Origin of the sequence: Burkholderia sp. AcTa6-5 (assembly GCF_017815075.1) — a bacterium.
Lineage (GTDB): Bacteria > Pseudomonadota > Gammaproteobacteria > Burkholderiales > Burkholderiaceae > Burkholderia > Burkholderia sola.
This window is the reverse complement of sequence record NZ_JAGIQE010000003.1, coordinates 113333-168005: the sequence shown is the minus strand read 5'-3', so window position 1 is coordinate 168005 and position 54673 is coordinate 113333. Positions and strand designations below refer to the sequence as shown.

The 54673-nt window shown below is 66.8% G+C and carries 54 protein-coding genes, 2 tRNA genes and 1 pseudogene (2 of these 57 cut by a window edge); 26 read left to right on the top strand and 31 right to left on the bottom strand.

What is annotated here, in order from left to right:
• Positions 1 to 1336 carry the 5' portion of an MFS transporter gene (locus J8I33_RS05860; RefSeq protein ID WP_050017466.1) on the bottom strand. Its footprint begins 32 nt before the window's first position, so only the first 1336 of its 1368 coding nucleotides appear in the window; it begins with the start codon at positions 1334 to 1336; its stop codon lies off the left edge, out of view.
• A 182-nt stretch (positions 1337 to 1518) separates the two neighbouring features.
• Entirely contained in the window at positions 1519 to 1899 is a 381-nt protein-coding gene (locus tag J8I33_RS05855; protein ID WP_209926416.1) for a DUF5594 family protein, read from the bottom strand.
• Positions 1900 to 2016: 117 nt separating this feature from the next.
• Between J8I33_RS05855 and J8I33_RS05850 the strand changes: the two genes are divergently transcribed.
• Positions 2017 to 2418, top strand: a complete 402-nt coding sequence (locus J8I33_RS05850) for a hypothetical protein (RefSeq protein WP_050017468.1) — start codon at positions 2017 to 2019, stop codon at positions 2416 to 2418.
• 185 nt (positions 2419 to 2603) lie between these two features.
• Here the strand turns inward: J8I33_RS05850 and J8I33_RS05845 are convergent, their stop codons facing one another.
• Positions 2604 to 2918 carry a hypothetical protein gene (locus J8I33_RS05845; protein WP_050017469.1) on the bottom strand — a complete coding sequence of 105 codons (315 nt, stop codon included), beginning with the start codon at positions 2916 to 2918 and terminating at the stop codon, positions 2604 to 2606.
• Positions 2919 to 3061: 143 nt separating this feature from the next.
• Between J8I33_RS05845 and eco the strand changes: the two genes are divergently transcribed.
• Positions 3062 to 3562, top strand: a complete 501-nt coding sequence (eco, locus tag J8I33_RS05840; protein WP_209933823.1) for a serine protease inhibitor ecotin — start codon at positions 3062 to 3064, stop codon at positions 3560 to 3562.
• A gap of 30 nt (positions 3563 to 3592) precedes the next feature.
• Here the strand turns inward: eco and J8I33_RS05835 are convergent, their stop codons facing one another.
• Positions 3593 to 4216, bottom strand: coding sequence for a TetR/AcrR family transcriptional regulator (locus tag J8I33_RS05835; RefSeq protein WP_050017471.1), 624 nt, complete (start codon positions 4214 to 4216; stop codon positions 3593 to 3595).
• 115 nt (positions 4217 to 4331) lie between these two features.
• Between J8I33_RS05835 and J8I33_RS05830 the strand changes: the two genes are divergently transcribed.
• The gene (locus J8I33_RS05830; protein ID WP_069618069.1) at positions 4332 to 5072 is read left to right on the top strand and encodes an SDR family NAD(P)-dependent oxidoreductase; all 741 of its coding nucleotides are present in this window, start codon (positions 4332 to 4334) and stop codon (positions 5070 to 5072) included.
• Between the two features lie 60 nt (positions 5073 to 5132).
• Here the strand turns inward: J8I33_RS05830 and J8I33_RS05825 are convergent, their stop codons facing one another.
• Positions 5133 to 5465 carry a hypothetical protein gene (locus J8I33_RS05825; RefSeq protein ID WP_050017473.1) on the bottom strand — a complete coding sequence of 111 codons (333 nt, stop codon included), beginning with the start codon at positions 5463 to 5465 and terminating at the stop codon, positions 5133 to 5135.
• 208 nt (positions 5466 to 5673) lie between these two features.
• Positions 5674 to 5750, bottom strand: a tRNA-Met gene (locus tag J8I33_RS05820).
• 174 nt (positions 5751 to 5924) lie between these two features.
• On the opposite strand from J8I33_RS05820, the gene J8I33_RS05815 reads away from it, so the two are divergent.
• The 5 genes from J8I33_RS05815 to J8I33_RS05795 all read left to right on the top strand — a co-directional run bounded on the left by J8I33_RS05815 (position 5925) and on the right by J8I33_RS05795 (position 8843).
• Positions 5925 to 6506 carry a sigma-70 family RNA polymerase sigma factor gene (locus J8I33_RS05815; protein WP_080334378.1) on the top strand — a complete coding sequence of 194 codons (582 nt, stop codon included), beginning with the start codon at positions 5925 to 5927 and terminating at the stop codon, positions 6504 to 6506.
• Positions 6507 to 6518: 12 nt separating this feature from the next.
• A complete protein-coding gene (locus J8I33_RS05810) occupies positions 6519 to 6827 on the top strand; it encodes a hypothetical protein (protein WP_050017475.1) in 309 nt (102 codons plus the stop codon).
• Positions 6828 to 6829: 2 nt separating this feature from the next.
• Entirely contained in the window at positions 6830 to 7126 is a 297-nt protein-coding gene (locus tag J8I33_RS05805) for a 4Fe-4S binding protein (protein ID WP_089488717.1), read from the top strand.
• 106 nt (positions 7127 to 7232) lie between these two features.
• Positions 7233 to 7961 (top strand): class I SAM-dependent methyltransferase, encoded by a 729-nt coding sequence (locus tag J8I33_RS05800; protein WP_209926419.1) that lies wholly within the window; start codon positions 7233 to 7235, stop codon positions 7959 to 7961.
• Positions 7962 to 8084: 123 nt separating this feature from the next.
• Entirely contained in the window at positions 8085 to 8843 is a 759-nt protein-coding gene (locus J8I33_RS05795; RefSeq protein ID WP_245170308.1) for a DUF72 domain-containing protein, read from the top strand.
• An 88-nt stretch (positions 8844 to 8931) separates the two neighbouring features.
• Here J8I33_RS05795 and J8I33_RS05790 read toward each other — a convergent pair whose 3' ends face one another.
• The 4 genes from J8I33_RS05790 to J8I33_RS05775 form a co-directional block, all read right to left on the bottom strand.
• Positions 8932 to 9168: a hypothetical protein gene (locus J8I33_RS05790; protein WP_089468140.1), complete on the bottom strand. Its 237-nt coding sequence runs from the start codon at positions 9166 to 9168 to the stop codon at positions 8932 to 8934.
• A 9-nt stretch (positions 9169 to 9177) separates the two neighbouring features.
• Positions 9178 to 9519, bottom strand: a complete 342-nt coding sequence (locus J8I33_RS05785; protein ID WP_179233142.1) for a hypothetical protein — start codon at positions 9517 to 9519, stop codon at positions 9178 to 9180.
• A 576-nt stretch (positions 9520 to 10095) separates the two neighbouring features.
• A tRNA-Arg gene (locus tag J8I33_RS05780) sits at positions 10096 to 10170 on the bottom strand.
• 148 nt (positions 10171 to 10318) lie between these two features.
• A complete protein-coding gene (locus J8I33_RS05775) occupies positions 10319 to 10501 on the bottom strand; it encodes a rubredoxin (protein ID WP_006478164.1) in 183 nt (60 codons plus the stop codon).
• Positions 10502 to 10700: 199 nt separating this feature from the next.
• Here J8I33_RS05775 and J8I33_RS05770 point away from each other — a divergent pair, with 199 nt between their 5' ends.
• The 5 genes from J8I33_RS05770 (at position 10701) to J8I33_RS05750 (ending at position 18641) form a co-directional block, all read left to right on the top strand.
• Positions 10701 to 11105: a DUF4399 domain-containing protein gene (locus tag J8I33_RS05770; protein WP_124554810.1), complete on the top strand. Its 405-nt coding sequence runs from the start codon at positions 10701 to 10703 to the stop codon at positions 11103 to 11105.
• A 228-nt stretch (positions 11106 to 11333) separates the two neighbouring features.
• Entirely contained in the window at positions 11334 to 13319 is a 1986-nt protein-coding gene (locus J8I33_RS05765) for an ATP-binding cassette domain-containing protein (protein WP_209926952.1), read from the top strand.
• A 220-nt stretch (positions 13320 to 13539) separates the two neighbouring features.
• Positions 13540 to 15522, top strand: a complete 1983-nt coding sequence (parE, locus tag J8I33_RS05760) for a DNA topoisomerase IV subunit B (protein WP_050017499.1) — start codon at positions 13540 to 13542, stop codon at positions 15520 to 15522.
• Between the two features lie 76 nt (positions 15523 to 15598).
• Entirely contained in the window at positions 15599 to 17920 is a 2322-nt protein-coding gene (parC, locus tag J8I33_RS05755) for a DNA topoisomerase IV subunit A (protein WP_124651411.1), read from the top strand.
• A 262-nt stretch (positions 17921 to 18182) separates the two neighbouring features.
• Positions 18183 to 18641: a CopD family protein gene (locus J8I33_RS05750; RefSeq protein WP_050017501.1), complete on the top strand. Its 459-nt coding sequence runs from the start codon at positions 18183 to 18185 to the stop codon at positions 18639 to 18641.
• Positions 18642 to 18700: 59 nt separating this feature from the next.
• On the opposite strand, the gene J8I33_RS05745 is transcribed toward J8I33_RS05750, so the two are convergent.
• Positions 18701 to 19585 (bottom strand): LysR family transcriptional regulator, encoded by an 885-nt coding sequence (locus J8I33_RS05745; protein WP_069618083.1) that lies wholly within the window; start codon positions 19583 to 19585, stop codon positions 18701 to 18703.
• A gap of 112 nt (positions 19586 to 19697) precedes the next feature.
• Here J8I33_RS05745 and J8I33_RS05740 point away from each other — a divergent pair, with 112 nt between their 5' ends.
• On the top strand, positions 19698 to 20144 hold the full coding sequence (locus tag J8I33_RS05740) for a multidrug/biocide efflux PACE transporter (protein WP_050017503.1): 447 nt from the start codon (positions 19698 to 19700) through the stop codon (positions 20142 to 20144).
• 45 nt (positions 20145 to 20189) lie between these two features.
• Here J8I33_RS05740 and J8I33_RS05735 read toward each other — a convergent pair whose 3' ends face one another.
• The 7 genes from J8I33_RS05735 to J8I33_RS05705 all read right to left on the bottom strand — a co-directional run bounded on the left by J8I33_RS05735 (position 20190) and on the right by J8I33_RS05705 (position 28551).
• Positions 20190 to 21395: a chromate transporter gene (locus J8I33_RS05735; protein ID WP_050017504.1), complete on the bottom strand. Its 1206-nt coding sequence runs from the start codon at positions 21393 to 21395 to the stop codon at positions 20190 to 20192.
• 202 nt (positions 21396 to 21597) lie between these two features.
• Positions 21598 to 23937: an EAL domain-containing protein gene (locus J8I33_RS05730; protein WP_050018122.1), complete on the bottom strand. Its 2340-nt coding sequence runs from the start codon at positions 23935 to 23937 to the stop codon at positions 21598 to 21600.
• 216 nt (positions 23938 to 24153) lie between these two features.
• The gene (locus tag J8I33_RS05725; RefSeq protein WP_124651413.1) at positions 24154 to 25038 is read right to left on the bottom strand and encodes a PhzF family phenazine biosynthesis protein; all 885 of its coding nucleotides are present in this window, start codon (positions 25036 to 25038) and stop codon (positions 24154 to 24156) included.
• A 13-nt stretch (positions 25039 to 25051) separates the two neighbouring features.
• Positions 25052 to 25510 carry a RidA family protein gene (locus J8I33_RS05720; RefSeq protein WP_006478174.1) on the bottom strand — a complete coding sequence of 153 codons (459 nt, stop codon included), beginning with the start codon at positions 25508 to 25510 and terminating at the stop codon, positions 25052 to 25054.
• Between the two features lie 45 nt (positions 25511 to 25555).
• Complete coding sequence (locus J8I33_RS05715; RefSeq protein WP_050018120.1) at positions 25556 to 26737, bottom strand: PLP-dependent aminotransferase family protein; 1182 nt, start codon at positions 26735 to 26737, stop codon at positions 25556 to 25558.
• A 165-nt stretch (positions 26738 to 26902) separates the two neighbouring features.
• Positions 26903 to 27811, bottom strand: a complete 909-nt coding sequence (locus J8I33_RS05710) for a DMT family transporter (protein WP_124554820.1) — start codon at positions 27809 to 27811, stop codon at positions 26903 to 26905.
• A gap of 47 nt (positions 27812 to 27858) precedes the next feature.
• A complete protein-coding gene (locus tag J8I33_RS05705; RefSeq protein WP_209933818.1) occupies positions 27859 to 28551 on the bottom strand; it encodes a VOC family protein in 693 nt (230 codons plus the stop codon).
• Between the two features lie 230 nt (positions 28552 to 28781).
• Between J8I33_RS05705 and J8I33_RS05700 the strand changes: the two genes are divergently transcribed.
• The 4 genes from J8I33_RS05700 (at position 28782) to J8I33_RS05685 (ending at position 33408) form a co-directional block, all read left to right on the top strand.
• The gene (locus J8I33_RS05700; protein ID WP_050018117.1) at positions 28782 to 30242 is read left to right on the top strand and encodes a PLP-dependent aminotransferase family protein; all 1461 of its coding nucleotides are present in this window, start codon (positions 28782 to 28784) and stop codon (positions 30240 to 30242) included.
• A gap of 186 nt (positions 30243 to 30428) precedes the next feature.
• Positions 30429 to 32327, top strand: a complete 1899-nt coding sequence (gene htpG / locus J8I33_RS05695; protein WP_050018116.1) for a molecular chaperone HtpG — start codon at positions 30429 to 30431, stop codon at positions 32325 to 32327.
• 8 nt (positions 32328 to 32335) lie between these two features.
• Positions 32336 to 32932 carry a chorismate lyase gene (locus tag J8I33_RS05690; RefSeq protein ID WP_175978831.1) on the top strand — a complete coding sequence of 199 codons (597 nt, stop codon included), beginning with the start codon at positions 32336 to 32338 and terminating at the stop codon, positions 32930 to 32932.
• Positions 32932 to 33408: a DNA-deoxyinosine glycosylase gene (locus tag J8I33_RS05685; protein ID WP_050018115.1), complete on the top strand. Its 477-nt coding sequence runs from the start codon at positions 32932 to 32934 to the stop codon at positions 33406 to 33408. Before J8I33_RS05690 ends, J8I33_RS05685 begins: the two co-directional genes overlap by 1 nt.
• 28 nt (positions 33409 to 33436) lie before the next feature.
• Here J8I33_RS05685 and J8I33_RS05680 read toward each other — a convergent pair whose 3' ends face one another.
• From J8I33_RS05680 to J8I33_RS05670, 3 genes are all read right to left on the bottom strand, one after another.
• Positions 33437 to 34240 (bottom strand): hypothetical protein, encoded by an 804-nt coding sequence (locus J8I33_RS05680; RefSeq protein ID WP_050018114.1) that lies wholly within the window; start codon positions 34238 to 34240, stop codon positions 33437 to 33439.
• A gap of 75 nt (positions 34241 to 34315) precedes the next feature.
• Entirely contained in the window at positions 34316 to 35011 is a 696-nt protein-coding gene (locus tag J8I33_RS05675; RefSeq protein WP_209933810.1) for a mobilization protein, read from the bottom strand.
• Positions 35012 to 35213: 202 nt separating this feature from the next.
• Positions 35214 to 36476 carry a glycosyltransferase family 87 protein gene (locus J8I33_RS05670; RefSeq protein ID WP_209933805.1) on the bottom strand — a complete coding sequence of 421 codons (1263 nt, stop codon included), beginning with the start codon at positions 36474 to 36476 and terminating at the stop codon, positions 35214 to 35216.
• 286 nt (positions 36477 to 36762) lie between these two features.
• Here J8I33_RS05670 and J8I33_RS05665 point away from each other — a divergent pair, with 286 nt between their 5' ends.
• The 3 genes from J8I33_RS05665 (at position 36763) to J8I33_RS05655 (ending at position 39669) form a co-directional block, all read left to right on the top strand.
• The gene (locus tag J8I33_RS05665) at positions 36763 to 37680 is read left to right on the top strand and encodes a spermidine synthase (protein ID WP_050018112.1); all 918 of its coding nucleotides are present in this window, start codon (positions 36763 to 36765) and stop codon (positions 37678 to 37680) included.
• Between the two features lie 199 nt (positions 37681 to 37879).
• Positions 37880 to 38122, top strand: coding sequence for a DUF3311 domain-containing protein (locus J8I33_RS05660; protein WP_129512670.1), 243 nt, complete (start codon positions 37880 to 37882; stop codon positions 38120 to 38122).
• Positions 38119 to 39669, top strand: coding sequence for a sodium:solute symporter family protein (locus tag J8I33_RS05655; protein WP_209933798.1), 1551 nt, complete (start codon positions 38119 to 38121; stop codon positions 39667 to 39669). Before J8I33_RS05660 ends, J8I33_RS05655 begins: the two co-directional genes overlap by 4 nt.
• A gap of 89 nt (positions 39670 to 39758) precedes the next feature.
• Here J8I33_RS05655 and J8I33_RS05650 read toward each other — a convergent pair whose 3' ends face one another.
• The 5 genes from J8I33_RS05650 to J8I33_RS05630 form a co-directional block, all read right to left on the bottom strand.
• Complete coding sequence (locus J8I33_RS05650; RefSeq protein ID WP_209933792.1) at positions 39759 to 40214, bottom strand: VOC family protein; 456 nt, start codon at positions 40212 to 40214, stop codon at positions 39759 to 39761.
• A gap of 243 nt (positions 40215 to 40457) precedes the next feature.
• Positions 40458 to 41411, bottom strand: a complete 954-nt coding sequence (gene tal, locus J8I33_RS05645) for a transaldolase (RefSeq protein ID WP_050018123.1) — start codon at positions 41409 to 41411, stop codon at positions 40458 to 40460.
• A 168-nt stretch (positions 41412 to 41579) separates the two neighbouring features.
• A complete protein-coding gene (locus J8I33_RS05640; RefSeq protein ID WP_050018109.1) occupies positions 41580 to 42791 on the bottom strand; it encodes a benzoate/H(+) symporter BenE family transporter in 1212 nt (403 codons plus the stop codon).
• 55 nt (positions 42792 to 42846) lie between these two features.
• A complete protein-coding gene (locus J8I33_RS05635) occupies positions 42847 to 44022 on the bottom strand; it encodes a VWA domain-containing protein (RefSeq protein WP_050018108.1) in 1176 nt (391 codons plus the stop codon).
• Between the two features lie 21 nt (positions 44023 to 44043).
• On the bottom strand, positions 44044 to 44886 hold the full coding sequence (locus J8I33_RS05630) for a MoxR family ATPase (protein WP_050018107.1): 843 nt from the start codon (positions 44884 to 44886) through the stop codon (positions 44044 to 44046).
• A gap of 277 nt (positions 44887 to 45163) precedes the next feature.
• Between J8I33_RS05630 and J8I33_RS05625 the strand changes: the two genes are divergently transcribed.
• Both J8I33_RS05625 and J8I33_RS05620 read left to right on the top strand, forming a co-directional pair.
• Positions 45164 to 45523: a cytochrome c gene (locus J8I33_RS05625; RefSeq protein ID WP_006478192.1), complete on the top strand. Its 360-nt coding sequence runs from the start codon at positions 45164 to 45166 to the stop codon at positions 45521 to 45523.
• 40 nt (positions 45524 to 45563) lie between these two features.
• The gene (locus J8I33_RS05620; protein ID WP_006478193.1) at positions 45564 to 45923 is read left to right on the top strand and encodes a cytochrome c; all 360 of its coding nucleotides are present in this window, start codon (positions 45564 to 45566) and stop codon (positions 45921 to 45923) included.
• Positions 45924 to 46029: 106 nt separating this feature from the next.
• Here J8I33_RS05620 and J8I33_RS05615 read toward each other — a convergent pair whose 3' ends face one another.
• Positions 46030 to 46464: a DUF1841 family protein gene (locus tag J8I33_RS05615; RefSeq protein WP_006490655.1), complete on the bottom strand. Its 435-nt coding sequence runs from the start codon at positions 46462 to 46464 to the stop codon at positions 46030 to 46032.
• A gap of 232 nt (positions 46465 to 46696) precedes the next feature.
• On the opposite strand from J8I33_RS05615, the gene J8I33_RS05610 reads away from it, so the two are divergent.
• Positions 46697 to 47626 carry a DMT family transporter gene (locus J8I33_RS05610; protein WP_050018106.1) on the top strand — a complete coding sequence of 310 codons (930 nt, stop codon included), beginning with the start codon at positions 46697 to 46699 and terminating at the stop codon, positions 47624 to 47626.
• A 103-nt stretch (positions 47627 to 47729) separates the two neighbouring features.
• Here J8I33_RS05610 and nth read toward each other — a convergent pair whose 3' ends face one another.
• Positions 47730 to 48374, bottom strand: coding sequence for an endonuclease III (nth, locus tag J8I33_RS05605; protein WP_050018105.1), 645 nt, complete (start codon positions 48372 to 48374; stop codon positions 47730 to 47732).
• A pseudogene (gene rsxB / locus J8I33_RS05600) lies at positions 48371 to 49389 on the bottom strand (electron transport complex subunit RsxB). The gene nth and the pseudogene rsxB overlap by 4 nt, the downstream one beginning before the upstream one ends.
• A 155-nt stretch (positions 49390 to 49544) precedes the next feature.
• Between rsxB and J8I33_RS05595 the strand changes: the two are divergent.
• Complete coding sequence (locus J8I33_RS05595; protein WP_050016340.1) at positions 49545 to 50177, top strand: TetR family transcriptional regulator; 633 nt, start codon at positions 49545 to 49547, stop codon at positions 50175 to 50177.
• 110 nt (positions 50178 to 50287) lie between these two features.
• Here the strand turns inward: J8I33_RS05595 and phaZ are convergent, their stop codons facing one another.
• Together phaZ and J8I33_RS05585 are read right to left on the bottom strand one after the other, a co-directional pair.
• Positions 50288 to 51778 carry a polyhydroxyalkanoate depolymerase gene (gene phaZ, locus J8I33_RS05590; protein WP_175977601.1) on the bottom strand — a complete coding sequence of 497 codons (1491 nt, stop codon included), beginning with the start codon at positions 51776 to 51778 and terminating at the stop codon, positions 50288 to 50290.
• Between the two features lie 212 nt (positions 51779 to 51990).
• The gene (locus tag J8I33_RS05585) at positions 51991 to 53820 is read right to left on the bottom strand and encodes a glycoside hydrolase family 15 protein (RefSeq protein WP_050016342.1); all 1830 of its coding nucleotides are present in this window, start codon (positions 53818 to 53820) and stop codon (positions 51991 to 51993) included.
• 166 nt (positions 53821 to 53986) lie between these two features.
• Between J8I33_RS05585 and J8I33_RS05580 the strand changes: the two genes are divergently transcribed.
• Positions 53987 to 54673 carry the 5' portion of a lactonase family protein gene (locus J8I33_RS05580; RefSeq protein ID WP_124631388.1) on the top strand. Its footprint extends 561 nt past the window's final position, so 687 of the gene's 1248 nt are visible here — the first part of the coding sequence; the start codon lies at positions 53987 to 53989; its stop codon lies off the right edge, out of view.

The window sequence follows — 54673 nt, the reverse complement described above, 5'->3', positions numbered from 1 at the left end:
TGCGCAGCAGGCTGACGACCGCGGCCACCGCCGCGAACACCGTGGCGACATAGAGTGCGATCGTCGGTCCGCGGTCGGGCGCGAGCCCGAAAATCAGCGCGACCAGCGCGGCGCCGAGCGTCTGACCGGTCAGGCGCGCGGTGCTCAGCATGCCGCCGGCGCCGCCGCTGCGCTCGCGCGGCGCCGACGACAGCATCGCGCGGTTGTTCGGCGACTGGAACAGCCCGAAGCCCGCGCCGCACAGCGCCATCCGCCACACGATGTCGACCGTGCCCGGGTGCGCGCCGATCGTCGCGAGCGACAGCAAGCCGGCGGCGAACAGCGCCAGCCCGATCCCGCCGAGGATGCCGGCCGAATAGCGGTCCGACAGCACGCCCGCGAGCGGCGCGGCGAACACGATCACGAGCGGCCACGGCGTCATGTAGAGGCCCGTCTCGACCTGCGAGAAACCGAGTGAATTCTGCAGCCAGAACGGCAGCGCGACGAACGCGAGCATCTGCGACGTGAACGACGCCGTCGACGTGTAGACCGACAGCGCGAACATCGGGATGCGCATCAGGTCGACCGGCAGCAGCGGCGCGGGCTGCGACAACTGGCGCTTCACGAAGAAGTAGCCGACCACGAATGCGACGGCCAGTTCGGCCGCGACGTACGCATGACTTTCGCCGTGACCGAGCCCGTCGACGGCCGTGATCAAGAGGCCGAACACGCAGGCGTTCATCAGCGCGCTCGCGAAGTCGTACGGCGCGTCGTGCAGCGGGTTGGCCGGCAGCGCGCGCACGCTGCCGAGCACGGCCGCGATGCCGATCGGCACGTTGACCGCGAACAGCCACGGCCACGACGCGAACGACAGGATCGCGGACGCGACCGTCGGCCCGATCGCCGACGACAGCGCGACCACCATCGCGTTGAGCGACAACCCGCGCCCCAGCATCGACGATGGGTAGATCATTCGCACGAGCGCCGCGTTGACGCTCATGATGCCGGCCGCGCCGAACCCCTGGATCACGCGCATCACCGCCAGCATCGGCAGCGAGCCGGCGAGCGCGCAGCCCAGCGATGCCGCGGTGAACAACGCGAGGCCGGCGATGTAGACGCGGCGATAGCCGATGCGTTCGCCGAGCGACGCGAGCGGCAGCAGCGTGATCGTGACCGCGAGCTGGTACGCGTTGACGATCCAGATCGACGCGGCGTCGGACGCGTGCAGGTCGCGCGCGATGGTCGGCAATGCGACGTTCGCGATGGCGCCGTCGAGCACGGCGAGCGTGATGCCCAGGGCGACGCAGACGATCGCCCAGTAGCGTTGCGGAAGCGGCAGGCCGGTATCGGCGTTCATGACGGGAGCGAGAGCGTGGTTGTCCGCGCGCCCGCGGGCCGGTTGCGTGCGCAACCATGTGCAGGGGCGGCGGCGATGAACGGCCCGGCCGGCGCGGCTGCGCCGGAACGGGGCCGGTCGAGTGTATCACCGGGCCGCATCGCGCGACGCCAGGTCGCGCGGGGGCCTGCTGGCGCGCGCATTCAGCCTTCGAAGTCGAGACCGCCGAGCCGCACGAGCGGGTCGCCCTGCGTGCGCGACGCGAGATCGATGTCGCGTGCGCTTTGCCATGCGCTCAGCTTTTTCGGCAACGCGGCGAGATAGTGCTCGAAGCGCTGCGGGCCGTCCGGCTCCATCAGCCGCTCGATTTCGTCGGTGTCCCAGGTCAGTTCCAGGTTCAGCGGATACACGAAGCCGCTCACGTGCTCGTGCGGCGCGCTGCGGATCTGCACGCGCGTCGGGTGCCCGTGCCCGCCATAGGGGACGACGTCGGTCTGAACGTGATCGGCGAAGAATGCGGCGATCGCCTGCGCGATGCGCGGTGCGAATTCGGTATCGAAACGGCGGGCGGTTTCGGGCTGCATGAAGGCGTCTCCTGTCTGCCGAAAATCGTAGCACGGCGACGACGCGTTTCGGCGCGAGCGATACCGGTAATCGCGCGTTACCACTTGCTGCATCTATTACGGCCGCGTCCCGCCACAATGCATCGCATCCAGTACCACTTCGCGTGGGAGTCCATCATGAAAAAGATTGCCGCAGTGTGTGTCCTTGCCGGTTCGCTCGCGGTCGCGGGCCCGGCGTCCGCGCACGGCCGCGATGGCGGCGCCGTCATCGGCGCATTGATCGGCGGCGCGGTGCTCGGCGCGATCGTGACGTCCGCGATGAATCCGCCCGTCGCGTATCAGGCGCCCGCGTACCAGGCGCCGGCCTATCAGCCGCCGACGTACTACCAGGCGCCCGCGTACCAGCAGCCTGCCTACCCGACCTATCAGCAGGCGCAGTACCAGGACGACGGCCCGAACTATTGCTACGACCGTTACCAGCGCGCGTACGTGTGCGGGGCGCCGGTGCAGGGCGGCTACGCGCGGCCTGCCGGCTGGTGAGCGCGCGCGGGTTTCGGGCCGGTTGGCCGTTACCCGTCGATGCTCGCTTCGCCGGGCCGGACGACGAAAGGCCCTCGCTCGATGCGAGGGCCTTTGTCGTTTTGTGCGGCCGGTTCGTTGGCCGGAGCGATGCGCCGCCGGCCTTCGGCGCGCCGTGCGCGGATACAAACGGTTGCAATTGCGCGTCAGTGGCGATGACCGCCGCCACCGCCGCCTTCGTTCCAGTCGCCGCGGTGTCCGCCGCCGCGGCCCCAGCCGTTGCCGCGGTTGCCGCGATCGCCGCGATCGCCGTCCCAGCGATGGTAGTCGCGGCGGCCGCGATCCCAGTCGCGTCCGCCGCCACCGCCCCAGATATTGACCGTGCCGTACACGGGGGACGGCGCGTACGCATAGCCGGGATCGGAATAGTAAGGCTGCCCGTAGCCGTATCCGGCGTCCGGGGCGACGACGCAGCCGGCCAGCAGGGTGGCGACGCCGGCGGCAGCAATGAGCTTCAGCATGATGTTCTCCGTTGGTTCCGCTATAAGTACCGCGCCCGGGGATTGCCGGCTGTTTGCAATTGTGTCGCCAAATTACGGCCTCGTAAGGTCGTGTGACGAAAGTGTTAGCATCGGGGGCTCATTTGTTTTTCAGGAGCACATCAATGAAATTCGCGATCCGGGCCGCGCTGGCCGCCTTCTGCGTGACAACCGCCGCCGCATGCGCGGCCGCGCCGGCCTCCGCGCCCGCCGTGTCGGCCGAGTCGTTCAAGATGTTTCCGCAGGCGGCGACCGGCCAGCAGCGCGTCGTGATCGCGTTGCCCGCGCTCGAGAACGAGGGTGATGCGCGCGTCGAGCTGATGATCGGCAAGACGCTGCAGACCGACTGCAACCAGCAGTGGTTCGGCGGCGAGCTGACTGCCGAGGACGTGAAGGGCTGGGGCTATACGTACTACCGGCTCACCGACGTGAAGGGGCCGGCGTCGACACTGATGGCGTGCCCGGGCCAGGCGCCGCAGCAACGGTTCGTGCAGGTGCGCAGTGACGGTCAACTGCTGCGCTACAACAGCCGCCTGCCGCTCGTCGTCTATGTACCGGACGGTTTCGACGTGCGCTATCGCGTGTGGCATGCGTCGAAAGACGTGCAGCAAGCGGCGAAGCAGTAATCTTTCCTTTCGGCGGTGTCCTGCCGCTACCTATACACCGGCCGCGCTGCTCGTGCCGACGAGCGCCGGCCATGCGGCCAGCGCGGCCTGTGCGACGGCCTCCAGATCGCGGCGGCTCGCGCCGTCGCGCGCCTGGATCGACATGCCCTGCTGGACCGTCACGTAGTAGCGCGCGATCGCGTCGAGGTTCGCGTGCGTTGATATTTCGCCTGCCGCGACGCCTTGCACGAGGCGTTCCCGCAGCGCGTCGACCGTGCCCTCGCGCATCGCGATCAACGTTTGCCGGACCATATCGGAACGTTCGGCCGGATGCAGCGCCGACAGCACGATCAGGCAGCCGGCCGGCTTCGAGCGCCGCGTGAACACGCGTGCGGTATCCATCAGGTAACTCTGCACGGCGTCGCGCGCGCTGGCCGCCCGTTCGACACCGCCCCAGATTTCTCGCCCCTCGGTTGCGCGGTAATGCTCGAGCGCTTGCCGGAACAACGCTTCCTTGCTGCCGAAGGCCGCATACAGGCTCGGCGACGCGATGCCCATCGCGGCCGTCAGGTCCGTCATCGACGCGCCTTCGTAGCCGAGACGCCAGAACACCTCCATCGCGCGATCCAGCGCCGCTTCCTTGTCGAAGCTTCTCGGTCGGCCTCGTTCAGCCATTGCGTCCGTTCCTTCGTCGATATCTGTATCGATCGATAAAATAAATCAATTGACTGTGCGGCGCAACTTCCCACATTCTGTGTCGGTTGTTACATAAATGAGGAAAGGAACCGACATGAATCGACTCCAGGGCAAGCGTGCACTCATCACGGGCGGCAGCCGCGGCATCGGCGCGGCGATCGCGAAACGGCTGGCGGCTGACGGCGCGGACGTGGCGATCACGTATGAAAAATCGGCCGAGCGGGCGCAGGCCGTCGTCGCCGGCATCGAGGCGTTGGGCCGTCGCGCCATCGCGATCCAGGCCGACAGCGCGGATCCGGTGGCCGTGCGCAACGCGGTCGATCGTGCCGCGGAGACGTTCGGCGGCCTGGACATTCTCGTCAACAACGCGGGGATTTTCCGGGCCGGCGCGCTGGACGACCTCACGCTCGACGATATCGACGCGACGCTGAACGTGAACGTGCGCGCGGTGATCGTCGCATCGCAGGCGGCGGCGCGGCATCTCGGGGAAGGCGGGCGCATCGTGTCGACCGGCAGTTGCCTCGCGACACGCGTGCCCGATGCGGGGATGAGCCTCTATGCGGCGAGCAAGGCCGCACTGATCGGCTGGACGCAGGGGCTCGCGCGCGATCTCGGCTCGCGCGGCATCACGGTCAACATCGTGCATCCGGGTTCCACCGATACCGATATGAACCCCGCCGATGGCGAGCATGCCGATGCGCAACGTTCGCGGATGGCGATTCAGCAGTACGGCAAGGCCGACGACGTGGCTGCGCTCGTGGCGTTCGTCGTCGGGCCGGAAGGGCGGTCGATCAATGGGACCGGGTTGACGATCGACGGCGGCGCGAACGCGTAAAGACCTATGCCCGGCGTGAGTAGGCCGGGTAACGGCGCGCTCGTCGTTCGTCGTGGTTCGTTATTGGCAGCCGAGGCGCACGTGCTCGGCTTCCAGGTCGGCCCGTTTGTCGTACGCGTGCAGTTCGTTGCGCGGCTTGCCGTCCGGGCCCATGCCGCGCACGACTCGGTGGCCGCGGTCGGGCGAGTGCGTGAGCGCATCGATGCCGGCGGCCAGTTCCCGGCACCGCGCGTCGGGAGAGGTGCTTTCCGGGCGAGGGGCCGCCGAGGCAGTGACGTTGGCGATGCCCGGGCTGACGTAGCGTTGCTTGGCAGGCGCCGTGCCGGTGTCGGCGGCGTTGGCCGTGGCGGTTATCGCTGAAAGCGCGGCGAGCGCCGCGATCGTTCGAATCATTCGACAAGTCCGTGTGCTGAACCGAAGAAGGTTCGGAATTCTACGCAATGTTCGCTGCATGTCCTCGGCGAATGGACGAGGTGCGATCGCGTGTCGCACGTCGCGGTGAACGGTCGACTACCCATCTTCGTGTGCTGCGCGGCATGCGCGGCAATATCCCCCAGACAGCAAAAAGCCCGCTTGCTTTCGCAAAGCGGGCTTCGGCATTTGGTTGCGGGGGTAGGATTTGAACCTACGACCTTCGGGTTATGAGCCCGACGAGCTGCCAGACTGCTCCACCCCGCGGCGCGAAGTGTACTTCGGGTTGATACGGGGAGTCAATCGATTCCTGCGACGACGGGTCGATGCCATATCGGGCCCGTTCCTTGAAACGACTGCGGCGCAGTGAAGCCGATGCGTAAAGCCGCAAATTTTTCATACTCGCCACAATATTCGCGCGCCTGAAACGTCTTCAGACGCATGGAACCGCCACCCACTTCGCAAACGATGACCGACCCAGACCGCGACATCACTGCGACAGTGATGCGTGAACGAACGAGGCTAGGGAATTTCATTCGGCGCCGGATCCGCGACCCGGACGATGCCGAGGACGTTCTGCAGGATGTGCTTCACGAATTCGTACAGGCTTATCGGCTTCCGGCGCCAATCGAACAGGCGAGCGCGTGGCTGTTCCGTACCGCGCGTAATCGCATCATCGATCGTTTTCGCAAGAGGAAGGAGCAGCCGCTGGCCGATCTGCTCGATGCCGACGACGACGCGGACAGCGAGTATCGCCTGGATCTCGCGCTACCGTCGCACGATGCTGGTCCTGAAGCGCTCTACGCTCGCACGCTGTTGCTCAAGGCGTTGCAGGATGCGCTCGACGAACTGCCGGCGAATCAACGCGAGGTTTTTATCGCGCACGAACTGGAAGGGCGGTCCTTCAAGGAGATGGCCGCGGAAAGCGGCGTCACGCTCAATACGCTGCTCGCGCGCAAACGATATGCGGTTCTGCATCTGCGTGCGCGACTGCAACCGATTTATGACGAACTGGATATCTAGAGGAGTCGACGGATGAATTTTCGAATCAGATGTGCGGGCAAGGCGCTGCTCGTGGTGGTCGCCATCGGCGTGCTCGGGTGGGTCGTCATGATGCTGTGGAACTCGGTGATGCCGGGGTTATTCGTCGGTGCCCGGACGATTGATTTCGCCCATGCGCTGGGGCTACTTGTATTGAGCCGCATCCTGTTCGGCGGATTCCGCGGACACCGCGGCTGGCACGGCCGGCGTCACTGGCGGAAGTGGGAAGCCATGACGCCCGAAGAACGCGAGCAATTCCGGGCCGCATGGCGATCGCGCGGCAAGCGGCCTACCGAGGAGTGAACATGCGCGAGAAATCAACAGTCGACTGCAAGCAGAAGGCGGGCGTGATTGCGCCGGTCGTCAATCTGAAACGTTGCGAAGGGAAGGGGGATTGCGTGACCGTTTGCCCTGAAGACGTGTTCGAGATCCGTCGCATCGATCAGGCCGATTATCTCGATCTTGGTTTGATGCATCGGTTGAAGCTGCGCGTGCATGGGATGAAAGTCGCGTATACGCCGAATGCGGACGCGTGCCGGTCCTGCGGGCGTTGCGTGACAGCGTGTCCTGAGCGCGCAATCACGCTTGCGCGACGGGCATAGCGTCGTCCGTTCGCGCCGATGGTGGAACGGCGGCTCGGGAGCCTGGCGGCGGATCGGCGATCGCTGGATACGCCGTCCCAGTGATCAACCTCATCAGGGAACCCACTTGACTTCACCTACTCATGTTCTTCTGCAACGGCTTCATGAAGAAAGCCGGAGCGAAATCATTGCCCGCGCTCGAGCGCAGTTCCAAGGGCCGAACGAGGCGTTTCCGACGCTCGTCGACGAATACGAAACACTCGCCCCTCGGCTGCGAGGGCGTTTTCTCGAAACGTTCGGCTTGTTCACCGAAGATTTCGAGTCATCGGCAGGCAGTGCTTTATCGTTGGCCGTATCGGCGGAAACGGGAAGGTTCCTGCGCAACATGGTGCTGGCGCAACGGCCGACCAGAATCCTCGAACTCGGCAGTTCCTGCGGCGTGTCGACTTTGTATTTCGCCGACGCGCTGCGTACGTTCGGCCGTGGCGTCGTCATCGCGACCGAAGGCGATGCGCTCAAGTGCGAGCGTTTGCGGGCTCACGTCGAAGCAGCCGGCCTGGACGCCTATGTCGAGTTGCGGGAGGGCGACGTATTCGACACGGTTGCCGAACTGGACGGGACTGTCGACATGGTGTTTATCGACGTCTGGGCCGACGCCTATCTGAAGCTGTTCAAGCAGATCGAGCGCCTGCTGCGACCGGGATCGGTCGTGCTGGCCGACAACATGTACACGGCCGAGGACGCCGTTCGACCGTATAAGCACTACCTCGACGAGGATCCGCGGTTTTCGACCACGACGTTGGATTTTGAGTCGGGGGTGGAGTTTACGGTTGTTGTTGCGCAAGGGGGCTGGTGAATCCGGGAGCATAGAGCTGGACCCGTCCCCGAACATGCCCTACAGCACGACGGCCTTTCCGTGTAGCCAGTATATTTCGCGATAAGCTACGGCAGTCAAGATCCGATACGGGGGGCGACGGCCATGTCGATTCTCGTGGGTACGGCTTCGTGGACCAACAAGACGCTGATCGAGTCGCGTGCCTTTTATCCTCCCGGTTGCAGTAGCGCCGAGGCGCGCCTGCGCTACTACGCCAGCGTTTTCCCGGTGGTCGAGGTCGATTCGTCTTACTACGCGATGCCGAGCGCCAGCAACAGCGCGCTGTGGGTCGAACGCACGCCGCCGGGATTCGTCTTCGACATGAAGGCGTTCCGACTCTTCACCGGCCACCAGACCGAGCCAAAGTTCTTCCCGAAGGATCTGCAGGGCGAACTTCCGAGCACGGGAAAAAAGAACCTGTACTACAAGGATGTGCCGCCGTCGATCATTGAGGAACTGTGGTCGCGCTTCTTCGAAGCACTGCGCCCGCTATACGAGGCGGGCAAGCTCGGGGCGGTGCTGTTCCAGTTCCCTCACTGGGTGACCGCGGCGCCGAAGTCCCTCGCGCACGTCGAGCACTGTGCGGAGCGCATGCAACCGCTGCTGACTGCGTTCGAGTTTCGGCATGAGAGCTGGTTCTACGACAAGCACCGTGCGTCGACGCTTGCAATGGAGCGCGCGCGCGGAATCGTGCATGTCGTCGTCGATGCGCCGGAAGGCGTGACGAAGCGTGTGCATTCGGTGTGGGAGGTGACGTCACCCGACCTCGCGATCGTGCGGCTGCATGGCCGCAATGCGTCGACCTGGAGCGGGTCGGCGTCGGTGCCTATCGACCGGACGTCACGCAAAGGGTTGTGCTCCTGATTTTTTGATATCTGACCGCCCTTCGGCGATTAGATTCGGCGCTATCCGTATGTCAGTGATAGGCGCGCGAAATAGAACTCCATAAAAATCAGTCTCGATTCGCCTCGATAATCTGGTCCAGCGCATTGGCATCGTCGGTAGGCTCCTCCGTACCCCGAAAAATGCAAACCTCCGTATGCCCGTCTCGGAACACGTCTATTTCGACTCGCATCCCAACCACGGTAACCGAGACCAAGACCGTATCGGGTCGATTGCGGCTCAGGGTGTAGTGAATTTTCGCGGAGTCGAGCCGGTCGAGCAGATGAAACAGTGTATTGGTGGTCATATCGGGTACCTATTTCTTGAATCGATTATCGTTGAGCAACTTGAGCGCCTTACGCGCCTCTTTGATACCGTCGCTCGCGTCGCCTTGAATCTCGTTGAGCGTCGAATTCAAATACTGCCCCGGAAACTCGCGGAGCACTGAGCCCTTGCATTCGGCTTTGATGATGTCGCAGGCCATCATATCGCCTCGGTCGATTCCTGCTACTTGAACCGCGTCGCCCAAGGTGTCCGCTGAATAATCGAACGGAGACGCGTCACTGAGTGAGGCGGAGTCAGTGAAATTCGCACCTCCTGCGAATTTAGCGGCACCGCCAGCGCCGCCGATTCCGACAACGCTTTGCAGATAGCTCATCAGTTCGCCAGCGGACACGTCGCTAGGCGTGGCCCAAGAAGGTAGTGGCTTATCTATCGGTAGTCCAGCCGACGCCGGCACGCTGGCGAGCCTACTAGCCTTGGGGAAAGGCGGGGTTTAGGGCGAACCTCCAGCCGCCCCGCCACGGGCCGTCGGACGATCGATTGATACGGACACTCTCCCGTCCTCTATGGCGGATCGGAGCGCGGCTACGGGATCGCCGGAGAGTGACCCGGCTAGTCCCAAGTCTCGGAGATAGCCAACGGCCCCTGTCAGTAGTCCCGAGTATTTCGGCCAATGGAGCATCAATTCTGAGACGGCTGCCCGCTGTTCCGCGGATCGACTTACTCCACCGTTGTTAGACAACGTGGCTCGCTTCCCAGACCCTATATCGATAGTCACTGACGCCATGCGACATGCTCTCCGATTCCGATCGATATACATCATACGATACCCGGAGGGGTCACCCTTTTGGCTTCGTGGAACAGGAGGTGAGTGGAAGCAATCGCTGCTACGCCAAATTTACGCCAAACTCGGTGAAGAGATTTGTCGCGTAAGGCTGGGATGGGGTATCGCTGGTCCCCCCGACAGGAATCGAACCTGTATCTAGCGCTTAGGAGGCGCTTGTTCTATCCATTGAACTACGGGGAGAGCCATATCCGGGCAATCGCGCGAAAAACCGCGAGCCGGACGGCGGTGTGGACAGCGCGCAGAGTATAGCAAACGCGCGGCGCGTCGGCGGGGCGGAATGCACCCGCGACGCGCGTATCGCGAGATCACCCGCGACCGAAACAGAAACTCAGAAATCGACGACGACGAAATCTTCCTTGCCCACGTCGCACAGCGGGCAGCGCCAGTCCGCGGGAATGTCGGCGAAACGCGTGCCGGCCGGAATGCCTTCGTCGGGCAGCCCTTCCGCTTCGTTGTAGACCCACCCGCAAATCAGGCAGACCCAGCTCTGGTATTCGGTTACTTCGCTCATGTTGCGCTCGGGATAAAGAAAATTCGGCGATGCCGTCCGCAGCCTCGCCGGCGGACGAAAGGCGCAATGTTACCGGAATTTCGTCGAACGCCAGCGCAACGTCGTTTTAAACGTACGCATCGCGAACAACGCAACTGAAACACGCCCGCTGTTCGTGCGGTGTATGCTTCCGAGGCTGTCCAATCATAAGGAGAATGCGATGCTGAACAGAAAGTGGATCGCAGGTGCGGTATGCGTCGCGGCGATGGCCGTGTCGACGATCGCGCGGGCCGAGGCGCGCGTGTATTTCGAAGCGCCGAGCGACGGTGCGACGGTGTCGAATCCGGTGCATGTGAAGTTCGGTCTCGAAGGCATGGCGCTGAAGCCCGCCGGCGACATGACGCCGGATACCGGTCACCATCACCTGCTGATCGACGGCAAGCCGGTGCCGAAGGGCGACGTGATCCCGGCGAGCGAACGCTCGCTGCATTTCGGCAAGGCCCAGACCGAGACCGACGTGAAGCTGCCGCCCGGCCAGCACACGCTGACGCTGCAGCTCGGTGACGGCGCGCACCGTTCATACGGTCCCGAACTGAGCTCGACGATCACGGTCAACGTGAAATAACCGTGCATCCCGCGCTGGCCCGCGATGCGCCGCGGGGGATCTGCCGATCGGCCGGCCCCTGGGATCCGGCCCGCATCCGCGTGCTCATGCGGGCACGCAAACCGTAGCCGGCATCCGAAAACCGGAGGTCGGCCACACCGCCCACGATACCGCGTCGGCGCCCATCGGAAACGCCCCGCGGCACTCGTCCATCCAGCCGAGCCGATGCCGGCCTCCGCGCCCGGTACAATGGGCGCTTCCGATTTCTCTCTTCGCCGTCTCCCCATGTCGCTCTATTCCATTACCGGCGCGCAGCTCGCGTTCGGTCACGTCGCGTTGCTCGATCACGCGGATTTCTCGCTGGAAGCCGGCGAGCGGGTCGGCCTGATCGGCCGCAACGGCGCGGGCAAGTCGTCGCTGCTGAAGATCGTCGCCGATCTCGCGAAGCCCGACGACGGGCTGGTCACGCGCCAGCAGGAGCTCGTGACCGTCTACGTGCCGCAGGAGCCCGAATTCGAGCCAGGCGCGACGGTGTTCGACGCGGTCGCGTCGGGGCTCGGGCATACGCGCGAATTGCTCGAAGAATACGATTCGATCGCGCACCGCCTCGCGGAGATACCGGAGGGCGCCGAGCACGATGCGCTGCTCGCGCGGATGAACGCGCTGCAGTCGTCGCTCGATGCGCACGACGCGTGGAGCTGGCGTACGCGCGTGTCGATGACGCTCGCGCAAATCGGCCTGACGGACGGCGACGCGAGCGTCGACGCGCTGTCGGGCGGGATGCAGAAGCGCGTCGCGCTGGCGCGCGCGCTGGTGCTGCAGCCCGATGTGCTGCTGCTCGACGAACCGACCAACCACCTCGACTTCGACGGCATCCGCTGGCTCGAGGAGCTGCTCGTCGCGCAGCGCGCGGGCCTGCTGTTCATCACCCACGATCGCGCGTTTCTCGATCGCGTCGCGACGCGCATCGTCGAGCTCGATCGCGGCCGGCTGCTGTCGTACCCGGGCAATTTCTCCGCGTACCAGACGCGCAAGGCGCAGCAGCTCGAAGTCGAGCGCGTGGAGAACGAGAAGTTCGACAAGCTGCTCGCGCAGGAAGAAGTGTGGATCCGCAAGGGCGTCGAAGCGCGCCGCACGCGCAGCGTCGGCCGCATCGCGCGGCTCGTGCAGATGCGCAACGAGCGCGCGGAGCGCCGCAATGCGCAGGGCAACGTGAAGCTCGACGTCGCGCAGGGCGAGAAGTCCGGCAAGATCGTCGCGGAGCTGACCGACGTGACGAAGCGCTACGGCGGCCGCACGGTGGTCGACCGCTTCTCGACGACGGTCATGCGCGGCGACAAGATCGGCTTCGTCGGCCCGAACGGCGCTGGCAAGACGACGTTGCTGAAGCTGATTCTCGGCGACCTGAAGCCCGACGAAGGCACGGTGCGCACCGGTACGAACCTGCAGGTCGCGTATTTCGACCAGATGCGCGCGCAGCTCGACCAGGAGAAGAGCCTGGCCGACACGATCAGCCCCGGCAGCGAATGGGTCGAGATCGGCGGCGTGCGCAAGCACGTGATGAGCTATCTCGGCGATTTCCTGTTCGCGCCGGAACGCGCGCGTTCGCCGGTGAAGTCGCTGTCGGGCGGCGAGCGTAACCGGCTGCTGCTCGCGCGCCTGTTCGCGCGCCCGGCCAACGTGCTGGTGCTCGACGAACCGACCAACGACCTCGACATCCCGACGCTCGAACTCCTCGAAGAACTGCTGGCCGACTACGACGGCACGGTGCTGCTGGTCAGCCACGATCGCGCGTTCCTCGACAACGTCGTGACGTCGGTGATCGCGGCCGAGGGCGACGGCAAGTGGCGCGAATACGTCGGCGGCTTCACCGACTGGCAGATCCAGAGCGAGCGCTCGGAGCAGCTCGCGCAGCAGGAAGCGGCGAAGCGCGCGGTCAAGGAGGCGGCGCCCGCGAAGGACGAACCGGCGAAGAGCGCGGCCGGCCGCAACGCGCAGCGCACGGTGAAGCTGTCGTTCAACGAGCAGCGCGAGCTCGATTCGCTGCCGGAGAAGATCGCCGCGCTCGAAGCGGAGCAGAAGACGATCAATGCGCAGCTCGAGGACGGCGCGATTTTCGCGAAGGATCCGCAGGAAGGCACGCGCCTGACCGAGCGGTTCGCGGCGATCGACGACGAACTGCTCGCCGCGCTCGAACGGTGGGAAACGCTCGAGGCGAAGCGCAAGCCGGTGTGACGCGCGCGGTGCGCGCCGATCCCGCGATTGGCGCGCCACGCGGAACCAGTAAAATACCGCGCGTCCAGGGTCGCGCCGCACACGCCGCGCGCCCGCTTTCGGAGCAGTCCAAGCACACCGTTGTTTCGATTCGCTTTTTTACGGAACTCAACGTTTTGTCCACGACGTTATCCACACGAGGTGTGGACAACGTCCCGATGAATGACGAAATTCAGCGCCTATGTCAACAAAGAAACCCAGCGCGGCCTATAGCGAAGCATCGATCAAGGTGCTCAAGGGTCTCGAGCCGGTCAAGCAGCGGCCCGGCATGTATACCCGTACCGAGAATCCGCTGCACATCATCCAGGAAGTCATCGACAACGCGTCCGACGAGGCGCTCGGCGGCTACGGCAAGCAGATCACGGTCACGCTGCACGCCGACCAGTCGGTCTCCGTCGAAGACGACGGCCGCGGCATCCCGTTCGGCATGCACCCCGAAGAGGGCGTACCGGTCGTCGAGATCGTGTTCACGCGCCTGCACGCGGGCGGCAAGTTCGACAAGGCCGCGGGCGGCGCGTATACGTTCTCGGGCGGCCTGCACGGGGTCGGCGTGTCGGTGACGAACGCGCTGGCGACGCGTCTCGACGTGACGGTATGGCGCGACGGCAAGATCGCCGAACTCGGCTTCGCCGACGGCGACGTCGTGAAGCCGCTGTCCACGCAAGGCGCGGGCCGCGGCGAGAAGAAATCCGGCACGCGCGTGCAGGTGTGGCCGAATCCGAAATACTTCGATTCGCCGAACCTGCCGCTCGGCGAGTTGCAGCGCCTGCTGCGCTCGAAGGCCGTGCTGCTGCCGGGCGTCGAGGTCGTGCTCGTCAACGAAAAGACCGGCGAGCGCCAGACGTGGAAGTATGAAGACGGCCTGCGCGGCTACCTGCTCGACGAAATGAACGGCAGCGAGCTGCTGATCCCGCTGTTCGAAGGCGAGCGTTTCGCCGATGCGCGTTCGACCGACGAAACCTTCGCCGAAGGCGAGGGCGCATCGTGGGTCGTCGCATGGAGCGAGGAAGGCTCGCTCGTGCGCGAGTCGTACGTGAACCTGATTCCCACGCCGGCCGGCGGCACGCACGAGTCGGGGCTGCGCGACGGTCTCTACCAGGCGGTGAAGAGCTTCGTCGAACTGCACAACCTGCAGCCGAAGGGCGTGAAGCTGCTCGCGGAAGACGTGTTCGCGCGCGTGTCGTTCGTGCTGTCCGCGAAGGTGCTCGATCCGCAGTTCCAGGGGCAGATCAAGGAACGGCTGAACAGCCGCGACGCGGTGAAGCTCGTGTCGTCGTTCTCGCGTCCGGCGCTCGAACTGTGGCTGAACCAGCACGTCGAGCACGGCAAGAAGCTCGCCGAACTCGTGATCAAGCAGGCGCAGGCGCGTACGCGCGCCGGCCAGAAGGTCGAGAAGCGCAAGAGCTCGGGCGTCGCGGTGCTGCCGGGCAAGCTGACCGATTGCGAGACGGAAGACATCGCGCGCAACGAACTGTTCCTCGTCGAGGGCGACTCGGCGGGCGGCTCCGCGAAGATGGGCCGCGACAAGGAATACCAGGCGATCCTGCCGCTGCGCGGCAAGGTGCTGAACACATGGGAAACCGAGCGCGATCGTCTCTTCGCGAACAACGAGGTGCACGACATCTCGGTCGCGATCGGCGTCGATCCGCACAGCCCGGACGATACCGTCGACGTGTCGAACCTGCGCTACGGCAAGATCTGCATCCTGTCGGACGCGGACGTCGACGGCTCGCACATCCAGGTGCTGCTGCTCACGCTGTTCTTCAAGCATTTCCCGCAACTGATCGAGCGCGGCCACGTGTACGTCGCGCGCCCGCCGCTGTTCCGCGTCGACGCGCCGGCGCGCGGCAAGAAGCCCGCGCAGAAGCTCTATGCGCTCGACGACGGCGAGCTCGAAGCGATCCTCGACAAGCTGCGCAAGGACGGCGTGCGCGACACGCAGTGGAGCATCAGCCGCTTCAAGGGCCTCGGCGAAATGAGCGCCGAGCAGCTGTGGGACACGACGATGAATCCCGACACGCGCCGCCTGATGCCGGTGAAGCTCGGCGAGCTCGACTACGAGGCGACCGTCGCCCGGATGACGATGCTGATGGGCAAGGGCGAGGCAGCCGCGCGGCGCGGCTGGCTCGAGGAAAAGGGCAACGACGTCGAAGCGGATATTTAAGCGTTAAGCGGAGCTTCCGCGCGGCCGGGCATGACGCCCGGCCCGGCCTCACGCCACTTACGAATACGGAATTCAGATGGACGACAATACTTCCGATCTCTTTGCCAGCCCCGACGCGCCCGAGAGCGACGCGCTGACGCTCGGCAACTACGCGGAGCAGGCGTATCTCAGCTACGCGGTCAGCGTCGTGAAGAGCCGCGCGCTGCCCGACGTGTGCGACGGCCAGAAGCCGGTGCAGCGCCGGATCCTGTTCGCGATGAACGAAATGGGCCTCGGCCCCGACGCGAAGCCGGTGAAGTCGGCGCGCGTGGTCGGCGACGTGCTCGGTAAATACCACCCGCACGGCGACCAGTCGGCGTACGACGCGCTCGTGCGTCTCGCGCAGGATTTCTCGCTGCGCTACCCGCTGATCGACGGGCAGGGCAACTTCGGTTCGCGCGACGGCGACGGCGCGGCGGCGATGCGTTACACGGAAGCGCGGCTCACGCCGATCGCGAAGCTGCTGCTCGACGAGATCGACCAGGGCACGGTCGACTTCATGCCGAACTACGACGGCTCGTTCGAGGAGCCGAAGACGCTGCCGAGCCGCATGCCGTTCGTCCTGCTGAACGGCGCGTCGGGCATCGCGGTCGGCCTCGCCACCGAAATCCCGTCGCACAACCTGCGCGAAGTCGCGGCCGCGGCGGTTGCGTTGATCCGCAATCCGAAGCTCACGCATGCGGAGCTGATGAACCTGATCCCCGGCCCGGATTTCCCCGGCGGCGGCCAGATCATCTCGAGCGACACCGAAATCGCGGCGGCGTACGAATCGGGCCGCGGCAGCCTGAAGGTGCGCGCGAAATGGAAGATCGAGGATCTCGCGCGCGGCCAGTGGCAACTCGTCGTCACGGAATTGCCGCCGAGCACGTCGGGCCAGAAGGTGCTCGAGGAAATCGAGGAACTGACCAACCCGAAGCTCAAGCTCGGCAAGAAGACGCTGACGCCCGAACAGCTGAACACGAAGAAGGCGATGCTCGACCTGCTCGACGCGGTGCGCGACGAGTCGGGGAAGGAAGCGGCGGTGCGGCTCGTGTTCGAGCCGAAGTCGCGCACGATCGACCAGACGGAATTCGTGAATACGCTGCTCGCGTACACGAGCCTCGAATCGAACGCGACGCTGAACCTCGTGATGATCGGCGCCGACGGCCGGCCGGGCCAGAAGGGCCTGCTGACGATCCTCGACGAATGGGTGAAGTTCCGCCAGCTGACGATGACGCGCCGGTGTCGCCATCGTCTCGCGAAGGTCGACGACCGCATCCACATCCTCGAAGGGCGGATGATCGTCTTCCTGAACATCGACGACGTGATCCGCATCATCCGCGAGTCGGACGAGCCGAAGGCCGCGCTGATGAGCGCGTTCGGCCTCAGCGAGCGGCAGGCCGAGGACATCCTCGAAATCCGGCTGCGCCAGCTCGCGCGGCTCGAGAAGATCAAGATCGAGAAGGAACTCGAAGCGCTGCGCGACGAGAAGGCGAAGCTCGAGGACCTGCTCGCGAACGAAAGCGCGATGAAGCGGCTGATGATCAAGGAGATCGAGGCCGACGCGAAGCAGTACGGCGACGATCGCCGCACGCTGATCCAGCAGGAAAAGCGCGCGACGTTCGAGGCGAAGGTGGTCGACGAGCCGGTGACGGTGGTCGTATCGCAGAAGGGCTGGGTGCGCGCGCTGAAGGGTCACGGGCTCGACCCGGCCGGCTTCACGTTCAAGGCGGGCGACCATCTCTACGCGGCGTTCCAGTGCCGCACGCCGGATCGCCTGATCGCGTGGGGCAGCAGCGGCCGCGTGTATTCGGTCGACGTGTCGGTGCTGCCGGGCGGGCGCGGCGACGGCGTGCCGGTCACGTCGCTGATCGAGCTCGAATCGGGCTCGCACCTGATGCACTACTACGCGGCGCCGGCCGACCAGCAACTGCTGCTCGCGTCGAGCAACGGCTTCGGCTTCCTCGCGAAGGTCGGCGACATGGTGAGCCGCCTGAAGGCCGGCAAGTCGTTCATGACGATCGATACGGGCGCGGTGCCGCTCGCGCCGATGCCGGTGCTGCCGAACGCGACGCAGGTCGCGTGTCTGTCGAGCGGCGGGCGCTTGCTCGTGTTCGGGATGGACGAGATGAAGACGCTGTCCGGCGGCGGGCGCGGCGTGATCCTGATGGCGCTCGACGACAAGGAAACGCTCGTGCAGGCGCTGGCGATCGATCCGGCCGGCGTCGTGCTGATCGGCACCGGCCGCGGCGGCAAGGTGCAGGACGACACGCTGTCGTATGCCGGGCTCGCGCCGCACATCGGCAAGCGCGCCCGCAAGGGCCGCGCGCCGGACACGAAGCTCAAGGTCGTCACCGAGTTGCGTCCGCTGCTGGGCTGACGCCGCGCGGTCGACCGGACCGTCCGGTTCACCCGGTTCGGCCGCGATCGAAGGCCGCACGTCCGCTTCGGCGGGCGTGCGGCTTTTTCTTTCCGGCGCAGGAATGCGGGTAAGCAAGCGTGGCGCTGTCACGCGGAATTTGCAAAATAGTGTGAAATCGCGTCGAGGGTCCGAACCGCCGCGCGGCTGACGGGTCGAACGTCGCTTGATGCCGCGTGCGACGCGGCCGTTCGCTGTACCCACTCATCACAGGATCGTCCCCATGTCCCACGCCGTTGCCGTCGCGCTGTTTCTTCACCTGCTGGCCGTCGCCGTGTGGGTGGGCGGGATGGTCTTCGCGCACTTCTGCCTGCGCCCCGCGCTGTCCGACCTGTCGCCGCAGTTGCGGCTGCCGCTGATCGAAGGCGTGTTCGGCCGCTTCTTCAACTGGGTGTCGGGGGCCGTGATCGTGATCCTGCTGTCCGGCGGTTTCCTGCTGATGAGCTTCGGCGGCGCGCACGCGACGTGGTCGCTGCATGCAATGGCCGGGCTCGGCGTCGTGATGATGCTGATCTTCGGGCACATCCGCTTCGCGCTGTTCCCGCGCATTCGCCGTGCGGTGCAGGCGCAGAACTGGCCGGACGGTGCCCGCGCGGTGAATGCGGTGCGGCTGCTGGTCGTCGTGAACCTCGTGCTCGGCGTCGTCACGATCGGCGCGGCCGTGCTGTCGCGCGGTTTCTGACCGGCCGGCGTCAGCCCTTCGCCCTCGGCCGTCGGCCGCACGCCCGGCGGCGCGCGCCGCTATGCGGCCAGCATCGCGTCGAGCAGCCATGAGCCGGCCGGCCCGAGCGGCCGGTTGCGCGACCAGACCGCATCCACCCGTACACGGCGCGGCCAGCCGCGCGCGCGCAGCTCGCACAGGCGGTCGCGCGCGAAGTGCTCGACCATCCAGCGCGGCAGTTCCGCCCAGCCGAACCCGAGTACGGCCATCTCCAGCAGCATCAGGTAGCTCGGCGCCAGCCAGTGCTGCGTGCCGACGACGATCCGGTCGTCGGTGCCGCGACCTTCCGTTTTCACGTAGGTATTGAGGCGCAGTTCGCGCACGTCGCGCAGCGCCGCGTGCGGCACCTCGGCGTCGCCGTATTCGGCGAGCGCGTGCGTGCGGCCGACGAACAGCCCGATCTCCGATTCCTCGGCCACCGTCGCCGCGCCGATATCGGCCGGGTAGGCCGCGCGCGCGGCCATCAGCCCGAGTTGCGCGCGACCCTGCTGGATCAGGTCGAGCACGTCGTCGTGCTCGGCGATCTGGCATTCGAGCTCGAGCGCCGGAAAGCGCCGTTCGAGCGCCATCAACGTTTCCTCGTAACGCTTCGACTGGTAGGTATCGGACACGACGAGCGTGAGCCGCGCTTCCTCGCCGTGCGCGAGCCGGGCGGCCGTGCGGTCGATCGCCGCGCTGGCCTCGAGCGCGCGCTGCACCTGCGGCAGCAGCGCACGGCCGGCATCGGTGAGCGTCGGCGTGCGCGTCGAGCGGTCGAACAACTGCACGCCGAGATCGATCTCGAGATTCGCGATCGCTTCCGACACGGTCGACTGACGCTTGCCGAGCTTGCGGGCCGCGGCCGTAAACGAGCCGAGCAGTGCCGCTTCGGCGAATGCGAGCAGCGCTTCCGGGGCGTGGTGCATGCAGGGCTCCTGGTGACTTCATATCGGTAAAACCGATGATATCAAACTGGATTCACACGGTTGTGCCGATCAGAATGGCCAGCATGAATCAAGTCATGCATCGGAGAGCATCATGAAACAGACGAATAAAACGGTGACGGAACGCCTGCTGCACGCGCTGACGTTCGAACTGGTGGCGATCGCGCTGTGCGCGCCGATCGGCGCGTGGCTGCTCGACATGCCGGTGTCGCACGTCGGCGTGCTGACGGTGATGGTGTCGTTGATCGCGATGGCGTGGAACATGACCTTCAACACGCTGTTCGACCGCTTCGAGCGGCGGGCCGGGTGGTCGCGCACGCTCGGCATGCGGATCGCGCACGCGGTGACGTTCGAGCTCGGCCTCGTCGCGATGGTGGTGCCGGTTGCCGCGTGGTGGCTGAACGTGAGCCTCGTCGAGGCGCTGCTGCTCGACCTCGGCATCGTGCTGTTCTTCCTGCCTTACACGTTCTGCTTCAACCTCGCGTACGACGCGCTGCGCGCCCGCTGGATCGCGCGCCGGGTCGCGGTGCAGGCCGGTTGACGGAGTCAGGCCGGCCAGCGCGAGCAGGGCGACGGCCGCCGCCCGTCAGTGCGCGGCCCACAGCCACACGCTGCACACGGCGGCGACCACGCCGTACACGGCATAGACGGGCACCTTGAAGCGCGTGAAGCACAGTGTCGCGAACGCGCCCGTCAGCCAGTAAACCGGGTCGGCCGGTTCTCGATGCAGGATCTTCACGACGGCGACCACGAGAAAGGCCGTCGTTGCCGCGCGCAGCAGGCGCATCCCGTGCTCGAAGCGCGAATGGCGCTTGAGCCGGAACAGATGGTTCTGCGCGAACACGACGAGGCACCCGGACGGAATGAACAGCGCGGCGGTGGCGAGCAGCGCGCCGGCCCAGCCGTCGGTCAGGTAGCCGAGAAACGGCACGACGTTCAGCAACGGCCCCGGCGCGACCGGCGACAACGCGAACGCCAGCGTGAAGTCGTGATCGGAGATGCCGGTCGCCGGCGACACGAACAGCGTCTTGAGCACCGGTAGCGCGGAGAAGCCGCCGCCGAACAGCGTCATGCCGGCGCCCGCGAGGCGCGGCCACAGCAGATCCGCCTGGTAATCGCCGGGCAGCGGCACCGCGAACAGCACGACGAGCACGCCGAGCAGCACGAGCAGGCCGCGATCGCGCCTGGACAGCGTGAAATCGACCGTGTCGCGTTGCGACGGCCCCGTCAGCCAGCCCGCTGCGAACGCGGCGAACAGAATCGCGACGAAAGCGGCCGGACTATGCGCGAAAGCAAGCAGAATCGTCGATAACGCGGCGATCGCCTGTTCGAGCCGCGTACGCGCGAGCGAGCGCAACTGCTTGACCCACGTGACGCCGATCAGCGCGGCGAGCACCATCCCGAAGTGATTGATCAGCACCGGCGCGGCCAGCGAGCGCACGAGCGGCGTCTGATAGAAGATCGCGAACAGCGTCATCAGGACCGAGAACGGCAGCACGCTGGCAATGCCGGCGATCCATGCGCCGGCACGGCCATGCAGCGTCTGGCCGACCTGCACGGCGACATTGCAGCCGACGGGGCCCGGCACGAGCCACGCGAGCGCGACGAGATCGCCGAAGACGTGCGGCTCGATGCGCTGCAGCCGCTCCACGTAGTGGCGTTCGAGCTGCGCCATCATCGAAAGCCCGCCCCACGAGACGGCCGAAATGCTGGCGACGACCTTGAACAAGGTCCATAGGGATGCCGGTGCCTCTTCGACACGCGCGGTCGCTTCGACTTCGACGGTTGTCATGATTGTGTGGTTGGCGCAGGGCCAGATCTCTCGCGTAAGGCCGTGGCAACGGCCCGCCGACACGTCGGCGCTCCCGATTGTCCGCCGCGCATCGTGACACTACCATGCGCGAAAACGCTAGTTAATGAACTAAACGAACGGATCGGAAAACGTAACAATTGCGGCGGTGCGCAAACGCGCGCCGCGGCTGCGGCGGTGCGGCTCAGCCGCCCGTGCTGCCGGTCGCGCGATGCGCGACGACGTTCGGATGATCGCCGCGCACGCCGAAGCGTGCGATCAGCGCGGGAATCGCATCGGCCGGCACCGGGCGCGAGAACAGGAAGCCCTGCGCCTCGATTTCGCCGAGCGCGGACAGCCACGTGATCTGCTCCTCGGTTTCGGTGCCCTCGACGACGACGGTCAGCCCGAGCGAGCGCGCGAGATGCACGATCGACGACACCATCACGCACACGCTGCGATCGGTCGGAATCGCCTGCACGAACGAGCGGTCGACCTTCAGCGTGTCGACCGAGAAGCGGTGCAGGTACGACAGCGACGAATAGCCGGTGCCGAAATCGTCGAGCGCGATCCGGATGCCGAGCTTTTTCAGCGCGACGATCTTCTCGGACACGAGTTCCGGATATTCCATCATCGCGGTTTCGGTGATCTCGATCTCGAGCCGGTTTGCGTCGATGCCGGTGTCCTGCAGCGCCTGCGAGATCGTCTCGATCAGATCGCCGCGCCAGAACTGCACGGGCGAGATGTTGACCGCAAGCGTCAGCGTGTCGTGGCCTTCGTCGTGCCAGCGTGCGATCTGCGCGCATGCGGTGCGGATCACGAAGTCGCCGATCGGCACGATCAGGCCGGTCGATTCGGCGATCGAGATGAATTCGTTCGCGGAGATCACGCCGTGTTCGGGATGATCCCAGCGTGCGAGCGCCTCGAAGCCGGTGATCGTGCGGTGCGTGAGGTCGATCTTCGGCTGATACGCGAGGAACAGCTGCCCCTCGGCGAGCGCGACGCGCAATTGCTGTTCCCAGCGCATCAGGTGGTCGGCGCGGTGCGACAGGTGCGGCGCATAGAACTGGTAGCAGTTCTTGCCGGCGTCCTTCGCGCTGTACATCGCGAGGTCGGCCTTTTTCAGCAGGTCGATCTCGCTTTCGTTCGCGACGGTGTGCAACGCGATGCCGATGCTCGCGTGCAGCACGAACGAACTGCCGCGTACGTCGAACGGCTCGCTGAACATCCGGATGATCGCTTCCGCGAGCCGCACCGCGCGCCGCTCGACGTCGTCGCCCTTCATCACGACGACGAACTCGTCGCCGCCGATGCGCGCGAGCGAGCCTTCGTCGCCGACCGCATCGGCCAGGCGCGACGCGGTCATCTGCAGCACGATGTCGCCGGCGTTGTGGCCGAGCGTGTCGTTGACGGTCTTGAAGTTGTCGAGATCGATGAACAGCAGGCCGAGCCGCGACAGGCTCGCGGGCATCGACACGTCGTTGCGCAGCCCGCGCAGCGTCGCATAGCGGTTCGCGAGGCCGGTGAGCAGGTCGTATTCGGCGAGCTGCGTCATTTCGCGCTCGCGCCCGAGCAGCTTGCCGATCAGGCCCGTCGCGACGCCGAAGAACGCGAGCATCGCGAGCGTGATGAAGCTCGTCATCAGCAGGTAGACGTTGCGCGTGTGGGTGTAGTCCGCGAACTCTTCCGTCTGCGACAGCCCGACCATCACCGCGAGCGGGTAGCCGTCGAGGTGGCGGTACGACACGATGCGCGTCACGCCGTCGATCGGATCGATGATCGTGCCCGTCACGCGCTCCGCGATCGGGTAGACGCCCGACGCCGAAAACGCGCCCGGCGCATTGCTGACCGAGCCCGTGCGTCGCGCGAGCACCGCGCCCGTGTCGGACACGACCGCGATCACGCCTTCCTTGCCGATCGCCGCGTTGTTGTAGAAATCGTTCGTGAAGTAGCTCGGGTCTTCCGACACCACGACGATGCCTGCGAAGCTGCCGTCCGGATTGTTCAGGCGCCGCGTCATCTGCAGCGTCCAGTGGCTCGACACGCGGCCGAGCACGGGCTTGCTGATGAAGAGGCGGTCGTCGTTGTGCGCGAGGTGGACCTTGAAGTGCTCGCGGTCGGACAGGTTGATCGGCTGCGGATGGAGTTCGGCGGTGTTCGCGAACAGGATGCCCTTCGCGTTGACGAGCGACACCTGGATCAGCGTGTCGCTCGGTACGACGCCTTTCTCGACGGCGCTCGCGAGATTGAAGCGCGCCGGCGACTTCTCGAATTCGAACTTGACGAAGCGGGTGATCTGGTCGACCTGGTGGATCGCCTTGACCGTATGCTGTTCGAGCGCGGACGACAGGATCGCCGCGGAAGCCGCTGCTTCCTTGTACGCACTGTCCTTTTCAACGGACAGCCGCGCGATGATTACGGCCCACAGCAGCGCGAGCGCCAGCATCCCGAGCAGCGGGATGGCAAACAGCGCACGCCGGCGCGATTTGCGCGGCGCGCGCAGCGGCCGGTTCGGCGGCGTGTGGTTGGACCGGGCGGAGCTCATCGAAGAGGGCGGCGTCCTGCTCGCGTGCGCCATCCGTCTGGATGGCCGACTATGGTTCGGATTGTCCCGACGTCTGTTCGTTCGCGGGACGCGCAACCATGGACAGACCTCCGAAACAACGGATTAGGCCCGATATTACTGGCTGGAACGTTTTTGCGATAGCTGGGCAAAGCGCGGGGCGCCGGACGAGCCGGCGCCATCGCACATCGCGAAATGTCAGTCGGGCGACCGGAACGTGCCGTCGACGACCGTGACGACGTCACCGCCGATCCAGGTCGTGCCGTCCGCGTCGTAGTTGACGAAGATGCGGCCGTCGCGGCCGATCGCCGTGCCCTGGCGGGCCGTATACGACGGGCCGGGGCGGCGTTCCTGCCGCGTCAGCAGCCCGGCCAGCGCGGCGTTCGCGCTGCCGGTGACGGGGTCCTCGCCGGGGATGCCGAACTTGCCGCCCGTCATCAGGCAGCGGATCTCGAACGTCGCGGGGCCGCCTTCGGCATGCGGCGCGTAGGCGGCGAGGCCGTCCACGCCGTAGCGGTGGGTCAGCGCCGCCAGTGCGGCCGGATCGGGCGACAGGCCGATGCACGCGTCGGCCGACTTCAGCCGCACGACCAGCCACGGCGCGCCGTTGTCCACCGCGCACGGCTCGGCGTCCAGGTCGAGCGCGTCGCTGCGCAGCGCGGCGGCCAGTACCGCGTAGTCCGAACGGTCGAGCGGCGTGACGCGTGCCGGCGGCGCGGCGAACGCCCAGCCGTCGGCCTGCTCGCGCAGCGCGACGCGGCCGACCCCGCACTGCTGGATCAGCCGGCCCGGCGTGCGCGGCCGCGCGCCGCTTTCGAGGAACGCATGCGCGGTGCCGAGCGTCGGGTGGCCGGCGAACGGCAGTTCGCCGCCCGTCGTGAAGATCCGTACGCGATAGTCGGCTTCCGGATCGGTCGGCGTGCAGAGAAACGTCGTTTCCGACAGGTTCGTCCAGCGGGCGATCTCGAGCATCGCGTCGTCGCCGAGCGAATCGGCGTCGAACACCACGGCGAGCGGATTGCCCTTGAACGGCACCGACGTGAACACGTCGACCTGCTTGAAACGAACGAGACGGCCGGGCATCGCGCGGCGCCCGTTACGCGACTTCGGCGATCAGCTCGATCTCGACGCACGCGCCGAGCGGGATCTGCGCGACGCCGAACGCCGAGCGCGCATGCTTGCCCGCGTCGCCGAACACTTCGGCGATCAGCTCCGATGCGCCGTTCGTCACGACGTGCTGTTCGGTGAAGTCGAGCGTCGAGTTGACGAGGCTCATCAGCTTGACGATGCGCGTGACCTTGTTCAGGTCGCCGGTGTGCGCGTGCAGGGTGGCGAGCAGGTCGATCGCGATCGAGCGCGCGGCCGCCTTGCCGTCTTCCGTTTGGAGATCGGCGCCGAGCTTGCCGGCCCAGACCTTGCCGTCCTTCTTCGCGATGTGGCCCGACAGGTAGACCGTGTTGCCGCTTTGCGCGCTCATCACGTAGGCCGCGGCCGGTGCGCCGGCGGTCGGGAGCTCGATGCCGAGCGACTTCAGTTTGTCGTAGACGTTAGCCATGCGTTCGATTCCTCGTAGAGAGTCGTGACAGGGAAAAAAGGGGGATCAGAGGCGCTCGCGCAGCAGCTTGCCGAGGCGCGCGACGCCTTCCTCGATCTTTTCGGGCGGCACCGTCACGAACGACAGGCGCAGCGTGTTCTGCTGCGCGTTCTCCGCGAAGAACGGCGCGCCCGGCACGAAGGCGACGTGGTTGTCGACGGCCGCGGCGAGCAGCTTCATGCTGTCGATCTGCGCGGGCAGGTTCACCCAGATGAACATCCCGCCTTCCGGGCGGTTCCACGTGACGCCTTCCGGCATGTGGCGCGCGAGCGCGCCGAGCATCGCGTCGCACTGCGCGCTGTACAGCTCGCGGATCGTCGGGATGTGCTCGTCGAGGAAGCCGTCCTTGATCACTTCGTGCGCGATGCGCTGCGTGAGCGTCGGCGTGTGCAGGTCGGTGGCCTGCTTGGCCTGCACGAGCTTGAAGTGGAGTTCCTCGGGCGCGATGATGTAGCCGATCCGCAGGCCCGGCGCGAGCACCTTCGAGAACGTGCCGAGGTGCACGACGTGGTCGGGCGCCATCGACAGCATCGTCGGCAGCGGCTCGCCCTGGTAGTTCAGCGCGCCGTACGGATCGTCCTCCAGCACCGGGAACGGGCTCGACTGCGCGAACGCGGCGAGCGCGCGGCGGCGCTCGACGGGCAGGCGGCGGCCGGTCGGGTTCTGGAAGTTCGGCTGCGCGTACAGCAGGCGCGCGCCTTGCGTGAGTTCGGGGGTGAGACCTTCCGGCAGCAGGCCCTGCTCGTCGGTGGGCACCTGCACGTAGCGCGGCTCGTACAGCGAGAACGATTGCAGCGCGCCGAGGTAGGTCGGGGTTTCGACGAGGATCGGGCTGTCCGGGTCGATCAGCGCCTTGCCGAGCAGGTCGAGCGCCTGCTGCGAGCCGGTCGTGATCAGCACCTGCGACACGCGCACGCTGTAGCGCTCGGCGATCCATTCGCGCAGCGGCAGGTAGCCTTCGGTCGCGCTGTACTGAAGCGCGGCGGCCGGCGCGTCGCGCAGCACGCGGTCGGCGGCGGCGCGCATGCGTTCCGCCGGGAACGTCGCGGGGGCGGGCAGGCCGCCGGCGAACGAGATGACCTCGGGGCGTTCCGTGACCTTCAGGATCTCGCGGATCGCGGAGCTCGTCAGCTTGCGGGCGCGTTCGGAAAGCTGCCAGTGCGGCGGATGCAGGTCGTTCGGATTCATAGTCTCCTCGTTCGGATATCGTGGTCAGTCAAGAAAGGTCGTTCGGGCGCATCGCTTCGACGCTGCCGGGTGGGCAGTACGGGCACGATGAAGCCTTCGCGGCTGGGTAAGCACGGCCAGTCAGGCAAAACCGATCAGGCAAAACGTCCATTATGGCGCAGCTCATCAGCCGGCGCGAGCGGGACGCGGCGCCGTGGCGACCGCCGAGCGGCGCCCGAGCACCACGGTCGCGATCACGGCAGCCGCGAACAGCCACGTCGACGACGTGACCGTTTCGCCGAACAGCAGCGCGGAAAAGGCGATCGTGAAGAAGATCTGCAGCAGTTGCACCTGGCCGACGCGCGCGGTGCCGCCCATCGCGAGCCCCGCGTACCACGCGAAAAAGCCGATGAATTGCGAAAAGAGGGTCACGTAGCCGAACGCGAGCCACGTGCGCAGCGCGAGCGGGCCTGGATGCGCGGCGTGCTGCATCCAAGCGAGCCAGCCGACCGGCAGCACGAGGAACGGCGCCGACACGACGAGCGCCCAGCAGATCACCTGCCAGCCGCCGATCTGGCGCGCGAGGCGCGCGCCTTCCGCATAGCCGAGCGCGCCGATGCCGACCGCGACGAGCATCAGCGCGTCGCCGGCCTGCACGGTGCCGCCGCCGTCGCGCAGCGCGAACGCGATCACGAGCGCGCTGCCGGCCACCGCGCTGGCCCAGAACGCCTTCGACGGCCGTTCGTGCGACAGCCACGCCGCATACAGCGCGACGAACAGCGGTTGCAGCCCGTTGACCACCGCGCCGTGCGAGGCCGGTACCGATTTCATCGCCCATGCGGAGAACACCGGATACGCGATGATCACGCCGGCCGACGTGATCGCGAGGCTCTTCAGTTGCGCGCGGGTCGGCAGCCGCTCGCGGCGCCACCACAGCAGCAGGCCGGCCGGCACGGCGGCGGCGAGCGCGCGGCCGAGCCCGTTGAGCAGCGGATTGAGTTCGGAGACGACGATCCGCGTCATCGGCAGCGTCAGGCTGAAGATCATCACGCCGATCAGGCCGAGCAGCATGCCCCGGGTTTCGCGCGAATTCATGTCGTGGGTGTCTCCGTCTTGCAGGGTGGTTGTGATCGGGTGGGCGCTCAGCGCAGCGTGCGCGCGCCCTGCGGCGTGTCGAATTCGGCGACGAGCGCCGGTGGGCCGTCGGTGGATTCGACGTCGAGCAGGTGGGCGGCGCCGAGCCAGTCGAGCTGCTCGCGGATCGTATCCGCATGCGGGTGGACGCCCTTGAGCGCCTTCAGCGCGACGCCGTCGTTCGGCAGCGATTCGGCCGGATGGCGCGGGCTGTCCCACTGGATCAGCGACGGCACGAGGCCGTCGCCCGCGCCTTGCCACGCGGGGAAGCTGCCGTCGTCGGGCACCGTGAGGCCCCAGCTCAGGTCGCCGCGCCGCATCGCGACGACGGGTGCGATGCGGGCCGGGTACTGGCGCTGCCACAGCACAAGCTGGCGCGGGCGGTCGACGCGCGCGACCCAGTGCGCGAGAAACGGGCCTTGCGCGAGTCGCGCGTGCATCGACGGGTCGTCGAGCTCGAACAGCCGCGCGCGCGGCGGCTTCGCCTCGTCGCCCGGCGCGGGCGTGTCGGGGTCGATCGCGATCACTTCGAGGTAGAGCCCGCCCCACGCGCCGAACAGCGCATTGTGGGTCCGCATCAGCGGGTGGCGGCCGCCGCCGGCCGGTTCGATGCCGAGCGCGTCGGCGACATGGCGCACGCCTTCGTCGAGGGTGCGCGCGGCGATCACGAGATGGTCGAGTGTCAGGGAGCGGGCTGGCATGAGCGTCGGTCGGGAAGCGAAAGTGTCATGGTAGGCGGGCGACGGGCCGGACGGGGGCCGGACCAGCCGGCGCACCGGCCGCGACGCGGGCCGGCGGGCGCAGCGCCACGTGTGGCTGGGTCGGACCGGCGGCCGCACGATCGCCATTCCGGTCAACTGTAATCGTCGCTACCGGCACAGTAACGGTACAATCGGCGCGATAGCCTTCGGTACAGTTGGAGCTGCCGCCCATGTCCACCGTCCCACTCGCCCAGATTCCCGCGCCGCACGACACGGCCACGCTCACGCTCGTCGACCAGCTGGTCCAGTGGGCGCGGCGGCGTATCGACGAGCGCGTGTTCCGTCCCGGCATGCGCATGCCGTCGATCCGCAAGCTCGCGCTCGACAAGAGCGTGTCGCGCTTCACCGTCGTCGAGGCCTACGAGCGCCTCGTCGCGCAGGGCTACCTCGACTCGCGGCGCGGCTCCGGCTTCTACGTGCGCGAGCGCACGGGCGCCGGCCCGCAGCCGGCCGACGGCGTCGCGCGCACGGCCGAGGCCGCGCCCGTGCACAACACGATCGACGTCGTCTGGCTGCTGCGCAACATGCTGCACACCGTCAGCCCGGAGAAGGGCCCGGGCCTCGGCTACCTGCCGGGCCGCTGGCTCGACGGCGAGCTGATCACCGGCGCGCTGCGCGCGCTCGGGCGCCAGTCGGGCGCGCAGATGCTCGGCTTCGGCACCGCGCAGGGCTTCCTGCCGCTGCGCCAGCAACTGCAGACGCGCCTCGCCGAAGTCGAGATCGGCGCGAAGCCCGAACAGATCGTGCTGGTTTCCGGCATCACGCAGGCGATCGACCTGATCTCGCGGATCTACATGCGGCCGGGCGATGCGGTGATCGTCGGCGATCCCGCGTGGTTCCAGATGTTCGGCCGTTTCGCGGCGCAGGGCGCGCAACTCGTCGGGATGCCGTATACGCCCGACGGCCCCGACCTCGACGCGCTCGAAACCCTGGTGCAGATGTGGCGGCCGAAGATGCTCGTGATCAACTCGGTGCTGCAGAACCCGACCGGCACGTCGCTGTCGGCCGCGCAGGCGTTCCGGATCCTGAAGCTCGCGGAGGCCTACGATTTCCTCGTCGTCGAGGACGACGTGTACGGCGACCTGTGCCCGCCGAGCTACCCGGCCACGCGCTTGGCGAGCCTCGACCAGTTGAAGCGCGTGATCTATCTCGGCAGCTATTCGAAGACGCTCGCGGCGAACCTGCGGGTCGGCTACGTGGCCTGCGCGCCGGAGATCGCGAAGGCCGTCACCGACCAGAAGATGCTGGTCGGGATGACGACGCCCGAGCTCAACGAGCGCGTGCTGTACAAGATCCTGACCGAAGGGCATTACCGGCGCCACGTCGAGCGGCTGCGCGCGCGGCTCGACGGCGTGCGCGACAAGACCGCGCGGATGCTCGAGCGCACGGGGCTCGGGCTCTTCACGATGCCGGCGGCCGGGATGTTCCTGTGGGCCGACACGGGCGTCGATTCGGACGCGCTCGCGGCGGTCGCGCACGAAGCCGGCTTCCTGCTGACGCCGGGCAGCCTGTTCTCGCCGCAGCAATCGCCGTCCACGTGGATGCGCTTCAACGTCGCGAATTGCGGCGATCCGGCGCTGCCGGGGCTGCTGGCGCGTTATATCGATTCGGCGGTGCGGCGCGCGTCGTGACGCGGCGCGGCCGGCCGGCTCTTGAAATGCCCGGCGCCGTCCCCAGATACGCGCGCAAACCGCTGGCGCCAGGCGGTCGTCCCAACCGGGCCGTCCCAGACGGGCCGTCCTTCATGGGTCCGCCGGCATCGCGCGCCGGGCGCCGGCGTCACCCCTTTCCAGTTCAAGTAAGAGGAAACAGCATCCATGGCACACGAAACGATGAGCTTTCAGGCAGAGGTCAAGCAACTCCTCCACCTGATGATCCATTCGCTCTACAGCAACAAGGAAATCTTCCTGCGCGAACTGGTGTCGAATGCGTCCGACGCGGCCGACAAGCTGCGTTTCGAAGGGCTCGCGGACAGCGCGCTGTACGAGAACGATCCGAACCTGCGCATCCGCATCGGCTTCGACAAGACCGCGCGCACGATCACGATCGACGACAACGGCATCGGGATGAGCCGCGACGAGGCGATCGCGAACCTCGGCACGATCGCGCGTTCGGGCACCAAGGAGTTCTTCACGAAGCTGTCGGGCGATCAGCAGAAGGACGCGGCGCTGATCGGCCAGTTCGGCGTCGGCTTCTACTCGGGCTTCATCGTCGCCGACAAGATCACTGTCGAAACGCGCCGCGCGGGCCTGCCGGCGAATGAAGCCGTGCGCTGGGAAAGCGCGGGCGAGGGCGATTTCACGATCGACGCGATCGAGCGCGCGCAGCGCGGCACGACGATCACGCTGCACCTGCGCGAAGGCGAGGACGAGCTGCTGTCGTCGCATCGCCTGAAGTCGATCATCCAGAAGTACTCCGACCACATCGCGCTGCCGATCCTGATGCGCAAGGAAGAGTGGGATCAGGAAAAGGGCGAGATGGTCCTGAAGGACGAGGACGAGACCGTCAACCAGGCGAGCGCGCTGTGGACGCGCTCGAAGAGCGACGTCACCGACGAGCAGTACACGCAGTTCTACCAGCACATCGCGCACGATCACCAGGATCCGCTCACGTGGACGCATAACCGCGTCGAGGGTCGCAGCGAATACACGCAGCTGCTGTTCGTGCCGGCGCACGCGCCGTTCGACCTGTGGAACCGCGACTATCGCGGCGGCCTGAAGCTGTACGTGAAGCGCGTGTTCATCATGGACGACGCCGAGCAGCTGCTGCCGCAGTACCTGCGCTTCGTGAAGGGCGTCGTCGATTCGGCCGACCTGCCGCTGAACGTGTCGCGCGAGATTCTGCAGGAAAGCCGCGACGTGAAGGCGATCCGCGAAGGCGTGACCAAGCGTGCGCTGTCGATGCTCGAGGAGCTCGCGAACGCGGAAGACGATGTCGGCAAGGAGAAGTACAAGACGTTCTGGGGCGCGTTCGGCCAGGTGCTGAAGGAAGGCCTGGGCGAGGATCACGCGAACCGCGAGCGCATCGCGAAGCTGCTGCGCTTCGCGTCGACGCACGGCGACACCGACGCGCAGGACGTGTCGCTCGCCGACTACGTGTCGCGCATGAAGCCTGAGCAGAGCAAGATCTACTACGTGACCGCCGATACGTGGCAGGCCGCGAAGAACAGCCCGCATCTCGAAGTGTTCCGCAAGAAGGGCGTCGAGGTGCTGCTGCTGACCGACCGCGTCGACGAATGGATGCTGTCGTTCCTGCACGAATTCGACGGCAAGCCGCTCGCGAGCGTGGCGCGCGGCGATCTCGATCTCGGCGAACTGAACGACGAGGAGAAGAAGGCGCAGGAGCAGGCCGGCGAGGCGATCAAGCCGGTCGTCGAGAAGATGAAGGAAGCGCTCGGCGACAAGGTGAAGGAAGTGCGCGTCACGTTCCGCCTGACCGATTCGCCGTCGTGTCTCGTCGCGGACGACAACGACATGAGCGGCTACCTGCAGCGGATGCTGAAGGCGGCCGGCCAGAACGCACCGGCGATGCAGCCGATCCTCGAGATCAACCCGGAGCACGCGCTCGTGAAGCAGCTGAACGCCGACAGCGCCGATTTCGGCGACTGGTGCCATCTGCTGTTCGATCAGGCGCTGTTGGCCGAAGGCGGCATGCTCGACGATCCGGCGAGCTTCGTGAAGCGGACCAACGCGCTGCTGCTGTCGCGGGCCGCGTGAACGCGCGCATGCGATTCGACGGCGCACAGGCCGGCTGGCGCGAGACGCCGCGGCCTGGCTGCACGCTCGACCAGCGCGACTGGCTGACGCGCGGCGGATCGCTGACCGCGCACCTCGCGCGGCTCGGCCGCGTGACCGTGCGCGTGACGCGCGAGGCCGTCGACGCGCCGTGGTTCGACGAGCCCGACGCGCTAGCCAGCTCGCCGCGCGCGCCGATGTGGGTGCGCGAGGTGATCCTGTCGGTCGACGGCACGCCGTACGTCGCCGCGCACAGCATCGCGCCGCTCGCGGCCAGCAAGGGCGTGTGGCAGGCGATGCGGCGGCTGCGCACGCGGCCGCTCGCGGAGCTGCTGTACAGCGATCCGCAGGTCGAGCGCTCGGCGCTCGTGAGCCGGCGCGTGATCGCCGGTCATCCGCTGTATGCGCTCGCGAGCCATGCGTTGCAGGGCGCGCGCGCGCCGCATGCGTTTGCCGCGCGGCGCTCGGTGTTCCAGCGGCACGGCAAGCCGCTGATGGTCACCGAGTGCATGCTGCCGACGCTGTGGCGCCATCTCGCCGCGCACGGCGACGGGCCGCGATCGGTCGGGTCGCACGGAGACGTGTGATGCTGCAAGGTTTTCCGCCGGTCGTCGCGCCGGATACGCACACGATGATCCTCGGCAGCTTTCCGGGCGAGGCGTCGCTCGACGCCGCGCAGTACTACGCGCATCCGCGCAACCAGTTCTGGCGATTGTTGGGTGCGGTGCTCGGCGAGCCGGGGCTGCATGAGCTCGCGTATGACGTACGGCTCGAACGCGTGCTGTCGCACGGCATCGGCATCTGGGATGTGCTCGATGCGTGCCATCGACAGGGCAGTCTCGATTCCGCGATCAGGAATGCGAAGCCGAACGATTTCGATTCGTTGCGCGAGCATGCGCCGTTGCTCAAGCGCGTGTGCTTCAACGGCAAGACGGCAGGGCGGTTTGCCGATGTGATCGGCGCGGCGGGTTATGAAACCCTCGTGTTGCCTTCGTCGAGCCCGGCGAATGCGATGTTGTCGTTCGAGCAGAAGCTGGTGCTTTGGCGCGCACTTCGCGCCTGAGACGCGTTGGATTCCGAGTCTCTCCCGGTCAGGGCTTCGCCGCGCCTTGCCTGGCGCCCGTGGTCGACGCAATGCGACTTTGTGCAGCGACGAGTTGATCATCGGTGGTCGCCACCAGCCACAGACGTGCATGCTTCTCGATCTGGCGATTGTGGTCCTTCAACGGCCCCATCGCGGCAGCGGCCTTCCAGACCACCGGGCCGATTCGGCTACTCCTGCCCGACGGCGCGCCTACCAGCAGGCAGTATGGTCCCAGCGGAAGCGATACGAACGGAAGTGCCGGACTGGTCGTCACGCGCCAGTCGATGAACGGTGTGTCGCTGATCAGCAGCGGCGTGGGCAAGCCGTAGAGCACGCTGAAATCGTACAGCGCCAGCTGTTCTCGCATGCCGACGTAAGTTCGCCGGACGTCGTCGACAACCGCCGCGCGGATCTCGTCCTCGAACATGGGTTCCTGCGCGTAGCGGGCCAATGCCTGGCGAGCCTCCCATTGATACGCGCTGAACAGGCCGATCTCCACGCAATCCTGCACGGCGCGCTGAACCTCCGCCACGGAACCGGCTTCCCCGGGCGTGCCCATCTGCGCCGCCCGCAAAAAGCGGGCAAGTCCCGCCTCGTGGATCGCGGGACCGTCCGCGGATGCGTCGTCGTCGGCGTTCTTGCCCAGCGGCACGTAGGTATATTGCTCCGCAGCGAAATGCGATTTCTTGCCTTCGTCGAACTTGATTTCGCCATCGACGCAGTCCAGATAGCGCGTCCCGATTCGACCGTGCTCCCAAACCCAGTTTTTCAGGAACGGACGGAGTGGATGCAGTCTGTCGTGATCGGCCATTGAACCTCCAGGTTTTCCCGGCATGAGCCATTCGAGCCACTCGCTGCACACGCCGCGCCGTCGGCGGGGCCCGCGCTACAACGCGAGCGTGCCCAGCGCCTCGTAAGTACGATGCAACCAGACCTTGACGCGCTGCCGCTCCAGCAAGCCGAGCCCCGTGGCGGCGCGGTCGGGATGATTGACCGCGGCCCAGAAGCTCGCGCTTTGTCGATCGATCTTCTGCATCGTCGTATCGGGCAGGCGGCGCAGCGTAATCACGCTGGCGCCAAGGGCTTCGGCCCGCTCGCGTTCGCCGGATGCCTCCAGAATCTCGAAGCGATCGCCGCGGACTTCATTCAGCACCAGCACCAGCTTGATTCGTCCACCGAATTCGTCGAGCCATTGCCGCAGCAGATCGACCGAATCGCGTCCGGTGTCCATCACGTGCCACCACGTCAACGTGAGGCCGTGTTCTTCTGCAAAAGCGACTATGTCCGAATCGTCGAGCCACTTGGCGAGCGGCTGCCGCGTCTGGGCCGCGAGATCGACCAGTATGCGCCGCTGCGGATCTTCGAGCGCGGATTCCATGACCGGATCGAGGCTGTCGTGCTGGTCGAGCGCGGCAGGCGCGGCAAAATCGGCATAGAACCGCAGTAGCGCGCCGTGCGATCGGTCGGTATCGAAGCCCACGAAGGGCATGCTGCGATCGATGAAATACTGGGCCAGCACGCGGGCTGCGAGCGATTTGCCGACGCCGCCTTTTTCCCCGCCAATGAAGTGGATGTGACTCATGCTTACGAAATCCCGTGTGATGGAGCAGGTATGGTCAGAGCGGATGTTGGCAGGCTTCGATGACGTTACGGTACGACCGGTCACGTCGAAAGAAAATGCGTGCGCCGCAGCAGCATGCTGGCTGATCGACGCCGGTGTCAAATTGGACAAAATGGCGACCGGTTCTGGCGGCTGTCTAGCGGTGGGCCGGCGAGCCGGCGCGCTAGCCGGACGATTCCTGTACGGCCACCGATGTTGTTACGTCAGCCGCGGGATGAAGCGATGCGCGGTAGACGATCAGTATCAGAAATATCGGCAACAGGACGGCGCCCGGTTGCCCCATCGCGGGCCTGAACACGAGGAAAAACGAGAGCCCCGGCAGCAACCACGCCAACGCGATGACCGCATGGTCCGTCCACCGGAGCGCGCGGGTCGTCCGGTCGTATTTGCACACGTAAATGATCGCAAGAAGCAGCCACGCGAGATCGTAGTAGATGAGGTACGGCTGGGTCAGTAGCGTCGCGACGATTGCCGCTGCCGCGCATAAGTCTGCATGCTTCTTCCTCGCCCATAGACCCGCGGTCGCAATCACGGCCGGTATCGCGATGGCCGCCTGAACGGCAAAGGCGGTCGGCAGGCTGGCGCCCAGCCGTCGTGACATCGCGAACGGCGTCGGCATCGCGCTCCAGATTCCGCCCGCATTGTTCACCAGGATCAACTGGCTGAACCACGATAGCGTGTCGAAAAAGCGCATCCACAGCGGCACGCCGAGCACCAGCGCACTGACCGCGCAGAACAGCGCGGCCGTGATGGCCATCGCGCCGAGCGTGCGGAAATGTCCGCCGCAGAGGAACAGCAACGGAAACAGGAGCGCCAGTTGCGGTTTGATGACGAGCATGCCGGCGCATACGCCGGCGACGAGAGGTCGTCGTTCGAGCCATCCCAGTGCGCCGGCAGCGAACGCCAGGGTCAGCAAGGAATTCTGCCCGCAGATCGTCACGACCCAGATGCCAGGGAATGCGAGCAGCGTGATCCACGGCAGGGGGCGATCCTTCATCGCGAGCGTGCACGCCGCCAACGCGCTTGCGATGCCGATGCTGACGAACAGACTGTACGAAGCGGCATAGGGCAGCAGCGCCAGCAGATAAACCGGCAACTGGAAGGTCGGCGGATAAACCCACGGTGCGAAAATTTGCGCGGGCGGGAAGTCGGGCAGCAATCGGGCTTCCGTCGCGAACATCTGGTGAAGGTCGAAAGCGGCGAGCGGCCCGCTGTGGAGGGAAACGAAAGACGCGCTCCAGAATACCCGGAAGTCGATACCCGGCGGCGGCACGCCGGGCAGATGCAGCGCCCAGTACGAAAATGCCCAGATACCCAGCAGCACGAGCTGGAACACCAGGATCGCCGCGCTGTACAGGACGAGCCGCTCTCTGGAGAGCCATCCCTGGCGATCTGGCGGTGCGTGGTCCGTCGCTGTATGCGTCATGGCCGCTGTGTGCCTCCCCGAATGCCGTTTCAGTTTGGCATAGGTTCGGGCGGGCGAACGGGCTTTTTATTGCAAGAAAGTAAATGATCGATCGCGTTCCGGATCGGGCTGGCGGCGGGTTTCGCGGATGTCGATCGTCGTCGTATCAGCAGTCGAATGGGCCGGAACATCGAGGCGGACCGGCGGCGGACGCGCTCGCCGCCGGCGGCCCCGCCCCCCCACCAATGCTATCCTCTCGTCCGCTCATCCAGCGTCATCCAGCATCACCCAGCGAGATTCAACCAACATGACCCGACTGATCAAGCGTGCGTCCGCCGAGGCGCGCGCGTTCAAGCAACGCAAGCCGTCCGCGTACAACGGCTCGGAAAAACTCCAGCCGCCGCGCGTGAAGCGCCGCCCGGACATCGACGAACACGACGACGTGCCGGTGCTCGAAGCGCCGCGCAAGCCGCGCTTCGCGCCCGTGACGTTCTCCGAAGAAGGCGGCGTGCGCTTCCTGCACTTCGGCACCGAGTGGGTGCAGGGCGCGATGCGGATCTCGAAGCCGCTGCATATCGAGCTCGAATACGCGCAGCAGATGATGGCGTGGCTGCTGTTCCTGGAAACGCCCGGGCGGATCGTCCAGCTCGGGCTCGGCACCGGCGCGCTGACCAAGTTCTCGCACCGTTTCCTGCCGCACGCGAAGGTCGAGGCCGTCGAGCTGAACCCGGCCGTGATCGTCGCCGCGCGCACGATGTTCGCGCTGCCGCCCGACGACGCGCGCCTCGTCGTACACGAAGCCGACGCATGGGATTTCGTCAACGACCCGGCCAACCGCGGCACGACCGGCGCGATCCAGATCGACCTGTACGACGCGACCGCGCGCGGCCCCGTGCTCGACAGCGTCGCGTTCTATCGCGCGGTGCGCGGCTGCCTCGCCGACGCCGGCATCGCGACGATCAACCTGTTCGGCGATCATCCGAGCTTCGTGCGCAACATGAAGCACCTGAACGCGGCGTTCGATCACCGCGTGATCGCGCTGCCCGAAGTGCACGACGGCAACCGGATCGCGATCGCGTTCTCGGGCCCCGCGCTCGACGTGCCGTTCGCGCAACTGGAAGCCCGCGCGAAGCTGATCGAGGACACGCTGAAGCTGCCCGCGCGCAAGTGGGTGAAAGCTTTGAAAGCCACGACCGGCGCACGCGACGCCGCGTTCGCGATCTGACGTCGCAGGCACCGGCGACAGGCCGGTGCAACCGCACGACAAGGGGCGGATCACCTCGGGTTCGCCCCTGCTTGACCGCGTGCTCGCGGCTCCTATACTGGCGCGAAGCCAGGGGAGCCGCAGCCTACCCGTTTTGCCGCTCCTCTCGGCGCCGTACCCGCTCAACAAGATCGATAACCGGGATAGAAGAGGAGACGTCATGGCTCACGATGCCGACGCCAACCGGGCCGCCAAGCGCTGGCTCTGGCTGCTGGTACTGCCGCTGATCGCGATGGTCTGGGTACCGTCGTACAGCAAGATCGAACCGCAATGGCTCGGTTTTCCGTTTTTCTACTGGTACCAGTTGCTGTGGGTCTTCATCAGCGCGGTGATCACCGCGTTCGTGTATTTCAAGACCAAGAACGCATGGAAGGCGAGCGGCCCGCAGGGAGGTGCGCAATGAATCTCGGCGCGACCTTCGTCTTCGTCCTGCTGTTCATCGGCGTCACGATCATCGGTTTCCTGGCCGCGAACTGGCGGCGCGGCGATCTTGCCCATCTCGACGAATGGGGCCTCGGCGGACGCCGCTTCGGCACGATCGTCACGTGGTTCCTGCTCGGCGGCGATCTCTACACGGCCTACACGTTCGTCGCGGTGCCCGCGCTCGTGTTCGGCGCCGGCGCGATGGGCTTCTTCGCGCTGCCGTACACGATCCTGATCTATCCGTTCGCGTTCGTCGTGTTCCCGAAGCTGTGGAGCATCGCGAAGCGGCACGGCTACGTGACGGCCGCCGATTTCGTCAATGCGCGCTACGGCAGCCGGATGCTCGCGCTGGCGATCGCGGTGACGGGCATCCTGGCGACGATGCCATACATCGCGCTGCAGCTCGTCGGCATCGAGGTGGTGATCGGCGCGCTTGGCTTCGACACGACCGGCTTCGTCGGCGATCTGCCGCTGATCATTGCGTTCGCGATCCTCGCTGCCTACACGTACACGTCGGGGCTGCGTGCGCCCGCGATGATCGCGATCGTGAAGGACGTGCTGATCTACGTCACGATCGCCGCCGCGGTGATCGTGATCCCCGCGAAGCTCGGCGGTTTCGGGCACATCTTCTCCGCGGTGCCGACCGCGAAGCTGCTGCTGAAGGCGCCCGACGCGATGAGCCTGAACGGCTACAGCGCGTACGCGACGCTCGCGATCGGCTCGGCGCTCGCGCTGTTCCTGTATCCGCACTCGGTCACGGCGATCCTGTCGTCGTCGTCGGGCAACTCGATCCGCCGCAACATGGCGATGCTGCCCGCGTACTCGTTCGTGCTCGGCCTGCTCGCGCTGCTCGGCTACATGGCGCTCGCCTCCGGCGTGAAGGACATGCCGCAGTACGCGCCGTACTTCAAGGCGTTCGGCCCGAACTTCGCGGTGCCCGCGCTGTTCCTCGAGTACTTCCCGTCGTGGTTCGTCGGCGTCGCGTTCGCGGCGATCGGCATCGGCGCACTGGTGCCGGCGGCGATCATGTCGATCGCGGCCGCGAACCTGTACACGCGCAACATCCATCGCGAGTTCGTGAACCGCAACATGTCGCACGACCAGGAAACGCACGTCGCGAAGCTCGTATCGCTGATCGTGAAAGTCGGCGCGGTGGCGTTCATCCTCGGACTGCCGCTGACCTACGCGATCCAGCTGCAACTGCTCGGCGGGATCTGGATCATCCAGACGCTGCCCGCGATCGTGCTCGGCCTGTACACGCGCGTGCTCGACCATCGCGGCCTGCTGGCCGGCTGGGCGGCCGGCATCGTGTGCGGCACGTGGATGGCGGTCTCGCTGAAGCTGGCGAGCTCGATCTTCACGATCCACCTGTTCGGCCTCGCGATTCCCGGCTACGCGGCCGTGTGGTCGCTGATCGTGAACCTGGTGGTGTCGGTGGCGGTGAGCGTGCTGGTGCGCGTGATGGGGATGACGCATGCGGAGGATCGCACGCGGCCGGAGGATTATCTCGACGTCGTCGAGGGCTGATACGGGCGGTGCGCGGCCGTGTGCCGCGCACGCGTCGCGCAGCAACGAAAACGCCCGCCACCGCAAGGTGGCGGGCGTTCGTTCTTGCGTCAGCCCTGCGTGCGTTTCGCGAGTTCCTCGCGCTGCGACAGATCCTCGACGTTGACCATCCAGTGCACGCCGAAACGATCCTTCGCCATCCCGAAGCCGAGCGCCCAGAACGTCTTGCCGAACGGCATCGTCACTTCGCCGCCGTCGGCGAGCGCATTGAACAGCTTCTGGCCTTCGTCGACCGTCGCGGGGTTCAGCGACAGCGAATAGCCGGCGTGCGCGGCGCCCGCCGGCTGGCTGCAGTCCCCGTCCGAGCACATGATCATCGACTCGCCGATCATGAAGCTCGCGTGCATCACCTTGTCGGCCATCTCCGGCGACATCGGGTAATCGGGATTCGGCGGGGCGTCCTTGAAGTGCATCTTGAACATCGTCTTCGCACCGAGCGCCTTTTCGTAGAACTGAAGGGCTTCGTCGGCACGACCGTAGAACGTCAGGTACGGTTGAACTTGCATCGTTGTCTCCTGGAATGTGCGATGCCGGCGCGTCGGCGCTGGCGTGGCGTCGTGCAAGACTGACTGGGGGAAAAGGGTGCATCGGGAGGCGGCCGTCGTACCCGTGACGTGGATTGTAGTGCGCGCGCTTGACGATGGAATGAAAAATAAAACGGCTGCGAACACGAAATTCGCAGCCGTTTTCAGCGCGTGGGCTGACGCCTGTCGTCAGGCTTGCTGACAGCCGCTGACGCGCGGCGCGATTCAGCGCAGCGCGTCGATCAGCTTCTCGAGCTTCACCGCGTCGGCGGCGAACACGCGGATGCCTTCGGCGAGCTTTTCGGTCGCCATCGCTTCGTCGTTCAGCTGGAAGCGGAACGATGCCTCGTCGATCGCGACGCGCTCGGCCGGCTTGTCCTGCAGCGTGTCCGGCGACAGCTTGCGTGCGACCGTGTCGTTGCTCTCCTGCAGCTTCTGCAGCAAATCGGGACTGATCGTCAGCAGGTCGCAGCCGGCGAGCTCGGTGATCTGGCTCGTCGTGCGGAAGCTCGCGCCCATCACTTCGGTCTTGTAGCCGAACGTCTTGTAGTACGTGTAGATGCGGCGCACCGACTGCACGCCCGGATCGTTCGCGCCGCCGTCGCGCGCTTCGTTCCATTCCGCGCCGGCCTGCTTCTTGTACCAGTCGTAGATGCGGCCGACGAACGGCGAGATCAGTTGCGCGCCGGCTTCCGCGCACGCGGCGGCCTGCACGAGCGAGAAAAGCAGGGTCATGTTGCACTTGATCCCTTCCTTCTGCAGCACCTCGGCCGCACGGATTCCTTCCCACGTCGACGCGAGCTTGATCAGGATGCGCTCGCGCCCGACGCCGGCCGCTTCGTACAGCTTGATGAGCTCGCGGCCCTTGTCGATCGAGCGCTGCGTGTCGAATGACAGGCGTGCGTCGACCTCGGTCGACACGCGGCCCGGGATCAGTTTCAGGATTTCGGTGCCGAACGCGATCAGCAGGCGGTCGATGATGAAATCGGTGCTTTCGTTGCGATGATCGCGGACGGTTTTCTCGAGGATCGGCTTGTACGCATCCTTCTGGACGGCCTTCAGGATCAGCGACGGGTTCGTGGTCGCGTCCTGCGGCTTGTATTGCGCAAGCTGCTGGAAGTCGCCCGTGTCGGCGACGACGGTCGTGTACTGCTTCAGCTGGTCGAGTGCGGTAGTCATGGCGATTCGGAAGAAGAGCGCGGGGCGCCGGGTTCTCACGGGCCGCGCGAGCGCGGCGGCGAAGCGAAGCGGCGCCGGGCGCCGCTTCCGATCCATCATTTTAGGCCCGATTCGTGTCGCGCACGTTTTGGCGCGTCGGGCGCGCGCCGCGGCGGGCGGCGAGCCGCGTCACGCGGGGCGTCGCGCGTTCAGAATCACCTGCGTGACGACGCCCGCGACGAGCCCCCAGAACGCCGGGCCGATCGACAGCAGCGTGAGGCCCGATGCGGTCACCATGAACGTGACGAGCGCCGCTTCGCGCTGTTTCACGTCCTGCATCGCGTTCGCGAGCCCGCTCATGATCGAGCCGAACAGCGCGAGCGCGGCGACCGACACGACGAGCGCCTTCGGCAGCGCGGCGAACAGCGCGGCGATCGTCGCGCCGAAGATGCCGGCGACCAGGTAGAACGTGCCGCACCACACGGCGGCCGTGTAGCGCTTCGCGCGATCCTCGTGCGCTTCGGGGCCCGTGCAGATCGCGGCCGTGATCGCCGCGAGGTTCACGCCGTGCGAGCCGAACGGCGCGAGCAGCAGCGACGCGAGGCCGGTCGTCGCGATCAGCGGCGAAGAAGGCGTCTGATAGCCGTCCGCGCGCAGCACCGCGATGCCCGGCACGTTCTGCGACGCCATCGCGACGACGAACAGCGGAATGCCGATGCTGACGATCGACGCGATCGAGAATGCGGGCATCGTGAGCACGGGCTGCGCGAGCGCGATGTGGAAGCGGCTGAAGTCGAGCAGCCCGAGGCCGCCGGCCGCCGCCGTGCCGACGATCAGCGTCGTCGGAATCGCGTAGCGCGGCGCGAGCCGCTTCACGATCAGGTAGGTGAAGAACATCGCGAGCACGAGCGCGGTCTGGAACTGCGCGGCGCGGAAGATCTCGATGCCGATCTCGAACAGGATGCCCGCGAGCAGCGCGGCCGCGATGCCGGCCGGAATGCGCTTCATCAGCGTGTCGAACAGCCCGCTCACGCCGACGGCCGTCAGCAGCAGCGCGCACACGACGAACGCGCCGATCGCCTCCGGGTAGGGCACGCCGGGCAGCGACGCGACCAGCAGCGCGGCGCCGGGCGTCGACCATGCGACGACGACGGGCGCGCGAAAGCGCAGCGACAGGCCGATGGTCGTCAGCGCCATGCCGATCGACAGCGCCCAGATCCACGACGAGATCTGCGCATCGGTGAGGTGGGCGGCGCGGCCGGCCTGGAACATCAGCACGAGCGAACTCGTGTAGCCGGTCATCATCGCGACGAAGCCGGCGACGAGCGTGGACACGGACGTATCGGCAAAAAAGCGGCGGCCGCCGGCGCGGCTCGCGCTCGCGGTGGGCGAAGGGTTCATGCTCTCTCCGGGGCGGCCGCTCGGATGCGGCCTGGGTATCTGCGGGTGGGTGTCGTTACTTGCTGAGTGCGCGCATCGCGGTTTCGAGGCCCGCGAGCGTGAGCGGATACATGCGCTGGCCGAGCACGTCGCGAATGATCGCGACCGATTGCCGGTATTCCCATAGCCGCTCGGGCTCGGGGTTCAGCCATGCATGGTGGGGGAACTGGTCGGCGAGGCGGCGCAGCCACACGGCGCCGGCTTCCGGGTTGTTGTATTCGACCGAGCCGCCGGGCTGCAGCACTTCGTACGGGCTCATCGTCGCGTCGCCGACGAAGATCAGCTTGTAGTCGGGCGTGAACTTGTGCAGCACGTCCCACGTCGCGGTGCGCTCCGAGTGGCGGCGCCGGTTGTTCTTCCACAGGTGGTCGTACACGCAGTTGTGGAAGTAGAAGAATTCGAGGTGCTTGAATTCGGCCTTCGCGGCCGAGAACAGCTCTTCCGTGCGCTTGATGTGGTCGTCCATCGAGCCGCCGACGTCGAGCAGCATCAGCACCTTCACGTTGTTGTGGCGCTCGGGCACCATCCGCAGGTCGAGCCAGCCGGCGTTCGCGGCCGTGCTGCGGATCGTGCCGGGCAGGTCGAGCTCCTCGGCCGCGCCCTCGCGCGCGAAGCGGCGCAGCCGCCGCAGCGCGACCTTGATGTTGCGCGTGCCGATCTCGACCGAATCGTCGTAGTCGCGGTACGCGCGCGCTTCCCACACCTTCACCGCGGTGCGGTTGCCGTTCGACGGGCCGCCGATGCGCACGCCTTCCGGGTTGTAGCCGCCGTGCCCGAACGGCGACGTGCCGCCGGTGCCGATCCACTTGTTGCCGCCTTCGTGGCGTTCCTTCTGCTCGTCGAGCAGCGCCTTCAAACGCTCCATCAGCTTGTCGAGGCCGCCCATCGCTTCGATCTGCGCCTTCTCCTCGGGCGACAGCTCGCGCTCGAGGCGCTTCTCGAGCCAGTCGAGCGGGATGTCGAACGCCTCGGACGGCAGCGCGGACACGCCGTGGAAATACGCGCCGAACGCCTGGTCGAACTTGTCGAAGTACTGCTCGTCCTTGACGAGCGTCATCCGCGCGAGGAAGTAGAACGCGTCGATCGACGGCGAGATCAGGCCGGCCTTCAGCGATTCGAGCAGCGTCAGGTATTCCTTCACCGAGACGGGCAGCTTGGCTGCGCGCAGCGCGTAGAAGAAATTGAGCAGCATGGCCGGGCCTTCGCGGGTGGGTTACCGGTTGTGCCGGTTCATGTAGACGAGCCGTTCGAGCAGGCTCAGATCCTGCTCGTTCTTCAGCAGCGCGCCGGCGAGCGGCGGCACGATCTGCTTCGCGTCGGCACTGCGCAGCGCGTCGGCCGGGATGTTCTCGGCGAGCAGCAGCTTCAGCCAGTCGAGCAGCTCGGACGTCGACGGCTTCTTCTTCAGCCCCGACACGCCGCGCAATTCGAAGAAGCTCTCGAGCGCCGCGCGCAGCAGTTCCTCGCGGATGTTCGGGAAATGCACCGCGACGATCTTCTGCATCGTCGACGGATCGGGAAACTGGATGTAATGGAAGAAGCAGCGGCGCAGGAACGCGTCGGGCAGCTCCTTCTCGTTGTTCGACGTGATGATGACGAGCGGACGGTGCTTCGCGCGAATGGTCTCGCGCGTCTCGTACACGTGGAACTCCATCCGGTCGAGCTCGCGCAGCAGGTCGTTCGGGAATTCGATGTCGGCCTTGTCGATCTCGTCGATCAGCAGCACGCTCGGCTGCTCGGCGTCGAACGCCTGCCACAGCACGCCCTTGACGATGTAGTTCGCGATGTCCTTCACGCGCGCGTCGCCGAGCTGCGAATCGCGCAGCCGCGACACGGCGTCGTATTCGTACAGGCCCTGCTGCGCCTTGGTGGTCGACTTGATGTGCCACTGCAGCAGCGGCATGCCGAGCGCGGCGGCCACTTCCTCGGCGAGCATGGTCTTGCCGGTGCCGGGCTCGCCCTTGATCAGCAGCGGGCGCTGCAGCGTCAGCGCGGCATTGACCGCGAGCTTCAGATCGTCGGTGGCGACGTACTGCGAGGACCCTTCGAAACGCATGGCGGCGCTCTTCTTCAACGGGAAAAAAACCCAGTATAAGTCAGAAGGGCTGTCCGGGCGGGCCGCGCCCGCGTATCGTTGCGGGGCTGTGGCGGGGCTGTGGCGGGGCTGTGGCGGGGCTGTGGCGGGGCCCGCCGGGGCGCCGTATGGACGCATTCCCCGCCGACGCGGTACAATCTGGCCGTTTTTTTTGGCCTGCGTGGCGACCGACAAGCAAAACGGCGCGGGCCGTTGCCGCTTCGGCGCCAGTTTCCCCTCAAGCTAGGTTACAAGAGCTATGAACAAATTCGTCGGCAAACACGTCGTTGTCGCAGCGCTCGTGGCGCTCGCGGGCAGCGCGCAGGCGGCCGGTGTGGTCGGCAACCCGAAGGACGGGGCGAGCAAGGCCGCCATGTGCATCGGTTGCCACGGCATCCAGGACTACCGCGCGGCGTACCCGGAGGTCTACCGGGTGCCTGTCCTCGGCGGCCAGAACCAGCAATACCTCGAGAACGCGCTGAAGGCCTACCGCAAGAAGGATCGTCACTTCCCGTCGATGAATGCGATCGCCGGCTCGCTGACCGACCAGGACATCGCGGATCTGTCGGCGTACTACGCCGCCCAGAAGGCCGACACGAAGGACAACCCCTACAAGTAAAGCGCGCGCCGCCGATCTCTCCGGCGGGACAGGAGCATTCATGAACAACGCATTCAAGACGGCGGCGGTGGCACTGGCGGCCGGCCTCGCGATCGGTACCGCGCACGCCGCGGACATCTCGAAGGGCAAGGAACTGGTCGAGTCGCACAACTGCGCGGCCTGCCACGGCGCGCAGCTGAACAAGCCGATCAACGCGGAGTACCCGCGCCTCGCCGGCCAGCACGCCGACTATCTCGTGTGGGCGATGCGCCAGTACCAGATGGGGCTGACGAACCCGCTGATCGGCCGCAACAACGCGATCATGCAGGCGCAGGTCCAGAACCTGTCGGTCAGCGACATGAAGGACATCGCGTCCTACATCGAGTCGCTGAAGGAAACCGACCTCGTGTTCAAGAAGTAAGCGCGACGGGCCTCAGCGGCTCGCGCAGCAGGAATGCCCCGCCTCGGCGGGGTATTTTTTTGTCCGCGGCCCGGCGCAGGTCGATGTGCCGGCCCCGGGGCACTACTCAGTCGCGCGACGCGCGGCGCAGGATGCGCTGCAGGTACGCGTCGGTATCGGGCGGCGTGTTCGTGCGCTGCGCTTCCCAGATCGTCTCGCCGAGGCATTCCATGATCGCGTGCTGCGCGTCGTGGGTCGAGTCGAGCTTCGCGGCCAGCTTGTCGTGCGCGGCGCGGATCCCGGGCGGCTGGTCGATCGACAGCTGCTCGCTGATCGCGAGGTGCATCGACAGGTGCAGGAACGGGTTCGTCCGGCCTTCCTCGGGCGTGTAGTTGCGCGCGGCCGCGCCGTCGGCGTCGGCCAGTTCGTCGTGGTATTCGGGATGCTCGACGATCCAGTCGGCCGCGATCGCTTCCAGCGGCGTCAGGATCTCGCCTGCGCGCTGCTTGCGCCAGGTCTCGGTGAAAAAGCGACGCACGTCGTCGCGGCTTGGATTGAACATGGTGGGGAAACGTCGTGATTCGGGCGGCGTCATGCCGCGTCGCGCATTGTACGCCGGCGCGGCCGACGGCGCTGGCGGTGGCCACCAGGGCGGCTGGAGGCGGGCGGCGGGGCGGGTGTTACGGCCGCCCGTCGCGCAACGGGTAAGCGCGGGCTAGGCTCGCCGCCGCCGCGCCGCTACACTCCGACGATTCCCGTCACGGCGCGTTGCTCGCCCGCTTTCATCTTTCATCATGACCGCCATCGTCCGCTCCTCGTCCGCCGCGCTGCAGGGCGCGCTCTACGTCGCGTTGTCCGCCGCCGCATTCGGTGCGATGGCGATTTTCGGCCGCTATGCGTATGCGGCCGGCGTCGACGTGCTCGGGCTGTTGATCGTGCGCTTCGCGATCGGCGGCGCGGTGCTCGCGGCGATCGCGCGGCACCGCCGCGTCGCCTGGCCGCGCGGGCGGGCGCTCGCGCCGCTGGTGGCGATGGGCGCGCTCGGCTACGTCGGCCAGTCGTTCTGCTATTTCAGCGCGCTGCAGCACGCGCAGGCGAGCCTCGTCGCGCTGCTGCTGTACCTGTATCCGGCGTTCGTCACGCTGCTGGCCGCGTGGTGGCTCGGCGAGCGCCTCACGCGTGCCAAGGCCGTCGCGCTGGTGCTGTGCGTCGCGGGCTCGGCGCTGATGGTCGGCGGCGGGCACGGCGAGCCGCTCGGAATCGCGCTCGCGCTGGCCGCCGCGGTGATCTACTCGCTGTACATCGTCGGCGGCACGAAGGCGACGCGCGGCGTCGATCCGCTCGCGACCACCGCGATCATCTGCTTGTCGGCCACCGCGACGCTCGTCGCGATCGCCGTCATGCGAACGGCGGCGTTCGGCGCGCCGCCGCGCTGGCCCGCGACGGCCGGCGGCTGGGCGTCGATGCTCGCGATCGCGCTCGTGTCGACGGTCGCGGCCATGCTCGCGTTCTTTTCCGGGCTCGAGCGGCTCGGGGCCGCACGCACGTCGATGCTGTCGACGCTCGAACCGGTCGTGACGGTCGCGCTCGCGGCGCTGCTGTTCGGGGAAGCGTTGTCGCCGCTGCAGTGGGCGGGCGGCGTCGCGATCCTGGCGGCCGTGCTGGCGCTCGTGCGCGCGGGCGGCGCGGCCGCCGACGACGCGACGGCGACGTCGAATGCATGACGGGGAAGAGGAAGCCGCCGGCGCGCAACGGCGCCGGCCGGTATCGCGCGCGGCCCGAGCGGCCGGTGCGATGCGTGGATACGTCAGTCGCGGCTGACGCGCGTCACTCGTTGGGCGGCGGCGTCTTCGGCCGGAACTCGCACAGCGGCTCGATCGCGCAGTGCCAGCATTCGGGCCGGCGGGCCTTGCAGACGTAGCGCCCGTGCAGGATCAGCCAGTGATGCGCGTCCTGCAGGAATTCCTTCGGCGTGAACTTCTCGAGCGCGGTCTCGACGGCCCGCACGTCCTTGCCCGGCGCGAGCCCGGTGCGATTCGCGACGCGGAAGATATGCGTGTCGACCGCGATCGTCGGCTGGCCGAACGCGGTGTTCAGCACGACGTTCGCGGTCTTGCGGCCGACGCCCGGCAAGCCTTCGAGCGCTTCGCGATCGGCCGGCACTTCGCCGTCGTAGCGCTCGAGCAGGATCCGGCACGTCGCGACCACGTTCTTCGCCTTGGTGCGATAGAGGCCGATCGTCTTGATGTACTCGGTGACGCCTTCCTCGCCGAGCGCGACGATTTGTCGCGGGGTGTTCGCGACCGGGAACATTTTCCGCATCGCTTTGTTGACCGACACGTCGGTCGCCTGCGCGGACAGCATTACGGCAATCAGCAGCTCGAACGGCGTCGAGTATTCGAGCTCGGTGGTCGGATGCGGATTGAGGCTCTGCAGCGTTTCGTAGATCGCGCGTCGTTTGTTGGCGTTCATGGAGCGTTCTGGTCGGGCGGCGCGGCCGGGTCGTCCGGACCGCCGCTGCCTGCGTCGTTGTCGGGGTCGTTGCTGCCCGAGGCCGCGTCGGCGTCGCGCCGCGCCTGCTGTTCGGCGAGCCGCTTGCGGCGCGCCTCGGCCGCGTCGATCTGCGCCTGGACGGCCGCGCTCACGCCCTCGGTGTTCTTCGGCCCGGCGCCTTGCCCGGACAGCTCTTCCTTCTTCTTGCGCGCGCGTTCGAGCGCGGCGGCGATGATCGCGCGTTTCTTCGCTTCGGCGTCGTCGGCCGGTGCGGCGGCCGGCGTGCCCGCCGAGCCGGGCTGCGCGGCCGATGCCTCCGCGGCCGGCTTCGCGGCGCTGGCCGCGCGGCGGGCGGCGGCGCGCGCTTCGGCGGCCTCGCGCTCGCGGCGCTGGCGCGCGAGCCGCAGGTCGTGGCGTTCGCGCGCGGCGTCGGCCTGTTCCTGCGACCACGCGTCCCAGCCCGTGCGATCGCCGGTCACCGGCAGCATCGCGATGCAGTCGACCGGGCACGGCGGCACGCACAGGTCGCAGCCCGTGCACAGCGACGCGACGATCGTGTGCATCTGCTTCGGCGCGCCGACGATCGCGTCGACCGGGCACGCCTGCATGCACAGCGTGCAGCCGATGCACAGGTTTTCGTCGATGAACGCGAGCGCGCGCGGATGCTCGGTGCCGTTGACGGGGTTCAGCGGAATCACCGGCTTGCCGAGCAGGCTCGCGAGGCGCGCGATGCCTTCGGCGCCGCCGGGCGGGCACTGGTTGTAGTTCGCGTTGCCGGCGGCGATTGCCTCGGCGTACGGACGGCAGCCGTTATAGCCGCACTTCGTGCATTGCGTCTGGGGAAGCAGATCTTCGATGCGATCCGCGAGTGTTTTGGAATCGGTCACGGTGACGACAGGCTGACAACAGGCGCAGCGGCGCCGAATGGCTCTCGACCGCGTCGGGCGCGGCCGGAAAGGTTTGCCAAAGCTCGATTATCGCCGATTTCCCGCATTGCGCCGGACGCCGTCTATGCGCATAATCGAACCGCTTTTTTGCAGGGGCTCAGCAGGAGGGCGGCCGCCCGCGGCGCGCCCGTTCCAGGGCGGCCGGCGCCGAGGCGGTGGGGTGTCGGTCCGAATCAAGCGGCTCACATAGCAAAGCGCCACCATGAATCAGCCAAAAATCAAAAGAGATCCTGAAGGCACGCGCCGCCGCATCCTGATGGCGGCAGCCGAAGAGTTCGCGAATGGCGGGCTGTTCGGCGCGCGCGTCGATCAGATCGCGCGCCGGGCCGAAACGAACGAGCGCATGCTCTATTACTACTTCGGCAGCAAGGAGCAGCTCTTCACGGCGGTGCTCGAACACGCGTTCTCCGCGCTGACGGAGGCCGAGCGCGTGCTGGATCTCGACGGCGTCGCGCCGGTCGAAGCCGTCACGCGGCTCGCGCATTTCGTGTGGGACTACTACCGCGACCATCCGGAGCTGCTCCGGCTCATCAACAACGAGAACCTGCACGAAGCGCGCTATCTGCACAAGTCGACGCGGATTCGCGAGATGATGTCGCCGATCGTCGCGAAGCTCGGCAACGTGCTGATGCGCGGCCAGAGGGCGGGGCTGTTCCGCGGCGACGTCGATCCGCTGCGCTTCTACGTGACGCTGTCGGGGCTCGGCTACTACATCGTGTCGAACCGCTTCACGCTCGCCGCGACGCTCGGCCGCGACTTCACCGACACCGACGAGCGCGCGGAGATGGTCCGAATGAACACCGAGGTGCTGCTCGCCTATCTGCTGCGGCGCTGACGCGACGAACGCAGGAGCCGACGAGCCGCCCCATCGCGGCCGCGGCCGAATAAAAAAACGCCGCCGTTGCGCGAAGCAACGGCGGCGTTTTTGCGTCGGGATGCGGCGCGTCAGGCGGCCTTGCGGGCCCGCACGGTTTTGGCGCGCGGGCTGCCTGCCGCGCGTTTCGCCGCGGGCGCGGCCTTCGCGGCGGGCGTCCTGGCGGGCGCGACCGTCACGGCCGGCGCCTTCACGCGTGTGCGTTTCGCGGCGGTGGCGCGCACCGCCGTTTCCGGTTCCGGCTTGGCGGCCGGCACGAGGCCGATCGCGGTCGCATCCTGCGCATCGACGGGCAACTTCGCCGCGCCGTTCTTCGGCTCCGGCGCATGCTCGCGGATGAAGTCGCGCAGTTGCGGATAGATGATCGTGCGCCAGCGGCGGCCCGAGAAGATCCCGTAGTGGCCGCACTTCTCGGCGGTCAGGCTGCGGCGATCGTCCTGCGGGATGCCCGTGCACAGCTCGTGCGCGACGTGCGTCTGGCCGCTGCCCGAGATGTCGTCGAGTTCGCCCTCGATCGTCATCAGCGCGGTGTGCTTGATGTCCTGCGGACGCACGCGCTCGCCCTCGACGTCCCACGTGCCTTCCGCGAGCCGGAATTCCTGGAACACGACGCGGATCGTCTCGAGGTAATACTCGGCGGCCATGTCGAGCACCGCGTTGTATTCGTCGTAGAAGCGACGGTGCGCTTCGGCGTCGTCCTCGTCGCCGCGCAGCAGGCTCTGGTAGAAGTCCCAGTGCGATTGCGCGTGGCGCTCCGGGTTCATCGCGACGAAGCCCGTGTGCTGCAGGAAGCCCGGATACACCTGGCGGCCTTCGCCCGGATAGTTCGCGGGCACCGTGTGGATCACGTTGTTCTCGAACCACGCGGTCGAGTGTTGCGTGGCCAACGAGTTCACCGACGTCGGGCTGCGGCGCGCGTCGATCGGGCCGCCCATCATCGTCATCGTGAGCGGCGTGTCCTCGCCGCGGCTCGCCATCAGCGAAATCGCCGCGAGCACCGGCACCGTCGGCTGACATACCGAGATCACGTGGAGGTTGCGCGCGCCGATGTGACGGATGAATTCCTGGATGTACGCGATGTAGTCGTGCAGGTGGAACGGGCCGACTTCGACCGGCACCATCCGCGCATCGATCCAGTCGGTGATGTAGACCTTGTGATCCTGCAGCAGCGTGCGCACCGTGTCGCGCAGCAGCGTCGAGTGGTGGCCCGACAGCGGCGCGCAGACCAGCACGACCGGTTCGTCCTTCAGTTGCGTGACGGCGTCGGCATCGTCCGAATAGCGCTTGAAGCGCAGCAGCCGGCAGAACGGCTTCTCGATGATCGTCTGCTCGACGATCGGGATGTTGTGGCCGTCCTTGACGATCTGATGAAGGTTGAATTCCGGCTTTTCGTAATCCTTGCCGAGCCGATACATCAGCTCATAGGCGGCCGCCATCCGCGGCGCGCCGGGCATCAGCGAGAACGGGCTGGACGGATTCGCGAACGACTTCGACGCGGCCTGGGCCCAGGCCGTGAGCGGGCTCAGCATCGCCCGCTGGAATTCGTGCAGTTGGTAAAGCATGCAGGCTACTCCCGCGTGGGGGGACGGTGCGCAAGGGCGGCGTGAGGCGTCGCGGCGTGCCGTGTGGGTCAGCGGCCGGCCATGTTGCATTGCAGCCGGACAATCTCGTCGATCATATCGGACAACGATCGTTTGTGCAATGCAACATTTCCCGGTTTTTTCATCAAATTTTTGCGATTTGACGATCTATGAACAAGGGCCCGCGCCGCCGCTCAGCGGCCGGTGGCCACGGCCGGCGCGGGCTGGCCGGCCGCGCGCGCCATCGCGTCTTCATGGTGCATCAGGTTCATCGCGGTATGCACGAGCGCCACGTGCGAGAACGCCTGCGGGAAGTTGCCGACGAGCCGCCCGGCCACCGGGTCGTATTCCTCCGCGAGCAAGCCCAGGTCGTTGGACAGCGCGAGCAGCCGGCTGAAGAGCCGATGCGCGTCGTCGATCCGGCCGAGCAGCGCGTAGCTGTCGACCAGCCAGAAGCTGCACGCGAGAAACGTGCCTTCGCCCGGCGGCAGGCCGTCGTCGTATTCGGTCGTGCGGTAGCGCATCACGAGCCCGTCGTGCAGCAATTCCCGTTCGATCGCGTCGACCGTGCCGACGATGCGCGGGTCTTCCGGCGGCAGGAAGCCGAGCTGCGGCAGCAGCAGCACGCTCGCATCGAGCTCGTCGCTGCCGTAGCTCTGTGCGAACGCCTGCTTGCCTTCGTGCCACGCGTTCGCGCAGACGTCCGCATGAATCCGCTCGCGCAGCGCGCGCCAGCGGTCGAGCGAGCCGGGCAGCCGGAACATTTCCGCCGACTTGATCGCGCGGTCGAACGCGACCCACGCCATCACCTTCGAGAACGTGAAATGGCGGCGGCCGCCGCGCGTTTCCCAGATCCCTTCGTCGGGTTCCTGCCAGATCTTCTCGAGGTGGTCGAGCAGCGCGCACTGCACCGACCAGACCGTGTCGTCGGCCTGCAGGCCGCCCACGCGCGCGAGATGCAGCGCGGCCATCACCTCGCCGAACACGTCGAGCTGGAGCTGGTTCGCGGCGCCGTTGCCGACGCGCACCGGCAGCGAATCCTGGTAGCCGGGCAGCCAGTCGAGCTCCATTTCCGGCAGCCGGCGCTCGCCGGCGATCCCGTACATGATCTGGATCTGCTCGGGCGAGCCGGCCATCACGCGGCCAAGCCACGTGCGCCACGCGCGCGCCTCGTCGTAGTAGCCGCCGCGCATCAGCGCGAGCAGCGTGATCGTCGCGTCGCGCAGCCAGCAGTAGCGGTAGTCCCAGTTGCGGTTGCCGCCGATCTTCTCGGGCAGCGAGGTGGTCGGCGCGGCGACGATGCCGCCGGTCGGCTCGTACGCGAGCGCCTTCAGCGTGATCAGCGAGCGGCGCACGGCGGCCGCGTAGCGGCCCTGCACCTGGCAGCGGCCCGACCATTCGAGCCAGTAGTTCTCGGTGCGCGCGAGCATCGACAGCGGGTCGCGCGCCGGCGGCAGCCGCATGTGCGACGCCGCGTAGCCGAGCGAGAACGGCACGCGCTCGTCGGCGCTCACCGTGAATTCCGCGAGCGTATGGAGGTTCTTGCCGGTGAGCGGCACCGGCGTGCGCAGCACGACGGTATCGGGGCCCGCGATGGCCTTCATGCCGTCCTCGCGGGTCAGTTGCGTGACCCACGGAATCGAGAAGCCGTAGTCGAAGCGCAACACGAGCTCCATGCGCATCTTCATCGTGCCGTGGCGGCCGACGACGATCCGCACCAGTTCGGACCAGCCGTTGCCGGGCGGCATGAAGTCGATCACGGTGACGGCGCCGTCGGCGCTTTCGTAATCGGTTTCGAGAATCAGTGTGTCGCCGCGATAGCGGCGTGTCGTGTGCGTGATCGCGGCGTCGGCGGCCGGAGCAAGCAGCCAGCGGCCGTGCTCGGGCGTGCCGAGCAGCGCCGCGAAGCAGGCGCCCGAATCGAAGCGGGGCCAGCACAGCCAGTCGACGGAGCCGTCTTTTGCGATCAGCGCGGCCGTGTGGCCGTCGCCGACGAGGGCGTAGTCTTCGATCAGGGCGGGCATGGGCAGGCGATCCTTGGGTATTCGAGTTCACAATGCGGACGTCGGCGGCCCGGACTTCACGCCCGGGCGCCGCGCCCCGTATACTCGGCCGGGCGGCGGAGCGCATGAACGGCCGGCGTTTCGTCCTATCTCAACACTTGAAGCGACTCGATGCAAGGAGGATTCAATGGCCAACCGTTTACGGGAGCGTGACGCACGCGCTTCGACACGAGGGTTGCCGCTTAGGTTCGCTCACTGGATGAAAGGTTTCGCGATCGTGCTTTCCCTGTCCGCGACCCACGCATTCGCGCAGCAATCGTCCGCCCCGGCCGACGGCGTCTACAACCTGCTCGTCGGCACCTATACGGGTGGCGGCAGCGACGGGATCTACGTTTATCGCTTCGATACCAAAACCGGCAGCGTCGCGCCGGTATCGTCGGCGAAGACCGTGAATCCGTCGTATCTGTTGCCGAGCCGCGACGGTCGCACCGTCTACGCGGTCAACGAACTCCCCGGCGACGACGGGCCCGCGACGCAGCGCGGCGGCGTCAGCGCGTTCCGCTTCGACGCGAAGACAGGCGCGCTGAGCTTCATCGAGCGTGTATCGTCGGAAGGGAACGACCCTTGCTATCTCGCGCTGTCGCCGGACGGCAAGTACCTCGTGACCGCCAACTACTCGGTCGCGGCCGACCCGGGCGGCAGCTTCGCGGTATTTCCGCTGCGCGACGACGGCGCGGCCGGCCAGGCCGTGCTGGCGGTCCACCACGAAGGCACCGGGCCCGTGAAGGGCCGCCAGGACGGCGCGCACGTGCATTCGACGGTGTTTTCGCCGGACGGCCGCTACCTGTTCGTGCAGGATCTCGGCGCGGACAAG

Bases quoted from the DNA above. Each gene is read 5' to 3' on its own strand.
- J8I33_RS05595 (WP_050016340.1), top strand. From the start codon at position 49,545: ATGAATCAGCCAAAAATCAAAAGAGATCCTGAAGGCACGCGCCGCCGC.
- tal (WP_050018123.1), bottom strand. From the start codon at position 41,411: ATGACTACCGCACTCGACCAGCTGAAGCAGTACACGACCGTCGTCGCC.
- J8I33_RS05665 (WP_050018112.1), top strand. From the start codon at position 36,763: ATGACCCGACTGATCAAGCGTGCGTCCGCCGAGGCGCGCGCGTTCAAG.
- J8I33_RS05810 (WP_050017475.1), top strand. From the start codon at position 6,519: ATGAATTTTCGAATCAGATGTGCGGGCAAGGCGCTGCTCGTGGTGGTC.
- J8I33_RS05630 (WP_050018107.1), bottom strand. From the start codon at position 44,886: ATGCGTTTCGAAGGGTCCTCGCAGTACGTCGCCACCGACGATCTGAAG.
- J8I33_RS05680 (WP_050018114.1), bottom strand. From the start codon at position 34,240: ATGGCCGATCACGACAGACTGCATCCACTCCGTCCGTTCCTGAAAAAC.
- J8I33_RS05815 (WP_080334378.1), top strand. From the start codon at position 5,925: ATGGAACCGCCACCCACTTCGCAAACGATGACCGACCCAGACCGCGAC.
- phaZ (WP_175977601.1), bottom strand. From the start codon at position 51,778: ATGCTTTACCAACTGCACGAATTCCAGCGGGCGATGCTGAGCCCGCTC.
- J8I33_RS05850 (WP_050017468.1), top strand. From the start codon at position 2,017: ATGCATCGCATCCAGTACCACTTCGCGTGGGAGTCCATCATGAAAAAG.
- J8I33_RS05730 (WP_050018122.1), bottom strand. From the start codon at position 23,937: ATGAGCTCCGCCCGGTCCAACCACACGCCGCCGAACCGGCCGCTGCGC.
- J8I33_RS05735 (WP_050017504.1), bottom strand. From the start codon at position 21,395: ATGACAACCGTCGAAGTCGAAGCGACCGCGCGTGTCGAAGAGGCACCG.
- J8I33_RS05620 (WP_006478193.1), top strand. From the start codon at position 45,564: ATGAACAACGCATTCAAGACGGCGGCGGTGGCACTGGCGGCCGGCCTC.
- nth (WP_050018105.1), bottom strand. From the start codon at position 48,374: ATGAACGCCAACAAACGACGCGCGATCTACGAAACGCTGCAGAGCCTC.
- J8I33_RS05750 (WP_050017501.1), top strand. From the start codon at position 18,183: ATGTCCCACGCCGTTGCCGTCGCGCTGTTTCTTCACCTGCTGGCCGTC.
- parC (WP_124651411.1), top strand. From the start codon at position 15,599: ATGGACGACAATACTTCCGATCTCTTTGCCAGCCCCGACGCGCCCGAG.
- J8I33_RS05845 (WP_050017469.1), bottom strand. From the start codon at position 2,918: ATGCTGAAGCTCATTGCTGCCGCCGGCGTCGCCACCCTGCTGGCCGGC.
- J8I33_RS05610 (WP_050018106.1), top strand. From the start codon at position 46,697: ATGACCGCCATCGTCCGCTCCTCGTCCGCCGCGCTGCAGGGCGCGCTC.
- J8I33_RS05740 (WP_050017503.1), top strand. From the start codon at position 19,698: ATGAAACAGACGAATAAAACGGTGACGGAACGCCTGCTGCACGCGCTG.
- J8I33_RS05705 (WP_209933818.1), bottom strand. From the start codon at position 28,551: ATGCCAGCCCGCTCCCTGACACTCGACCATCTCGTGATCGCCGCGCGC.
- J8I33_RS05670 (WP_209933805.1), bottom strand. From the start codon at position 36,476: ATGACGCATACAGCGACGGACCACGCACCGCCAGATCGCCAGGGATGG.
- J8I33_RS05790 (WP_089468140.1), bottom strand. From the start codon at position 9,168: ATGACCACCAATACACTGTTTCATCTGCTCGACCGGCTCGACTCCGCG.
- J8I33_RS05770 (WP_124554810.1), top strand. From the start codon at position 10,701: ATGCTGAACAGAAAGTGGATCGCAGGTGCGGTATGCGTCGCGGCGATG.
- J8I33_RS05715 (WP_050018120.1), bottom strand. From the start codon at position 26,737: ATGAATCCGAACGACCTGCATCCGCCGCACTGGCAGCTTTCCGAACGC.
- J8I33_RS05635 (WP_050018108.1), bottom strand. From the start codon at position 44,022: ATGCTGCTCAATTTCTTCTACGCGCTGCGCGCAGCCAAGCTGCCCGTC.
- J8I33_RS05725 (WP_124651413.1), bottom strand. From the start codon at position 25,038: ATGCCCGGCCGTCTCGTTCGTTTCAAGCAGGTCGACGTGTTCACGTCG.
- J8I33_RS05655 (WP_209933798.1), top strand. From the start codon at position 38,119: ATGAATCTCGGCGCGACCTTCGTCTTCGTCCTGCTGTTCATCGGCGTC.
- J8I33_RS05855 (WP_209926416.1), bottom strand. From the start codon at position 1,899: ATGCAGCCCGAAACCGCCCGCCGTTTCGATACCGAATTCGCACCGCGC.
- J8I33_RS05765 (WP_209926952.1), top strand. From the start codon at position 11,334: ATGGGCGCTTCCGATTTCTCTCTTCGCCGTCTCCCCATGTCGCTCTAT.
- parE (WP_050017499.1), top strand. From the start codon at position 13,540: ATGTCAACAAAGAAACCCAGCGCGGCCTATAGCGAAGCATCGATCAAG.
- J8I33_RS05650 (WP_209933792.1), bottom strand. From the start codon at position 40,214: ATGCAAGTTCAACCGTACCTGACGTTCTACGGTCGTGCCGACGAAGCC.
- J8I33_RS05775 (WP_006478164.1), bottom strand. From the start codon at position 10,501: ATGAGCGAAGTAACCGAATACCAGAGCTGGGTCTGCCTGATTTGCGGG.
- J8I33_RS05830 (WP_069618069.1), top strand. From the start codon at position 4,332: ATGAATCGACTCCAGGGCAAGCGTGCACTCATCACGGGCGGCAGCCGC.
- J8I33_RS05785 (WP_179233142.1), bottom strand. From the start codon at position 9,519: ATGAGCTATCTGCAAAGCGTTGTCGGAATCGGCGGCGCTGGCGGTGCC.
- J8I33_RS05835 (WP_050017471.1), bottom strand. From the start codon at position 4,216: ATGGCTGAACGAGGCCGACCGAGAAGCTTCGACAAGGAAGCGGCGCTG.
- J8I33_RS05615 (WP_006490655.1), bottom strand. From the start codon at position 46,464: ATGTTCAATCCAAGCCGCGACGACGTGCGTCGCTTTTTCACCGAGACC.
- J8I33_RS05585 (WP_050016342.1), bottom strand. From the start codon at position 53,820: ATGCCCGCCCTGATCGAAGACTACGCCCTCGTCGGCGACGGCCACACG.
- J8I33_RS05795 (WP_245170308.1), top strand. From the start codon at position 8,085: ATGTCGATTCTCGTGGGTACGGCTTCGTGGACCAACAAGACGCTGATC.
- eco (WP_209933823.1), top strand. From the start codon at position 3,062: ATGAAATTCGCGATCCGGGCCGCGCTGGCCGCCTTCTGCGTGACAACC.
- J8I33_RS05805 (WP_089488717.1), top strand. From the start codon at position 6,830: ATGCGCGAGAAATCAACAGTCGACTGCAAGCAGAAGGCGGGCGTGATT.
- J8I33_RS05675 (WP_209933810.1), bottom strand. From the start codon at position 35,011: ATGAGTCACATCCACTTCATTGGCGGGGAAAAAGGCGGCGTCGGCAAA.
- htpG (WP_050018116.1), top strand. From the start codon at position 30,429: ATGGCACACGAAACGATGAGCTTTCAGGCAGAGGTCAAGCAACTCCTC.
- J8I33_RS05690 (WP_175978831.1), top strand. From the start codon at position 32,336: ATGCGATTCGACGGCGCACAGGCCGGCTGGCGCGAGACGCCGCGGCCT.
- J8I33_RS05745 (WP_069618083.1), bottom strand. From the start codon at position 19,585: ATGCACCACGCCCCGGAAGCGCTGCTCGCATTCGCCGAAGCGGCACTG.
- J8I33_RS05700 (WP_050018117.1), top strand. From the start codon at position 28,782: ATGTCCACCGTCCCACTCGCCCAGATTCCCGCGCCGCACGACACGGCC.
- J8I33_RS05825 (WP_050017473.1), bottom strand. From the start codon at position 5,465: ATGATTCGAACGATCGCGGCGCTCGCCGCGCTTTCAGCGATAACCGCC.
- J8I33_RS05625 (WP_006478192.1), top strand. From the start codon at position 45,164: ATGAACAAATTCGTCGGCAAACACGTCGTTGTCGCAGCGCTCGTGGCG.
- J8I33_RS05685 (WP_050018115.1), top strand. From the start codon at position 32,932: ATGCTGCAAGGTTTTCCGCCGGTCGTCGCGCCGGATACGCACACGATG.
- J8I33_RS05710 (WP_124554820.1), bottom strand. From the start codon at position 27,811: ATGAATTCGCGCGAAACCCGGGGCATGCTGCTCGGCCTGATCGGCGTG.
- J8I33_RS05720 (WP_006478174.1), bottom strand. From the start codon at position 25,510: ATGGCTAACGTCTACGACAAACTGAAGTCGCTCGGCATCGAGCTCCCG.
- J8I33_RS05640 (WP_050018109.1), bottom strand. From the start codon at position 42,791: ATGAACCCTTCGCCCACCGCGAGCGCGAGCCGCGCCGGCGGCCGCCGC.
- J8I33_RS05660 (WP_129512670.1), top strand. From the start codon at position 37,880: ATGGCTCACGATGCCGACGCCAACCGGGCCGCCAAGCGCTGGCTCTGG.